Source organism: Cohnella soli (genome assembly GCF_042655525.1).
GTDB classification, from domain to species: Bacteria; Bacillota; Bacilli; order Paenibacillales; family Paenibacillaceae; genus Cohnella; species Cohnella soli.
Window position 1 is genome coordinate 147,778 of sequence record NZ_JBHSMI010000029.1, and the last position, 57,671, is coordinate 205,448.

General features: G+C 53.1%; 56 protein-coding genes, 1 pseudogene and 1 other annotated feature (1 of these 58 running past the window's edge). Of the genes and pseudogenes, 10 read left to right on the forward strand and 47 right to left on the reverse strand.

Translation table 11 applies throughout. The features are described from left to right. From ACFPOF_RS21060 to ACFPOF_RS21075, 4 genes and pseudogenes are all read left to right on the forward strand, one after another. Positions 1-560: pseudogene (locus ACFPOF_RS21060) on the forward strand (hypothetical protein); the annotation flags it as partial. 349 nt (positions 561-909) lie between these two features. Then, the gene (locus tag ACFPOF_RS21065) at positions 910-1,734 is read left to right on the forward strand and encodes an ABC transporter ATP-binding protein (protein ID WP_378136308.1); all 825 of its coding nucleotides are present in this window, start codon (positions 910-912) and stop codon (positions 1,732-1,734) included. Continuing rightward, positions 1,731-2,534: an ABC transporter permease gene (locus tag ACFPOF_RS21070; protein ID WP_378136310.1), complete on the forward strand. Its 804-nt coding sequence runs from the start codon at positions 1,731-1,733 to the stop codon at positions 2,532-2,534. The genes ACFPOF_RS21065 and ACFPOF_RS21070 overlap by 4 nt, the downstream gene beginning before the upstream one ends. Before the next feature lie 7 nt (positions 2,535-2,541). After that, a complete protein-coding gene (locus ACFPOF_RS21075; protein WP_378136312.1) occupies positions 2,542-3,324 on the forward strand; it encodes an ABC transporter permease in 783 nt (260 codons plus the stop codon). A 4-nt stretch (positions 3,325-3,328) separates the two neighbouring features. Here the strand turns inward: ACFPOF_RS21075 and ACFPOF_RS21080 are convergent, their stop codons facing one another. From ACFPOF_RS21080 to hemE, 6 genes are all read right to left on the reverse strand, one after another. Continuing rightward, a complete protein-coding gene (locus tag ACFPOF_RS21080) occupies positions 3,329-5,545 on the reverse strand; it encodes an ATP-dependent helicase (RefSeq protein WP_378136314.1) in 2,217 nt (738 codons plus the stop codon). A 27-nt stretch (positions 5,546-5,572) separates the two neighbouring features. Continuing rightward, complete coding sequence (gene mobB, locus ACFPOF_RS21085; protein ID WP_378136316.1) at positions 5,573-6,100, reverse strand: molybdopterin-guanine dinucleotide biosynthesis protein B; 528 nt, start codon at positions 6,098-6,100, stop codon at positions 5,573-5,575. A gap of 48 nt (positions 6,101-6,148) precedes the next feature. Beyond that, complete coding sequence (locus ACFPOF_RS21090; RefSeq protein ID WP_378136318.1) at positions 6,149-8,044, reverse strand: NTP transferase domain-containing protein; 1,896 nt, start codon at positions 8,042-8,044, stop codon at positions 6,149-6,151. A gap of 90 nt (positions 8,045-8,134) precedes the next feature. Beyond that, positions 8,135-9,592, reverse strand: coding sequence for a protoporphyrinogen oxidase (gene hemG / locus ACFPOF_RS21095; RefSeq protein ID WP_378136320.1), 1,458 nt, complete (start codon positions 9,590-9,592; stop codon positions 8,135-8,137). Beyond that, a complete protein-coding gene (hemH, locus tag ACFPOF_RS21100) occupies positions 9,589-10,560 on the reverse strand; it encodes a ferrochelatase (RefSeq protein WP_378136322.1) in 972 nt (323 codons plus the stop codon). The genes hemG and hemH overlap by 4 nt, the downstream gene beginning before the upstream one ends. Next, positions 10,557-11,612, reverse strand: a complete 1,056-nt coding sequence (gene hemE / locus ACFPOF_RS21105) for a uroporphyrinogen decarboxylase (RefSeq protein ID WP_378136324.1) — start codon at positions 11,610-11,612, stop codon at positions 10,557-10,559. Before hemE ends, hemH begins: the two co-directional genes overlap by 4 nt. A gap of 174 nt (positions 11,613-11,786) precedes the next feature. Between hemE and ACFPOF_RS21110 the strand changes: the two genes are divergently transcribed. Then, a complete protein-coding gene (locus tag ACFPOF_RS21110) occupies positions 11,787-13,010 on the forward strand; it encodes an MFS transporter (protein ID WP_378136326.1) in 1,224 nt (407 codons plus the stop codon). A gap of 314 nt (positions 13,011-13,324) precedes the next feature. Here the strand turns inward: ACFPOF_RS21110 and tyrS are convergent, their stop codons facing one another. Further along, positions 13,325-14,608 (reverse strand): tyrosine--tRNA ligase, encoded by a 1,284-nt coding sequence (tyrS, locus tag ACFPOF_RS21115; RefSeq protein ID WP_378136328.1) that lies wholly within the window; start codon positions 14,606-14,608, stop codon positions 13,325-13,327. A gap of 70 nt (positions 14,609-14,678) precedes the next feature. Further along, positions 14,679-14,906 (reverse strand) — a binding site (T-box leader). Positions 14,907-15,278: 372 nt separating this feature from the next. Here tyrS and serS point away from each other — a divergent pair. Next, on the forward strand, positions 15,279-16,568 hold the full coding sequence (gene serS / locus ACFPOF_RS21120; protein WP_378136330.1) for a serine--tRNA ligase: 1,290 nt from the start codon (positions 15,279-15,281) through the stop codon (positions 16,566-16,568). A gap of 77 nt (positions 16,569-16,645) precedes the next feature. On the opposite strand, the gene ACFPOF_RS21125 is transcribed toward serS, so the two are convergent. The 6 genes from ACFPOF_RS21125 to ACFPOF_RS21150 form a co-directional block, all read right to left on the reverse strand. Next, positions 16,646-17,602: an ABC transporter ATP-binding protein gene (locus ACFPOF_RS21125; protein ID WP_378136332.1), complete on the reverse strand. Its 957-nt coding sequence runs from the start codon at positions 17,600-17,602 to the stop codon at positions 16,646-16,648. Next, positions 17,595-18,626, reverse strand: coding sequence for an ABC transporter ATP-binding protein (locus ACFPOF_RS21130; protein WP_378136334.1), 1,032 nt, complete (start codon positions 18,624-18,626; stop codon positions 17,595-17,597). Before ACFPOF_RS21130 ends, ACFPOF_RS21125 begins: the two co-directional genes overlap by 8 nt. Before the next feature lie 13 nt (positions 18,627-18,639). Continuing rightward, on the reverse strand, positions 18,640-19,554 hold the full coding sequence (locus ACFPOF_RS21135) for an ABC transporter permease (RefSeq protein ID WP_378136336.1): 915 nt from the start codon (positions 19,552-19,554) through the stop codon (positions 18,640-18,642). Between the two features lie 3 nt (positions 19,555-19,557). Further along, a complete protein-coding gene (locus ACFPOF_RS21140) occupies positions 19,558-20,487 on the reverse strand; it encodes an ABC transporter permease (RefSeq protein ID WP_378136338.1) in 930 nt (309 codons plus the stop codon). A 119-nt stretch (positions 20,488-20,606) separates the two neighbouring features. Continuing rightward, a complete protein-coding gene (locus tag ACFPOF_RS21145; protein WP_378136340.1) occupies positions 20,607-22,307 on the reverse strand; it encodes a peptide ABC transporter substrate-binding protein in 1,701 nt (566 codons plus the stop codon). Positions 22,308-22,827: 520 nt separating this feature from the next. Next, positions 22,828-23,475, reverse strand: a complete 648-nt coding sequence (locus ACFPOF_RS21150; RefSeq protein WP_378136342.1) for an O-methyltransferase — start codon at positions 23,473-23,475, stop codon at positions 22,828-22,830. Between the two features lie 157 nt (positions 23,476-23,632). Between ACFPOF_RS21150 and ACFPOF_RS21155 the strand changes: the two genes are divergently transcribed. After that, complete coding sequence (locus ACFPOF_RS21155) at positions 23,633-25,621, forward strand: LTA synthase family protein (RefSeq protein WP_378136344.1); 1,989 nt, start codon at positions 23,633-23,635, stop codon at positions 25,619-25,621. Positions 25,622-25,701: 80 nt separating this feature from the next. On the opposite strand, the gene ACFPOF_RS21160 is transcribed toward ACFPOF_RS21155, so the two are convergent. From ACFPOF_RS21160 to ACFPOF_RS21210, 11 genes are all read right to left on the reverse strand, one after another. Continuing rightward, positions 25,702-25,956 carry a YuzB family protein gene (locus tag ACFPOF_RS21160; protein WP_378136346.1) on the reverse strand — a complete coding sequence of 85 codons (255 nt, stop codon included), beginning with the start codon at positions 25,954-25,956 and terminating at the stop codon, positions 25,702-25,704. Beyond that, a complete protein-coding gene (locus ACFPOF_RS21165) occupies positions 25,943-26,245 on the reverse strand; it encodes an iron-sulfur cluster assembly accessory protein (protein WP_378136348.1) in 303 nt (100 codons plus the stop codon). Before ACFPOF_RS21165 ends, ACFPOF_RS21160 begins: the two co-directional genes overlap by 14 nt. Before the next feature lie 50 nt (positions 26,246-26,295). Beyond that, positions 26,296-26,568, reverse strand: coding sequence for a hypothetical protein (locus ACFPOF_RS21170; protein ID WP_378136350.1), 273 nt, complete (start codon positions 26,566-26,568; stop codon positions 26,296-26,298). A gap of 63 nt (positions 26,569-26,631) precedes the next feature. After that, a complete protein-coding gene (locus ACFPOF_RS21175) occupies positions 26,632-27,546 on the reverse strand; it encodes a M14 family metallopeptidase (RefSeq protein WP_378136352.1) in 915 nt (304 codons plus the stop codon). A 138-nt stretch (positions 27,547-27,684) separates the two neighbouring features. Further along, on the reverse strand, positions 27,685-28,497 hold the full coding sequence (gene racE, locus ACFPOF_RS21180) for a glutamate racemase (RefSeq protein WP_378137092.1): 813 nt from the start codon (positions 28,495-28,497) through the stop codon (positions 27,685-27,687). A 489-nt stretch (positions 28,498-28,986) separates the two neighbouring features. After that, positions 28,987-29,322, reverse strand: coding sequence for a YtxH domain-containing protein (locus ACFPOF_RS21185; RefSeq protein WP_378136354.1), 336 nt, complete (start codon positions 29,320-29,322; stop codon positions 28,987-28,989). Positions 29,323-29,327: 5 nt separating this feature from the next. Then, positions 29,328-29,822 carry a hypothetical protein gene (locus tag ACFPOF_RS21190; protein WP_378136356.1) on the reverse strand — a complete coding sequence of 165 codons (495 nt, stop codon included), beginning with the start codon at positions 29,820-29,822 and terminating at the stop codon, positions 29,328-29,330. Between the two features lie 141 nt (positions 29,823-29,963). Beyond that, entirely contained in the window at positions 29,964-30,623 is a 660-nt protein-coding gene (locus tag ACFPOF_RS21195; protein ID WP_378136358.1) for a helix-turn-helix transcriptional regulator, read from the reverse strand. Between the two features lie 78 nt (positions 30,624-30,701). Further along, positions 30,702-31,124 (reverse strand): DUF86 domain-containing protein, encoded by a 423-nt coding sequence (locus ACFPOF_RS21200; protein ID WP_378136360.1) that lies wholly within the window; start codon positions 31,122-31,124, stop codon positions 30,702-30,704. A 15-nt stretch (positions 31,125-31,139) separates the two neighbouring features. Continuing rightward, entirely contained in the window at positions 31,140-31,289 is a 150-nt protein-coding gene (locus ACFPOF_RS21205; RefSeq protein WP_378136362.1) for a hypothetical protein, read from the reverse strand. 2 nt (positions 31,290-31,291) lie between these two features. Continuing rightward, a complete protein-coding gene (locus ACFPOF_RS21210) occupies positions 31,292-31,579 on the reverse strand; it encodes a Dabb family protein (RefSeq protein WP_378136364.1) in 288 nt (95 codons plus the stop codon). Between the two features lie 93 nt (positions 31,580-31,672). Between ACFPOF_RS21210 and ACFPOF_RS21215 the strand changes: the two genes are divergently transcribed. Further along, entirely contained in the window at positions 31,673-31,924 is a 252-nt protein-coding gene (locus ACFPOF_RS21215; RefSeq protein WP_378136366.1) for a hypothetical protein, read from the forward strand. Positions 31,925-32,006: 82 nt separating this feature from the next. Here ACFPOF_RS21215 and ACFPOF_RS21220 read toward each other — a convergent pair whose 3' ends face one another. The 8 genes from ACFPOF_RS21220 to ACFPOF_RS21255 all read right to left on the reverse strand — a co-directional run bounded on the left by ACFPOF_RS21220 (position 32,007) and on the right by ACFPOF_RS21255 (position 39,385). Further along, entirely contained in the window at positions 32,007-32,387 is a 381-nt protein-coding gene (locus ACFPOF_RS21220) for a cupredoxin domain-containing protein (protein WP_378136367.1), read from the reverse strand. Between the two features lie 172 nt (positions 32,388-32,559). Next, on the reverse strand, positions 32,560-33,018 hold the full coding sequence (locus tag ACFPOF_RS21225; protein ID WP_378136369.1) for a phage holin family protein: 459 nt from the start codon (positions 33,016-33,018) through the stop codon (positions 32,560-32,562). Positions 33,019-33,129: 111 nt separating this feature from the next. After that, a complete protein-coding gene (locus tag ACFPOF_RS21230) occupies positions 33,130-34,215 on the reverse strand; it encodes a GerAB/ArcD/ProY family transporter (protein ID WP_378136370.1) in 1,086 nt (361 codons plus the stop codon). Continuing rightward, positions 34,193-35,311 carry a GerAB/ArcD/ProY family transporter gene (locus ACFPOF_RS21235; protein ID WP_378136372.1) on the reverse strand — a complete coding sequence of 373 codons (1,119 nt, stop codon included), beginning with the start codon at positions 35,309-35,311 and terminating at the stop codon, positions 34,193-34,195. Before ACFPOF_RS21235 ends, ACFPOF_RS21230 begins: the two co-directional genes overlap by 23 nt. Before the next feature lie 27 nt (positions 35,312-35,338). Beyond that, the gene (locus tag ACFPOF_RS21240) at positions 35,339-35,572 is read right to left on the reverse strand and encodes a hypothetical protein (protein ID WP_378136374.1); all 234 of its coding nucleotides are present in this window, start codon (positions 35,570-35,572) and stop codon (positions 35,339-35,341) included. A 4-nt stretch (positions 35,573-35,576) separates the two neighbouring features. Beyond that, the gene (locus ACFPOF_RS21245; protein ID WP_378136376.1) at positions 35,577-36,788 is read right to left on the reverse strand and encodes a Ger(x)C family spore germination protein; all 1,212 of its coding nucleotides are present in this window, start codon (positions 36,786-36,788) and stop codon (positions 35,577-35,579) included. Continuing rightward, positions 36,785-38,260 (reverse strand): spore germination protein, encoded by a 1,476-nt coding sequence (locus ACFPOF_RS21250; RefSeq protein ID WP_378136378.1) that lies wholly within the window; start codon positions 38,258-38,260, stop codon positions 36,785-36,787. The genes ACFPOF_RS21245 and ACFPOF_RS21250 overlap by 4 nt, the downstream gene beginning before the upstream one ends. A 141-nt stretch (positions 38,261-38,401) precedes the next feature. Beyond that, complete coding sequence (locus tag ACFPOF_RS21255) at positions 38,402-39,385, reverse strand: sugar phosphate isomerase/epimerase family protein (protein WP_378136380.1); 984 nt, start codon at positions 39,383-39,385, stop codon at positions 38,402-38,404. A 174-nt stretch (positions 39,386-39,559) separates the two neighbouring features. On the opposite strand from ACFPOF_RS21255, the gene ACFPOF_RS21260 reads away from it, so the two are divergent. Continuing rightward, the gene (locus tag ACFPOF_RS21260) at positions 39,560-40,381 is read left to right on the forward strand and encodes a helix-turn-helix transcriptional regulator (protein WP_378136382.1); all 822 of its coding nucleotides are present in this window, start codon (positions 39,560-39,562) and stop codon (positions 40,379-40,381) included. Here ACFPOF_RS21260 and ACFPOF_RS21265 read toward each other — a convergent pair. The 4 genes from ACFPOF_RS21265 to ACFPOF_RS21280 are packed head-to-tail and all read right to left on the reverse strand — an operon-like array spanning position 40,373 to position 44,219. Next, on the reverse strand, positions 40,373-41,374 hold the full coding sequence (locus ACFPOF_RS21265) for an aldose 1-epimerase (RefSeq protein ID WP_378136384.1): 1,002 nt from the start codon (positions 41,372-41,374) through the stop codon (positions 40,373-40,375). The genes ACFPOF_RS21260 and ACFPOF_RS21265 overlap by 9 nt on opposite strands. Before the next feature lie 13 nt (positions 41,375-41,387). Continuing rightward, positions 41,388-42,119, reverse strand: a complete 732-nt coding sequence (locus tag ACFPOF_RS21270) for an alpha/beta hydrolase family protein (protein ID WP_378136386.1) — start codon at positions 42,117-42,119, stop codon at positions 41,388-41,390. Then, a complete protein-coding gene (locus tag ACFPOF_RS21275; RefSeq protein WP_378136387.1) occupies positions 42,085-43,359 on the reverse strand; it encodes a M48 family metallopeptidase in 1,275 nt (424 codons plus the stop codon). The genes ACFPOF_RS21270 and ACFPOF_RS21275 overlap by 35 nt, the downstream gene beginning before the upstream one ends. A 47-nt stretch (positions 43,360-43,406) precedes the next feature. Then, positions 43,407-44,219: an acyltransferase domain-containing protein gene (locus tag ACFPOF_RS21280; RefSeq protein WP_378136389.1), complete on the reverse strand. Its 813-nt coding sequence runs from the start codon at positions 44,217-44,219 to the stop codon at positions 43,407-43,409. 186 nt (positions 44,220-44,405) lie between these two features. On the opposite strand from ACFPOF_RS21280, the gene ACFPOF_RS21285 reads away from it, so the two are divergent. Next, complete coding sequence (locus ACFPOF_RS21285; RefSeq protein WP_378136391.1) at positions 44,406-44,786, forward strand: hypothetical protein; 381 nt, start codon at positions 44,406-44,408, stop codon at positions 44,784-44,786. Positions 44,787-44,813: 27 nt separating this feature from the next. On the opposite strand, the gene rarD is transcribed toward ACFPOF_RS21285, so the two are convergent. The 11 genes from rarD to ACFPOF_RS21340 all read right to left on the reverse strand — a co-directional run. Then, complete coding sequence (gene rarD, locus ACFPOF_RS21290) at positions 44,814-45,689, reverse strand: EamA family transporter RarD (RefSeq protein ID WP_378136393.1); 876 nt, start codon at positions 45,687-45,689, stop codon at positions 44,814-44,816. Between the two features lie 85 nt (positions 45,690-45,774). After that, complete coding sequence (locus ACFPOF_RS21295) at positions 45,775-47,721, reverse strand: beta-N-acetylhexosaminidase (RefSeq protein ID WP_378137094.1); 1,947 nt, start codon at positions 47,719-47,721, stop codon at positions 45,775-45,777. A gap of 4 nt (positions 47,722-47,725) precedes the next feature. Next, positions 47,726-48,553 carry a carbohydrate ABC transporter permease gene (locus tag ACFPOF_RS21300; protein WP_378136395.1) on the reverse strand — a complete coding sequence of 276 codons (828 nt, stop codon included), beginning with the start codon at positions 48,551-48,553 and terminating at the stop codon, positions 47,726-47,728. Positions 48,554-48,565: 12 nt separating this feature from the next. Beyond that, complete coding sequence (locus tag ACFPOF_RS21305; protein ID WP_378136397.1) at positions 48,566-49,441, reverse strand: carbohydrate ABC transporter permease; 876 nt, start codon at positions 49,439-49,441, stop codon at positions 48,566-48,568. Between the two features lie 101 nt (positions 49,442-49,542). Beyond that, positions 49,543-50,883, reverse strand: a complete 1,341-nt coding sequence (locus ACFPOF_RS21310; RefSeq protein WP_378136399.1) for an extracellular solute-binding protein — start codon at positions 50,881-50,883, stop codon at positions 49,543-49,545. Positions 50,884-51,025: 142 nt separating this feature from the next. Next, positions 51,026-52,582, reverse strand: coding sequence for an AraC family transcriptional regulator (locus ACFPOF_RS21315; RefSeq protein WP_378136401.1), 1,557 nt, complete (start codon positions 52,580-52,582; stop codon positions 51,026-51,028). After that, positions 52,579-54,342 carry a cache domain-containing sensor histidine kinase gene (locus tag ACFPOF_RS21320; protein ID WP_378136403.1) on the reverse strand — a complete coding sequence of 588 codons (1,764 nt, stop codon included), beginning with the start codon at positions 54,340-54,342 and terminating at the stop codon, positions 52,579-52,581. Before ACFPOF_RS21320 ends, ACFPOF_RS21315 begins: the two co-directional genes overlap by 4 nt. Before the next feature lie 247 nt (positions 54,343-54,589). Further along, positions 54,590-55,318, reverse strand: coding sequence for a GntR family transcriptional regulator (locus ACFPOF_RS21325; protein ID WP_378136405.1), 729 nt, complete (start codon positions 55,316-55,318; stop codon positions 54,590-54,592). After that, on the reverse strand, positions 55,319-56,371 hold the full coding sequence (locus ACFPOF_RS21330) for a sugar kinase (RefSeq protein WP_378136407.1): 1,053 nt from the start codon (positions 56,369-56,371) through the stop codon (positions 55,319-55,321). It lies immediately after the preceding gene. Next, complete coding sequence (gene dagF, locus ACFPOF_RS21335; protein ID WP_378136408.1) at positions 56,364-57,119, reverse strand: 2-dehydro-3-deoxy-phosphogluconate aldolase; 756 nt, start codon at positions 57,117-57,119, stop codon at positions 56,364-56,366. Before dagF ends, ACFPOF_RS21330 begins: the two co-directional genes overlap by 8 nt. 1 nt (position 57,120) lies before the next feature. Beyond that, on the reverse strand, positions 57,121-57,671 hold the final stretch of the coding sequence (locus ACFPOF_RS21340) for a DgaE family pyridoxal phosphate-dependent ammonia lyase (RefSeq protein WP_378136410.1). The gene runs 553 nt beyond the window's last position; the window shows 551 of its 1,104 coding nt (coding positions 554-1,104); the start codon falls outside the window, past its right edge; the stop codon is at positions 57,121-57,123.

Sequence of the window (57,671 nt, forward strand, 5' to 3'; positions counted from 1 at the left end):
CGGCGTCGGATGCCAAAGAGCTGCTCACTGGCAACGTGCGAATCAATTGGGGCGTGTACGGCCATCCGCATAACCCGACTGTCTTTCGCCATCCGCAAGAACAACCGCTTCTTGTGGGCGGCAGCCTTCAAGAAAATGAACAGTTCGCTCACTTAAAAATCAAGCAAGTGCCTGAGCAGCACTTGCACCATGATCGTATTGTTCCGCACGCAGGTTATTGGTTTAAGCAACGTTATGTCGCCCCCTCTGTCACCGATCTTACGATCGTCGTTCAGAAGTTCAGCATCCATCGCAACCGTACGCTGATTCGGCTCGCGAATCAAGCTGCGACTTGGATCAATCGTACCTTTAACGGCATTGGACCCAAACATTTGCAAGCATACTTGGATCAATATTGCTTTGGCTATAACTGCAAACAAGCTGGAGCTTCCGCTTTCGTGAAGCTGCTAACGACCTGCGCTATAACAAAGACGATCACTTACCCGCTGTTAACCCAGCGTGCCGATCATTCACTCAACAACAAGCTCACATATGAACGATTACTCCGGGAAGCTGGTTAATGGTTTCTTTAGTTCACTTAGTTTGGTTACCACTTTCTTTTTTGCACCCTTGAACCTTTGAGTCCTTGAGCCTCCCTCTACCACTGAGTCCCGAATCGTCCCTGAGCTAAGGGGATAATGGCCATAGTGAATCTGGAGAAGCTGTTAAACTGCCTCCACCCTGAGTGAGGGGGATAATGGCTGGAGCTGAAAAGAAACTAGGAGTTCTCAACTAAGCTCTCTAATTTTCTTCGCACAACAACACAAAATTCGCAAACGACAAAAATTCGCAAATGGCATTGACAACGCTTACGGTGAATGCTAATCTCATCTTCCTTTCGCTTTTTACTACATACAGGAGGACAAAGCATTGATTACGTTAAGCGGCATAAGCAAAAGCTTCAAAGTCGCGCAAAGAACGTCAGGAGTGAAAAGCGCATTCAGGGCACTTTTTCGGAGGGACTATACAGAGGTTGCGGCGTTAAACGAAATTTCGTTCGACATTCAGCCGGGGGAAATCGTCGGTTACATCGGGCCGAACGGAGCAGGGAAATCAACAACGATCAAAGTCATGAGCGGGATTCTCGTTCCAGATCGGGGAACTTGCTCGATAATGGGCTATACGCCATGGCTCGATCGCGTGAAGTATGTTAAAAACATCGGGGTTGTATTCGGCCAGCGATCGCAGTTATGGTGGGACGTCCCGGTCATTGATTCGTTTGACTTGCTGAGAGACATTTACGACGTACCCAATGACGAGTATAGGAACAATTTACGCCTCCTTACCGAGACACTCGATCTAGAAGGCATTATCCGAACGCCGGTCAGGCAACTGAGTCTCGGCCAGCGTATGAGATGTGAAATCGCTGCATCGCTTCTGCACAGCCCCAGCATTCTTTTCCTCGACGAGCCGACAATCGGACTCGACGCCGTCTCCAAAATCGCCGTAAGGCAATTCATCTCACGTATCAACAAGGAAAAAGGCGTAACGATCATTCTAACGACCCACGATATGCAAGATATTGAGGCGCTAGCAAGCCGAATTTTGCTGATCGGCAAAGGTACCCTCCTATACGACGGAGACATCGCGACACTAAAAGAAAAATACGCATATGACACGACTTCAGACAACGAAACGCCGCCCTCCATCGAAAAAATCATTGTCCGGATGTATAAGGAGTATGAAATCACATGAGGGCGTATTTATCGATTTTTAGACTGCGGTTTTCGATGGGAATGCAATACCGAACCGCCGCGTTAGCTGGCATCGCGACGCAATTTTTTTGGGGCTTCATTATTCTCATGGTGTTCGTCGCCTTCTATAACCAATCAAATGTCGAACTGCCGATCTCCCTTGAACAGCTTTCCGATTATGTATGGTTGCAACAAGCTTTCCTCGCGTTCCTCGTGCTCTGGTTTCGCGACAATGAGCTGTTCCAACTCATCACGGGAGGCAATATCGCCTACGAGCTTTGTCGTCCAAGCGGACTGTACGGCTTCTGGTACGCCAAACTGCTTGCTCAGCGGTTGTCCGGGGGTCTTCTCCGTTTCTTCCCCATTCTGTTCGTCGCCGCGTTATTGCCTGAGCCCTACGCGCTTCACTTGCCGGCAACGCCGATCGCCGCATTCCTGTTTCTGCTCGCGCTTGCGATGGGGCTGCTCATTCTTATCTCGATCTCTATGCTCATCTACATTTCCACTTTCGTGACGATGTCCCCTGCGGGGTCGTTGCTGCTGTTCGCGGTACTGGGCGAGTTTTTTGCCGGAATGGTCGTCCCGATTCCGCTTATGCCCGATTGGATGAGAACAGTTGTATATAGCCTTCCTTTCCGCTTCGTGTCCGACTTCCCGCTACGAGTCTACTCGGGACACATTCCAGTCACAGATGCACTTCGGCTTGTCCCTGTGCAGTTCATATGGCTGGTCGGACTCGTAGTGATCGGCAAATATACGATGGCTAAGGCGCTGCGCAAAGTCGTCGTACAAGGAGGTTAATGACGCAATGAGATTGTTCAGTAAATACTTGCTAATCTTGTTCAAAGCTCAGATGCAATATCGCGCTTCTTTCTGGCTGCTTAGCTTCGGTCAATTTTTCATCCCATTCTCGGTATTCGCCGGCTTGTATTTTATGTTTCAAAGATTCGGGCAAATTGAAGGCTGGCAATTCCACGAAGTGGCGCTTTGTTTCGGGGTCATTCATATGGCGTTCTCGATCAGCGAATGTTTCGGACGGGGATTCGACATGTTCTCTTCCCTCGTCGCAAGCGGAGACTTCGACCGGCTGCTCGTCCGGCCTCGAAGTACGGCTCTGCAAGTGCTCGGATCCAAGTTCGAGTTTACGCGCGTCGGGCGGCTGCTGCAAAGCCTGATCGTTCTGGGCTGGGCGATCTCAGGCCTCGATGTTACGTGGACATTGCCGAAGATCATTACATTAATTCTCATGATCGTAAGCGGCGTGTTTATTTTTACGGGCATTTTTATCCTCGTCGCTACCATGTGCTTCTGGACGATTCAGGGCTTAGAGATCGCCAATATCTTCACCGATGGCGGAAGGGAAATGGCGCAATACCCGTTAAACATTTATCAGAAATGGGTTGTACGTTTCTTTACTTACGTGATTCCGTTCGGCTGCGCCAACTATTTGCCACTGCTTTATGTGCTCGGCAAGACAGACGGAAACCCCGTTCCTTATATACTTTCGCCGCTGGTAGGGTTAGCTTTCATCGTGCCTTGCCTTCTCGTATGGCGAGTTGGCGTGCGGCACTATCGCTCGACAGGGTCTTAATCACCTATTCGAGCAGTCCTTTCTCCACACAAATGTTCGCGGAGAGCCTCTTAACCCTCTCGCCGAATTTGATCTCAACACTGTCACCGTCCAGGCGGACGATTGTCCCTGTTCCGAACACGCGATGACTGACTTCGCGCCCTTCCGTTAACCCGGACAGTTCACGGATCGCCTTCGGATTTGTCGGCACAGAGGCTTCCACTCCCTTCGAGTTTCTCGCTGACTGCAGCGCAGCATCTCTCGCCGTGACCTCTGTGGGAGGATGCTGAATACGGTGGACATCGCTAACAAACGGCGATGGTGATACAGCATCCCCATCTTTCTTTCGGTAATAAAGCAGTTCCAGTCGACGCTTCGCCCGGGTTATGCCAACATAGAACAGTCTGGCCGCTTCTTCCATCTCGTCCGGCCGTCCCTGCTTCTCTTTCATACGGTCATCCGCAGAAGGAATAATGCCGTCGATTAGATCGATCATATATACGTGTTCGAACTCAAGCCCTTTGGCGCTATGAAAAGTAGACAGCGTAATGGCGTTACCCGCCTTATTGTACTTTGACTGCTTCATGCCCTGCTCCAGTTCTTTCAACCGGGCCGCAAAAGCTTCCATCGTATGATGAGGCTCCGCAATCTCTTCCAATGTGCTCAGAATACCGGATAGATATTCTTTGCGGAATCCCATTCGTTCACACATTTTGTCCAGGGTCTTATCATAACCAAGCTTGTCGCGAATTGTTCGAATCGCGTTCAGCGGCGACGCCCCTCTCATTCCGGCAAACGTCGCAGCAGCCGCCTCTAGTTGCTTGATTTGATAATCTTGCAACGTTACTCCGCGGATCATCGCCTCGAATACGGTTTCGTCTCCATCCATGCCAAGCGCTAGCAATTCCGCCATCTGCTTCTTTGTAATATAGCAATTCAACTTCATATGGATACGCTCGAGAAGGTCGGGTCTTTTGTCGTTAAACGTCATTCGCATGAAGTTCAATACGTCCTCAACAATCCAATGCGAGAAAAAACGATTATCTCCGTCTTTCATGTAGTAAGGAATGTCCGCAAGTTCTAGCGCATTCATGAGCATAATGGACGACACATTATTCCGGTAAAGCACAGCGACATCGCCCCATTGAGATGGATCGATGTCCGCAATTTTCTCAACCACGTACTTCGCCTGTACCCGATAATCCGGCAACTCGGTAATCAAGATCGGTTCGTCAGCAGCATTAACCGTAAACATATTTTTCTCATATCTGGTTTTGTTGCGCTTGATGAATCGGTTCGCCGCATCGACGATATTAGGCGTCGAACGATAATTTTGTTCCATTTTGAGCACGGACGCGTTCGGGTACTTCGTCTGAAACTCCAGCAAATACCGCGGTTCCGCTGCGCGCCAGCCATAAATACTCTGATCGTCGTCTGCTACGACGACCAGATTGCCGTGGGACGCAACTAGCTTCGTCACGATCTCGTGTTGCACAAATGACGTATCCTGGCTTTCGTCCGTCATGACGTAGTCGTAGCGATTCTGATACCTTGTAAGTAACTCAACATCTGTCGCCAACGCCTCGTTCGCGATCGTCAACATATCGTCGTAGTCGACAAGCAGTTCCGACGAACCGTTTCTCTTGAAGCTCTCGTACTCTTTGAAAATTATCTCCGCCTTCGGAACATCACATTTCGCTTCCGATAGACGGCTATCCGAAAGCAGCTTGTTTTTAATCAAACTAATATAGCGCATTAATTCTTCCATCTGATCGTCAGTCGGATATTCGCGATTCACTTCGCGGAAAATATCGCGCAATATGGCCGACTTGCCGGGCTTATCCGCACTTTGTTCGCTTGGGCTATCAATCATCCGATAACGCGTCCCGTGTCTATGCAGATGTTCTCTAAGCACTTCAAACGCAAAGCTATGGATCGTTGAGAAATCGGGAGAGCGACCTGCAAGTTCGGGAAAAAACCGCGCGTACCTTTCCTTCATGTCTTGTGCGGAAGCACGGCTGAAGGTAATGGCCTTGATGCGAGACGGCTGCACCCCTTTCTCTTCGATCAAGTAGCCGATGCGCATGATTAGCGTCGTCGTTTTACCTGAACCCGGGGAAGCGAGTAGCAGCAACGGACCTTTGTCATGCATAGCCGCTTGCTGCTGCACTTCGTTCAAGCCGACGCCCGTAAACTGCCTCTTATATTCGAAATATGGCGTCATGTGCTGGTGATTGGACATTGCGTATTAATTCCTCTTTCAGCAGGCCTATTTGGCCTTGCGATTAGACCTCACTCTGTCAAGCCAGAAAGCCGTGATCGGACCGAATGACGCCGTGTCCGGCACATGGAACCGGGCGATGCCTCGACTTTCGGCGGCCGCATCGATTGATGAAATCGGAGTACGCGTCGCGACAGTGATTGTATTGGGCAAGTCGATTAATGCGGTGTCTGTCTCGCTGCGGATGAGCGCGATTTTCGGATACGGGGCGTTTTTGAATCCTTCGACGATCAGTATGTCCACCCCGCGTCTTGCCATTGTCTCGACAATTTCTTCCGTTGTTACCTTTCGCTCCTCTACCCACGCCGCTCGGTTCGGTGTAACAAAAGCTGTTATCGCCGCTCCAGCTTCACGATGTAGTCTGGTATCCGTTCCTTCAGGCTCAGGATCGTGATCGTGAGGGCTGTTTTTTAGCGTACCAATGTTGTAGCCCGCTTGAGTAAATGCATTCACGAGTTCGCGGACAAGCGTCGTTTTGCCCGAATCTTTATATCCTACGACTTGAATGATTTCCACGAGGAAACCTCCTCCCGTTCATACGACTGCGGAAAATTTGCCGCCGAGCTACAGCTTCAACGCGGTGACAAGATGCCCTTTCGCCAAGCCTTCTTTTAACGGCGGAATTTCGATCAGACAGTCGGCGCCTACAATCGTCGTCATCAGGCTCGATTTGTCATCGCCCGTCGGGGTTACCCATATCGTACCATCCTTAAATTCCGTCGATGCGCGAATGTAACGCCGATAGGCGTTAACCTTTGGAAAATCCGCTCCAAGATACGCCTGGAATTTCTCCCCGTAGACGTCGGATGACTGACCAAGCATCACCCGCAACACCGGTGCAGCAAACAAATGAAAACCGACGAAACAAGCTCCTGGATTGCCTGAAAGCGCGATAAGCGGCTTCCCGGACACGATAGCCGCTGTCGTCGGGCTGCCGGGGCGCATGGCGACTTTGTTGAACAACAGCTCTATGTCCGGCGTTGCTAGCACATCCACAATGACGTCGTAATCACCAACCGATACGCCTCCCGATGTCAACAGCAAATCGCATTCATGCAGACCTTTGTCGATCAAGGCGCGCGCGGCCACCGCTTCATCCGGCACTTGCCCGAGCATGATCGGCTCTGCACCCGACTCGCGGACCAACACGGCCAACATTGGCGCGTTGCTGTTGCGAATTTTGGCTGGTGCCAGCGGATCGGATACGTCGAGAAGCTCGCTCCCGGTCGACAATATGCCAACCTTTGGTCGACGTCTTACGTAAACTTCGGCGCACCCGAACGAGGCGAGAAGAGCGGACTCTCCCGCGCCAATCATCCGACCGGCTTGTAACACTTCAGCTCCTTGCACAATTTCGCTGCCTATTTCAGCGACGTTCGTGCCTTTCGCGACGCTTCTGCCGATCGTGACGACAGGGAGATCGTTTGTTTCGGACACCTCTGTCATTTCCAGCATCACGACGGTATTCGCCCCATCGGGGATCATCCCCCCGGTCATGACTCTGGAGGCTTGACCGGTTCCGATGTTTTGCGTAGGCGCTGTCCCCCCGGGAAGCGATTCTACGACCTCCAGACCAACACGCTTTTCTGGCGTCGCGTGAATCAAATCTTCGGCTCTGACCGCATAGCCGTCCATTGCAGATCGACGAAACGGAGGAAACGGATGCGGCGCGATCAAACTTTGTGCGAGCGTTCTCCCCCAAGCCTCGGTTAATGAAACCTTTTCTTCAGGGAGCGTCGATGCGCACGCAATAAGGCGTCGCTGCGCCTCATCCGGCTGCAGTGCGCTCCTTCGGAATCGTTCAGGCGAGTGAGGCGTAAAGGATGACGTCAACCGCTGCTCCTCCTTCGGCGTTGTTTGACGCAAAAATGCCGCCGCTCGCTCATATTGCTCCGGTGTATCGATATCTGACGTGAAACCGACCGGGATGCCACTGTTAGCAAAGCGCTCTTCCGCCACTTGCACCCAGGTAATGTCGGATAATAAATCGTTTAAGCGACGAACGCCGCTCGCAAGCAAATCCCCGGTTCGAACAGCGACTTCTTGCCGATACACCGCATGAAGAGGCTGATCTCTGCCGTCAATAACCGACAGTGCCGCCTCCACCCCTTCCGATAACAAACATCGAAGCAACAGTTCCGCCGCCTCGGCGCTCGGATAAGGCTGATCGCAAGCAAACACCCAGACGTATCGACGCGTCGTCGCCGATAAACCCGCATGAAGGCCCGCCAACGGTCCTTCACCCCGGTAGACGTCGGGAACGACTCGGACACCAAGCTCTTGGAGCAGCGGAAAAGGATCATTCGTAACCACAATGACTTCGTCCGACCATTTAGCCGCTTCACGCACTTGCCGTTCCAGCAACCTCTCGCCGCCAAGCCGAAGCAATGCTTTGTTGACACCGCCCATGCGCCTGCCCTGTCCGCCGGCCAAAATAACGGCCGATCTATCGCTTCTCAATCTCGCCGCCTCCTTGTCTGTCGCGATTTCAAACAAAATACCCGCGAACCGCTGTTGTCAAACATACGATTGGCGGGTATTGATTCTATTCTACTGTTCTAGCAATGCCTCAGCTGCTTGCTTGCCTTGCGCGACGCAATCGGGCAATCCAACGCCGTTAAATGCGGCGCCGGTCGCCAGAATGCCGGGCAGCCGTTCGGCCAAGCCGGCGCGGAAGGCGGCAAGCGCCTCGCCATGGCCGACAGGGTACTGCGGCATCGATTGTCTAAGCCGCGTAATCTCAACGAATGCGGGTTCGGCTGTCAAACCCATAAGCTCGCGCAAATCATTTTGGACAGCTGCAGCGATCGCCTCATCGTTCAGTTCCACACCCGCTTCGTCGCCCGATCGTCCGACGTAGCAGCGAACGAGCCGCTTGCCGTCTGGCGCCGTGTGCAGCCATTTCGATGATGTCCACGTGCTGGCCGTAATCGTCCTGCCTTCTTGCCGAGGCACGAGAAATCCGGAGCCATTCAAATCGTGGTCGAAACGATCAGCATCGTATGCCATGACCACGTTCGCGACGGATACATAGCGAATGTTGCGCAAAGCCGCCACGTCGGCATGCGGAGAGAGCAAGTCTGCCGTCGCGGAAGCCGGAAGCGTCATAATCGCGTCGTCGACGTCTACCGCCGTCCCATCCGCCAATCTGAGCCGATAACGGCCAGCGCCGTCGCTCGAGCTCAGTTCCAGCGCTTCGACTTGCGCGCCAAGCCGGATGACGACGCCGGCTTGGCGCAACGCTGCCTCCAACGCTTCGATCACGCTCGATAAACCGTTCCGGAACGTCATAAACACCGAAGCAGGCAACCGGTCGTCCTTCATTTCCGCCGCTTTGGCTTTCGCAGACTCCGTCGCAACGCGCTGCGCTTCTCTCGTGCCCGCGATCAAGCTGCCATGTTCTTTCACCATGCTGCGGAATTGCGGAAATGTCGCCCGAAGCCCAAGACTGTACAAGTCGCCGGCATGAATGCCGGCAAGGAGAGGTTCGAATATCCGCTCGACCATCTCCCGGCCCATGCGACGTTCTAAAAATTCGCCGACGGGCTCGTCTTCCGGCAAATCGCCCTCTGGCAATTCCGCTTCCGCAAACGCGCGAAGTTTGCCTGCCTCGCTCACAAGCTCAGTGCGCATAAACTTCTCGCGGTCGGTCGGTACGCCTAAAGTCATCCCTTCCGGCATCGGCAGAAGTTGTCCGTCCAGAGTAATATACGTGTTCTTTGCAGCAGGGTTCGTGCCGACGAGCTCGCCTTCGAGTCCGAGCTCGAACGCCAGATCGATCATCGGCTGCTTGCGGGCCAGAAACGAATCCGGTCCCCGCTCGATGACGAAGCCATCCTTACGCAGCGTGTTCACTAGCCCTCCGAGCCGATCCGAACCTTCCAGCACCGTAACTTCGAGCTTCTCTCCGCTTGCCGCCGCCAGCTTCGTCAAATAATAAGCGGCGCTAAGGCCGGTTATACCCCCGCCCAGCACCGCTACCCGGCGAACTGACCCGAGCGCCGTCATACGTCTGCTCCCTCGTTCGCCACCGCTTTGACGACCGTATCCGCCATCGCCAGCATATATTGCGCATCATCGTTCAGCATACGGATACGCTCCAGACGGATGCCTCTCTCTTCCGCGAACTTGCGCGCTTCGATATCGATGTCGTACAACACTTCGAGATGGTCGGACACAAACCCGACCGGCGTAACAAGCACGCGCTTCACGCCTTCGGAAGCGAGCTTCTCCAACGTCTCGAGAATATCCGGTCCAAGCCACGGCTGGCCGGTCTGTCCCGCGCTCTGCCACGTGAATTGCCAATTTTGCACGCCTGCGGCAGCAGCAACCGCAGCCGAAGTCGCAAGCAATTGGTCCTGATACGGATCTTTCATTTCCAGCACCTTGGCCGGCAGGCTGTGCGCGCTGAACAAAACAAGCATATTCGCGCCTGCCCCGTCCTCGAACCGGGACAATCCTTCCTGTACGCGCTTGCTCAAAGCGTCAATCAACTCGGGGTGCAAATGATACTCTTTAACCGCGACGAATGAGATGCCCCGCTTGTCCGCTTCCTCTTGCGCGCGTTTCATATATCCGCCGACGCTCATGGCGGAATATTGCGGCGTAAGCACTATGCCGACCACTTCTTTAATGCCGTCCGCAGCCATCGCCGCCACGCCATCCTCGATATAAGGAGCGGCATGTTTCAAGCCTTGGTAACACACATATTTGCCTTCGCCCGCGATGCTGTCCAGCGTAAGTTGCAAGGCCTCGACTTGCCGATTCGTATTTTCGCGCAGCGGGAATACGCCGCCAACGATCGTCTTGTAACGATCCGTCAAGTCTTCAAGTTGCTCCGCTGTCGGTGGATTCCCCCTACGAATGTGCGTATAGTAAGCTTCCACGCCTTCGAGACTTTCCGGCGTTCCGTACGACATCACTAACACGCCTGTCGGCTTTTGTGCGCCCGTCGGTTTTTGCGTTGTTCCGCTCATCCCTGCACCCCCGTAGCCATACGATCTGCACTATACTCATGAACATAGTCGGTCAATACTTTTAATTTTTCCAGCGATGCCTCCGGGTACAAACCGTGTCCCAAGTTAAAAATAAATCCAGGTTGCTGCATTCCTTCGTCGAGAATACGACGCGCGTGCTCGTGAATGACCTCTTGCGGAGCGGTCAGCACGTAGGGGTCAAGATTGCCTTGCACCGCAAATTTGCCGCCCGTTCTTCTTCTGCCTTCGGACGGAGAGACACGCCAGTCGAGACCGACGACATTCGCTTGCAATTCAGTCAAATGCGGAAGCAACTCTCCGGAGCTTACGCCAGGGAAATAAATTTTCGGCGCATCAAGATCGCTCAGCTTCGCAAAAATACTCTCGACGTGCGGAAGCACGAACGTTCTGAAATCGTGCGGAGCAAGCGCACCGACCCAACTGTCGAAGAGCTGCACCGCTTTCGCTCCCGCTGCGATATGTGCGCGCAAATAAGAGGCAGCCATATCAGCGAGCTTGCCCATGAGACTATGCCAGATGGCCGGTTCGCTGTACATAAGCGTTTTCGTCCGGATGTATGACTTGGAAGGCCTTCCTTCAATAATATAACTCGCCAGCGTAAACGGCGCTCCGGCGAAAGTGATGAGCGGCACTTTTAGCTCCCTGTCAAGATGACGGATTGTCTCGATGACATGCGACAAATCGCGTTCGACTTCGATCGGAGTCAGCCGCTCGACGTCTTGAGCGCTGCGAACCGGGTTATGAATGACCGGTCCGATGTCTTTCACAATGTCGAAATCGATTCCGATTGACGCGACCGGATTCATAATGTCCGAATACAATATCGCAGCATCCACGCCGAGCTTATGCACCGGCATCATCGTCACTTCAGCGGCGAGCTCGGGCTGTTTGCATATTTCAAGCAAAGAATATTTTTCTTTGATTTTACGGTAATCCGGATCGTACCGACCCGCTTGGCGCATATACCAGACTGGAACACGCTCTGTCGCTTCCCCTCGGCACGCTCGCAGGAACAAATCGTTTTCTATCATTTTTCGCAGCCTCATTTATGTAACGGATTGGCTTTCATTGCTTTCATTATGCCCCTTTTGCGCCGCTCGAACAACCTCGGGAGGCCCTTCTAGTATGACAATAGTTTGACAATACGCTTGGCGGGTATAACATAAAAGGACAACGTCGTATCGCGGGAGGAGCAACGATCAAATATGGAACGTCAACGCTGGAAAACAAACCTTACCATTCTAATGGGCGGCAACTTCCTCGTCATGGCGGGTATGACGATGATCGTGCCTTTCCTCTCTCTCTACTTGAAACAAGACTTCGACTTGACGGACGAGCATGAAGTCGGCGTGTGGGCCGGGTTGATTTTCGCCGCGAATTTCGTGACTTCATTTCTTTTTCAACCGTTGTGGGGCAAACTTTCGGATAAATACGGCCGTAAAATGATGCTGCTACGCTCCGGCTTCGGCATGGCGATCATTACGACGCTAATGGGCTTCGCGACAGAGCCGTGGCACCTGCTCGCGCTCCGGATGCTGAATGGCGTTGTCGCCGGATTCACGCCCGCCGCCGTATCGCTCGTATCGGCGACAACTCCGAAGCAACGGATCGGCTTTGCGATGGGCACGCTGCAGTCGGGCGGCACAGCTGGTGCGATACTCGGACCGTTCTTCGGCGGACTGCTAGCCGATTCGGTCGGGTTTCGTCCGATTTTCTACATCACCGGCGCGTTGTTGTTCCTTGCGTCAGCCATCTCGTGGCTGCTTGTCCGCGAGAATTTCGATCGCTCCGCCGCAGCTTTGAAAAAGCAAGCGGGCCTTATTAAAGGGTTGCGCGATCTGCTCGTCATTCGCCAGCTTCCCGCGCTTCTCTCAGTCACTTTCCTGATCCAGTTCGCGATGCTTAGTCCGATGCCGCTTATGCCACTGTACGTCGAGAAACTGCATGGCACGACGGCCAATTTGGCATTCTACGCCGGCTTCGTCGGCTCGGTCACCGGTTTATCCAACATGGTGTGCGCGCCTCTGCTCGGCAAGTTAAGCGACAAAATCGGCTCATCGCGCATCTTGCTGGTCTCGCTCGCCGGTGCGGGGGTTATGCTGATCCCGCAAGCATTCGTCGGATCGGTCGCCCAGCTGCTCACCTTTCGCTTCCTGCTCGGCTGCTTCATGGGCGGGCTGATCCCGACCGTCAACTCCCTCATTCGCAAACATACGCCAGACGATATGGTCGGTCGATCGTTCGGCTTCAACAGCAGTGCGCTCGCCCTCGGCAACATGCTCGGTCCTGTCGTCGGCGGCGCCTTGTCGGGTTCGATCGGCATCGAAGGACTGTTCATATATTCAGGTATTCTCTTGTTCGCCACATGCGCTTGGGCGACTTGGGCATTGCGGGTGGGACGGTCGTCGGCTGCGGGTTCGAAAACGTAGCTGCTTGGGCACGCGTGATAAACGTTTCTCGCCCTTCTCGCCAATATCCCCGTCGCTCAGGTAACGTCACAGGAATCGAGAGCGAAAGTGTCAGCCTCCCTAGCGCTACCGTTGCATTTTGCAACTCCAGATAGAAGCGGATAGGCCTCGTTGAATCATGATTTTCATCAGCCATCTCCCCTCACATTCCTGAGTGAAAGGGATATTGGCCATAGCGAAAATATGTGCGCTCACATAAAAGAAGCAGGGAGCGTGTTCAAGCGACGCCATAGCGCACCTGAATCCGTTCCCTGCTTTTTGTCTCGCAATAGCGTCTACTCGAACTTCACGAGGAAGTAATTTTTCTTCCCTCTACGCAGCACGACGTATTTGCCATGCAGCCGGTGTTCCGGCGTCAGCACGAGGTCAACCGCCGTCTGGCGCTCGCCGTTCACGTACACGGCGCCGCTTTCGATGTCCTGACGCCCTTGACGTCTGGACGGTGCAGCTTGCGCCGTAATGAGCAAATCGAGCAGCGGCGTCTCCGATTCGCCCGTAACAACCGTCGTCGGCATGTCGCGAAGCGCTTCAACGAGCTCGTCTTCGCTCAGTTGCGTCACATCGCCGGAGAACAGCGCCTGCGTGATTTTCTCGGCGCTGACGAGCGCCTCTTCGCCGTGAACGAGTCGCGTCACGTCTCGGGCGAGCTCGCGCTGCGCTTCTCTTTTCTCCGGACGTTCGGCCAATGCTTGTTCCAGCTCTGCGATGTGCTCGCGACTCAGGAAAGTGAAGTATTTCAGGAACTTGATGACGTCGTTGTCGTCCGTGTTGATCCAGAACTGGTAGAACGCGTACACCGACGTTTTGCTCCGATCTAGCCATACGGCGCCGGACTCGGACTTGCCGAACTTCTTGCCATCGCTCTTCGTCACGAGCGGAACGGTCAAGCCGAACGCTTCTCCTCCGCCCATTTTGCCGATCAGGTCAAGCCCTGCCGTAATGTTGCCCCACTGGTCGCTGCCGCCGATCTGCAAGGAACAGCCGTGATCCGTGTGCAGCTTGTAGAAATCGTAGGACTGCAAAATCATGTAGCTAAACTCCGTGAACGAGATGCCGTTCGCAAGGCGCGAGTCGACGGAGTCTTTGGCCAGCATGTAGTTAACTGTAAAGTTTTTGCCGATGTCGCGCAGGAACGTAATAATATCCATCGGTCCGAGCCACTCGTAGTTGCTGACGAGCTTCGCGCCGCTCTCCTCGCTGAACTCGAGGAAACGCGACAGTTGCCCTTTCAGCGCGTTCGTCCATGCCGCGACAGTGTCGTCGGAGTTGAGCGAGCGTTCCGTTGTCCGACCGCTCGGATCGCCGATTAGCCCCGTGCCGCCGCCGACAAGCGCAATCGGGCGATGGCCCGCACGTTGGAAATGGCGCAAAATCAAAATCGGCAGCAAATGCCCAATATGCAAGCTGTCAGCCGTCGGATCGAAGCCGCAGTACAACTTGACCGCTTCGCTGTCGAGCTTTTTCTGCAACTCTTCGCGATGCGTAACTTGCTGGATCAGACCTCTGTATTCCAATTCTTCTAATACATCTACGTTAATCTTGCCGTTCCCCGTTGTCATAGCAATCGCTCCTTATCGTTAATCCGTATATGACTTCCGCCAGACGCAAAAAAGACCCGATCTGTCCGAAGACAGGGACGAGTCATCGCGGTACCACCCTGGTTGAGCATGCCGTTCGCAAGCTCCACTCTCGCCGGATAACGGTCGGCTTCCGTTTTCCCCTTCCGCGGCGCCGCGGTTTCGGCAGAAAAATGCTCCGGGACGTATTTCGTCCTTCGCGCGCGTACCGGCTTGCATCGACCGCCGGCTTTCTGGAACGCTGACCGCGAAAACTACTGTTTCCCATCATCGCTAACGTATACAGTATCGTTTGAATCACTTTAGCTTATACCCGCCCCTCTTGTCAATCGCCATCTGCATGCGCTATACTACAACAAATCGAATGATCGACAATATGCCTATGAAGAGCATCCAACTCGGAGGCGTTCTCGTCAAGCCGGATCGCGACAACCGCCGCGCCGCCTAAGTTAACCGTCGTCCGCACGTTACAGCGGAGCGAAAGAGGATCGGACGCACGCAAAGCTTCTCCTACGTCAGAATACGTCGGGGATCGAGTTTGCTTCGTTCGGTCAATTTGGGTGGCACCGCGAGTATGAAACGCTCCTCGTCCCATGAAGACGAGGGCGTTTTTTGCGTTTTTATCCGGTTATGCAAAAAGGAGAGCGGCAGCATGTTGGACATCAGATGGATTAGAGAAAACGCCGAGCGCGTGCGCGAAGTGGCAAAATGGAAAAAAATCGAGCTATCCGTGGACGAACTGCTTGATTGCGATGTGACGAAACGCAAAATATCGACCGAAGTTGATCAGCTACGGGCTTCGCGCAACCAGTTGTCGCAGCAGATCGGTCGAAATGTGAGCCGCGGGCAGTTCATGCGCGTCTCAGAGATGAAAGAAGAAGTCGCGGGCATCAATGCGCAGCTTGTCGTGCTGGAGCAGGATCTGGCCGAAGCGGATCGCCGCTACGCCGCGCTAATGAGGCTCGTGCCGAACGACGTCTCGCCGGATACGCCGATCGGACAATCGGACGACGACAATGTTGAAATGAAGCGTGTCGGCGAGCCGCAGCAAGCCGAGTTTCCGCTGCGTGATCACGTCGAACTTGGCCGCCTACATCGCCTGTTCGATATCGCCAGAGGCGTCAAAACGGCCGGAACGCGTAATTACTATTTAACAGGAGACGGCGCGCTGCTTCACCGGGCTGTACAGCAACTCGCGCTCGACCGCCTCGTCGAAGCCGGGTTCGAGCCGCTGGACGTGCCGCTTATGGTCCGGCCGGAAACGCTGGAGCATACCGGCTTCTTCCCGCTCGGAGAAGACCAGGTGTACCGGATCGAGAGCGAGAACAAAGCGCTCATTGGTACGTCGGAAGTTCCGCTCGTGTCATTTTACGCCAACGAAACGATCGACGTCTCTCAGCCGATCAAACTCGCCGCCGCCTCGACCTGTTTCCGTAGCGAAGTCGGTTCGACCGGCCGGGATGTGCAGGGCTTATACCGTGTCCATCAGTTCGCCAAAGTCGAGCAAGTCGTCTTATGCGAAGCGGATGCCGAGCTATCCGACCAGCTGCTTCACGAAATAACCGGTCACGCGGAGGCGCTGCTGCAACTGCTTGAGTTGCCTTACCGCGTCATGGCCGTCTGTACGGGAGACATGTCGCAGAAGACGTATAAGCAATACGACATCGAGACGTGGATGCCGAGCCGCGGCGCCTACGGAGAAACCCATTCGTCGTCGAACTTGCACGACTTTCAGGCAAGGCGTTCGAACATCCGTTACAGGGACGCCGAAGGCCATATGCGGTTCTGCCATACGTTGAATAACACGGCCGTCGCCAGTCCCCGCATCCTCATTCCGCTGCTGGAGAACCATCAAGCCGAGGACGGCAGCATCTACATTCCCGTAGCGCTCCGGCCGTACATGGGCGGCCGCGAGCGGCTGTATCCGAAGACGACGACTTAACCTGCCTTTTGCCGACAATTTAAACAGCCTTCCCGCGATCGCAATCGATCAAGGGAAGGCTGTTTTATTCGCATAAATTAGAGCAAGTGACAAGCCGCGAAGTGGCCCGGCTCGACTTCCTTAAACGGAGGCATCGTCTCCGCGCACTGCGGCATGGCGTGCGGGCAGCGCGTACGGAACGGGCAGCCGCTTGGCGGATTCAGCGGGCTCGGAATTTCGCCTTGCAGAATGATCCGTTGACGCTGCTTCTGTACTTCCGGGTCAGGCACCGGAATCGCAGACAACAACGATTGCGTATACGGATGCAACGGTTTGGCGTTCAACTTGTCGGATGTCGCCACCTCGACGAGCTTGCCCAAGTACATAACGCCGATCCGGTCGGAAATGTGTTTGACCATTGCAAGGTCATGGGCGATGAACAAGTACGTCAAACCGCGATCTTTTTGCAGCTTCTTGAACAGGTTGACAACCTGTGCCTGTACGGATACGTCAAGCGCCGAGATCGGTTCGTCCGCGATAATGAACTGCGGCTCGATCGCGAGCGCGCGAGCGATGCCGATCCGCTGGCGTTGACCGCCCGAGAACTCATGCGGGAAACGTTCCGCGTGCTCTTCCCGCAAGCCGACGTCTCTAAGCAGTTGGTTGACCCGTTCCTTTTTCTCCTTGCCGCTGTACAAACCGTGAATCTCGATGCCTTCGGCAATAATTTTGCCGACGGTCATCCGCGGGTTAAGCGAAGCGTATGGGTCTTGGAACACCATCTGCATGTCGCGGTTGAACTTCATCCGCTTATCGCCCTTCATCTTCTGCACGTCTTCGCCGTTAAACAAAACTTGTCCGCCGGTCGCTTCGTACAATCGGATAATCGTTCTGCCCGTGGTCGACTTGCCGCAACCGGATTCGCCGACCAGACCGAACGTTTCACCGCGCTTGATTGAGAAGTTCAAACCGTCAACGGCTTTCAACACGCGGCCGCCGCTCAGATTAAAATGCTTCTGCAAATTTTTAACTTCGAGAATGTGATTCTCAGCCATGCGCTCCCCTCCCAATGCCGACCGGCAGTTCCACCTGCGGAGCGTCTTTGTGGTTCAACCAGCAAGCCGCAGTATGTCCTTCGCCGACGTCGAAGTGCTCGGGATCGATCTCCTGGCAGACTTTCATCGCATAAGGGCAGCGTGCCGCGAAGGCGCAGCCGACCGGAGGCGCATACAAGTCCGGCGGCGATCCCGGAATGGATACGAGTTCGTTTTCTTTATTGCTATCGAGACGGGGGACAGAACGAAGCAGCCCCCACGTGTACGGATGTTTCGGATCGTAGAAAATATCTTGCAGCGTGCCTCTTTCGACGACTTTGCCAGCGTACATTACGATAACTTTATGCGCCATCTCGGCAACAACTCCGAGATCGTGCGTAATCAGAATAATCGACGTGTCCGTCTTTTTCTGAATGTCGCGCATCAAATCGATAATCTGCGCTTGAATCGTGACATCGAGAGCCGTCGTTGGCTCATCCGCGATAAGCAATTTCGGGTTGCAGGCAAGCGACAGCGCGATCATGACGCGTTGGCGCATACCCCCGGACAGCTCGTGCGGGTATTGGAGCAGACGTTCCTGCGCATTCGACATGCCGACAAGCGTGAGCAGTTCGGCAGCGCGCTGCATCGCTTCCGCTTTCGTTGCTTTCGTATGCTTCAGAATGCCTTCCGTAATTTGCGAACCGATTGTCATCGTCGGATTGAGCGATGTCATTGGATCTTGGAAAATCATTCCGATGTCGTTGCCGCGTACGTTTTCCATTTGCGATTCCGTCAATTTGACGATCTCGGTCTGGCCATCGAACAATATCGATGAGCCTTTCTTGATCACGCTGGGCGGGGACGGAATCAGCCTCATGATCGACTGGGCCGTAACCGACTTGCCGCAGCCGGACTCGCCGACGATCGCGAGCACTTCCCCTTTATTTACCGTAAAGGAGACGCCGCGGACCGCTTGCACTTCGCCGGCAAACATCTTGAACGATACGCGCAAATTGTTCACTTCGAGTATCGGTTTTCCCATTCGGCTCTCCTCCTTATTTTCTCATTTTCGGATCAAGCGCATCGCGCAATCCGTCGCCGACGACGTTAAAGCTGAGAAGAATCAAACTGAAAACGATCGTCGGATAAATCAGCATAAACGAGTAGTTCCGCATCGCTTTCGCGCCGTCGTTAATCAGGCTGCCGAGCGAGGCCATTGGCGGACGGATGCCGACGCCGATAAAGCTGAGGAACGATTCGAAGAAAATCGCTGTCGGGACGATAAACGTGATCTGCACGATGACGAGGCCGATAACGTTCGGAATCAAGTGCTGCATAATAATTCTCCACGGCTTGGCGCCGAGCGTACGAGCCGCAAGCACGAATTCCTGCTCCTTAACGAGCAGCAATTGTCCCCGCACGAGACGCGCCATCCCGACCCAACCGGTCAACGCGTAAGCGATAATAATCGACTTGATGCCAGGCCCCATAAATACGATCAGAATAATCGCCAGGAGGAGCAGCGGAACCGAATAAATAATTTCGATAATCCGTTGCATCACCGTATCGACTTTGCCTCCGAAGTAAGCGGATATGCCGCCGTACAACACGCCGATCACAAGATCAAGCGTAGCCGCGACGAGACCGATAAACAATGAAATTCGCGTACCGAGCCATACGCGCGTCCATTGGTCGCGTCCGAAGTCGTCCGTACCGAACAGATGCGCCCAGGACGGTTTCTTGTTTACGGCTTCCAAATTAATTTCATAAATGGTGTGTTTGCTAATCATCGGCGCAATGATCGCAAGCAACGCGATCACGATAAGGACGAACAAACCGCCCATTGCCATTTTATTAGTTCTCAAACGCCGCCAAGCGTCCTGCCAATACGTAAGGGAAGGACGAACGATGGCGTCCGCGTTTGTCGTTTTCTGAGCCGGTTGAAACATGTCTTTCGAAATCGATTCCATCGTTTACCTCCTCCCCGACATGCGAATTCGTGGATCGATGATGCCGTAAGCAATATCGGTTAGGAACATGACGACAATGAGGATTGCCGCATAGAAGATCGTTAAACCCGTAATCATCGTGTAATCGAGCGTCGTAATCGAACTCACGAACTGATAGCCGAGCCCCGGAATAACGAATACGCTCTCGACGATCAGCGTACCGGTAATGACGTTAACCGCGATCGGTCCGAGAATCGTTACAACAGGTAATATCGCATTACGGAGCATGTGTCCGATAACGATTTTGCTTGTTGGTAAACCTTTGGATTTCGCCGTTTTAATATAGTCGAGGCTGGACACTTCCAGCATAGAAGCGCGCATCATCCTCGCCAAAATTGCAATCGTGCCGAAAGCAAGAGCGATCGCCGGCAAAATGCGGTTTTCGGGTCCTTCCCACAAACCTGGAGGAAGAATCCCCCATCTATTCCCTACGTACAAAGACAAAAGCGGCGCAACAACGAAAGAAGGTACGGATATGCCTATCAAAGCGATGAACATGGCGGAATAATCCTGCCATTTGTTATGTCTCAGCGCAGCAATGATACCAAGCGTAATTCCGAAAATAACAGCGATAATTAACGACTCGATACCGAGCTCAAGGGAGGCCGGGAACGATTGTTTAATTACGCTGACGACAGTCCGCGTAGGGAATTGGTACGATACGCCAAGATCTCCTACTGCGACATTGCCTAAATATTTCAAATATTGTTGCCATTCCGGCTTATCTAACCCATACTGCGCCTTCAAGATCGCCAGATTCTCGGGGGGCATTTTCGCGGCCGCCTCGCCAAAAGGATTTCCGGGCAGCAATTTCATGAGAAAGAACGTAGCCGTGATAATGACCCAAAGCGTAATGATCATGTAGATAAAACGGCGCAGCACGTACTTCAGCACGGAGGATCCTCCTTTCAAATGAATGAATAATTTTCCTGAGGCTCGCGTTCAAACATGAAAGAAGCCGTTCAGCAACGGCCTCTTTCATGTTTGTGTTGCGTGCCGAATGGCCGGATCGATTACTTAATCGACGTCCATTTCAGTTCAAAGTCAGGACCGTATGGAGGCAAAATCAAGCCATCCACTTTGTCGTTGATCAGGAACGGCGAAGAGCGGAAGTACATTGGAAATACCGCTGCTTCGTCCATGAGGATCTTCTCCGCTTGTTTCAGTTGGTCAGCGCGTTTCGCGTTGTCCAATTCTTTTTGCGCGGATTTGACGAGTTGGTCGTATTGATCGTTTTTCCAGTCTTGCGTGTTGAATGGCGTACCGGAAATATACATATCGAGCCAAGTCATCGGGTCATTGTAGTCTGCGCCCCAAAGCGTATTCACGATTTGGTAGTTCTTCTTCAGTTCTCTGTCCAAACGAGCTGCGTGCGGCAATGGAGCTGCGACAACGTCGATGCCCAAGTTTGCTTTCCATTGGATAACGAGGTTTTCGAGCGTTTGTTTGCCTTTAGCCGTGTCGTCGCCGATAATTTCGAGCTTCGGCATCGATTTCATGCCCAGTTCAGCCAAACCTTCGGCGAGCAATTGCTTCGCTTTCTCTTTGTCGTACGCCACTTCCGTGTCGCCGGCAACTTTACGGAACTCTTGGCCGTTGCCGTCGCTGTTGCCGTTAGGCACGTAGCCGGTCGCAGGCACGGAACCGTTTTTCAGAACGAGTTGCGGAATGAGCGCGCGATCGATCGCCATGCTCATCGCTTGGCGGATCTTTTTGTTCGCGAACGCCGGAACTTTCGTTTGCTGGAAGTTCAGGTAACCCGTAACGAGCTCGCTCTTGCGGTGCAAGATCGATTTGCCTTCGTATTTGGCCATGTCGTCGCCGCTGATGTCGGCATAATCCGTTTTGCCGGATTCGAACAAGTTCAATCCGGTTCCTTGGTCTTTCACGATGTTCAATGTTACTTTATCAAGCTTCACGTTCGCCGCATCCCAGTATTTCGGGTTTTTCTCGAGTACGAGCTGTTGCTCGTGGTCCCATTTCGTCAAGATGAACGGACCTGCGCCGAGTACTTTGTCTGCGTCCGCGCCGGACTTGTCGGCTTGCGCAGAAACGAACTTCTCGTTTTGCGGGTAGTAGTTCAGGAACGCGAGCTGTGCCGTGAAGTATGCACGCGGCTGATCGAGCGTAATTTCGAGCGTCGTGTCGTCGATCGCTTTAACGCCGAGCGCATCTTGCGCTTTTTTCAAGTCATCCGGGTTTTTCGCGTCTTGAACCGCTTGACCGCCTTTAACCCAAGTCAGGATGAATGCATAAGAAGCTTTCGTTGCTGGGTCGAGCGTTCTTTTGTACGAGTAAACGAAGTCTTTGGCGGTCAATGGCTCGCCGTTCGCCCATACGAGACCTGGACGCAATTTGATCGTATAAGTTAATCCGTCTGCCGAGATTTGCGGCAATTCAGCTGCAAGTGCCGGTTGCGGGTTCATGTCTTTGTCCAAACGGTACAAACCTTCGCTGATCGCGCCAAGGATGGTGAACGATGCAGCGCTTTCCGCGATCGATACGTCCAATGCCGGCGGATCCGCACGGTAGTTCATGACCAATTCTTGCTTGCTGCCCGTACCTGCGCTTGGCGATGCCGTTGCAGACGCGGACGGAGACGCTGAGCCGGATGGTTCTGCGCCCTTGTTGTTGTTCTTGTCGCCACAAGCCGCTAACATCGAGCCTGCGATCGTGACTGCCATGGCAGTCGTAAACACTTTCTTGAATTTCATTTTGTTGCCTCCCCGTTTTTTACTGACTAGCATTTCTGCGGTGCTTGTTTCCTATGCATTCGCATGATGCCCGAAGCAGCCGAATGGTCGACGGCTTCCATGCCCCGATTCGACAATTTCCCCCTTTCAAGCGCTTTCTCGCTTACACGGAGTTAATCATGAACTGGAACATAAGAAATACTACTATATATTGTTCGGATTCTGCAATGAGAGTTTATGCCAATGTCACGTTATATAACATCAATAGTTACCTATTGTAACCATACAATGACGGAAAACGCTTACTTAAATGTTTAAAAATCAATTAAAGCGTATAAACATTCGGGATTATTGATTCGAATTTCAAAATGAAAATGGCGTTTTGAAATTTCGTTCATCATTTTTACATCATAAGGAATTATTGGCGTCTTGTTGGACTGAAGTTTAGTACAATCCTAACTAAATTGAAGAAAATTCTCCCACCTTCGTTATGCATAAGCAAAAACAGAAACGTGCGTTCCTGTTTTTGCCAACTGTTCGATTATTTCGAACGAATCCTCGCTATGGCTAAACCGTCATAGGCAGGCAGATGGACGCCTTGCAACCGTTCGTCTTTAGCAATCATTTCATTAAAATGTCGAATCGCGATGACCGACGGCCCCTGCTTCGCCTCGTCGAGAGTTCTCCCCCTGAGCAACGTGTTGTCCGCCGCTACGATCGCTCCTTCATTCGCCAATGCGATACACGCTTCCAAATAACGAGGATAATTTTCCTTGTCCGCATCAATAAAGAAAAAGTCGAATTTCTCCCCATCATTCTGGAGTTTGAGCAGGCTGTCAGAAGCATCTCCTACTATATAATGCGTCATTTGACCGTACCCGGCATGAGCCATATTATTTGAAGCCAGATCAGCGTAAGCTTGCTTCAGTTCAAGCGAAACCAGTTTGCCGTCCGTTGGCAGACCTCTCGCCAAGCAGATCCCGCTGTAGCCGCCGAGCGCGCCGATCTCAAGCACCGATTTGGCGCCCGTCGCGGTAACAAGAAGCGTCAAAAGGCGGCCGTAACCCGGCGCCACCGAAATTTCCGGCATGCCTGCTTCTCGAATGCTCTTCTCCACTCGCGCGAGATTCTCATCTTGATTGTATAACGCCTCGAAATAACGTTCCGCGTCGTTCGTATCGTTCGCCATGCAGGCACTCCCTTCCGTTTCATCGTGTTTTCATTTTAACATAATCATTTGTAACTGTTTCGGAATCGAGCTATACTAATTTTTGTTTACATTCCCATCATCTTCGGCCCGATCGGCGTTGACGCTTCATATGCCGGTCAGAAAGGAAGTTCCGACCATGTACGCGCAACTAGGCGAAGGCGCTCGCAAAGTCTTCTCATGGAGTGTATGGGCATTGCGATCGTTGCCTATATGGGGTATCGCATTGCTTGTCGTATCAGTCGCCTACAAACTTGAACATCTTGACCATCAATTTAATGTCGGCGGCATGAATCAATGGAAATGGTACGTCAATTACGGAGCGGCTATGCTCGCATCCTTCTGGACGATCTTTCTCGGCGTTCGAGCCCGTGCGCTCTCTTTGGCGATCTTGGATCTTGCACTGTCGTTCCTCATGTTCTCCGATCTGATTTATTTCCGCTATTTCAAGGATTTCATTTCCGTCCCGGTTCTGCTGCAAGCCGGGCAAGTGGGCGAGCTGCAAGCGAGCATCTGGAGTTTGACGGAACGTGGAGACTGGTTCCTGTTCGCAGACATTCCCGTTGCGGCTGCACTTGTCGTCTGGGTATTCTGGAGGCATTCGTCTGCGAAAAAGAATGGCTCAAGAATCGCCCGCATTCAAGTTCGCGGCCCCAAGACTTGGTGGCGCAAGTTCGTTCCGGCCACACTCGTATTCGTCGTCGGCTGGGCGCTGATCTACTACCCTGTCGAAGAGCAGAAGAACGGCTGGGCGCGCGGACTATTCGTCGGCAACTGGTGGAACGTCCCGATCTATAACGTAACTGGGCTGCTCGGTTTCCACGGGTACGACGCATTCCGTTATGCCAAAGAACATTGGTTCGGCGACAGTTTGCCGCAAGAACAAATCGATGAAGCGAGAAGCTGGTTCGATGCGCGCAAGAAATTGCAGAAGCAGATGGAAAGCGAGCCGCTGTTCGGCGAATATAAAGGTAAGAACGTGTTGGTTGTACAAGCGGAAGCTTTCCAGCAATTCGTCATCGGCCAATCGATCGGCGGCGAGGAAATTACGCCTAATCTGAACAAGCTCATCGGGGAAAGCATTTACTTCCCGAACTTCTATCATCAGACGGCGCAAGGCCGAACGTCCGATGCGGACTTCGGAACGAGCTGTTCGATGCATCCGATGCCGACAGGTTCGGTGTTTATCCGATTTGCAGGCAACGAATTCGATTGCGCACCCGCGATCTTGAAAGATCAAGGTTACGACGCGACCGTGCATCACGCTTACGACGGCAGTTTCTGGAACCGCAACAATATGTACCACAACATGGATTACGACCAATTTTACACGGTCAAAGATTATGATATCGACGAACCCGTAGGCTGGTCGTTAGGGGACCGCTCCTTCTTCCGCCAGACAGTCGAGCAATTAAAGGAACGGAGCAACAACCCTTTCTACGCAATGACGATCTCACTGTCCAGTCACCATCCGTTCAAACTTCCATACTCGGATCAAGAACTGAAGGTTGGCGACCTGCAAGGTAAAATTCTCGGCGATTACGTGCAAGCGGCCCACTACGTCGATTCGGCCGTTGGCGAGCTTATCGCCAACTTGAAAGAAGCAAACCTATGGGAGAATACGATACTACTTATCTACGGGGATCACGATAATTCCGTATACGATTGGGAGCAGTACGAGACGCTTCTAGGCCATCCGATATCGGATATCGACAAAGATCGAATCATAAGGAAAGTGCCATTCCTTATTCACCTTCCCGGAGATGAGCACGCAAGCGTCATCGACAAAGCGGTCGGACAGATGGATACGACACCGACGATTATGCACTTGCTTGGCATTTCGACCGATCCTTACCGGTTAATGGGTGTAAGCATGCTTTCCCAGGCGAACAAATCGGTCGTCTTCCGCAACGGGGGCTTCACCGACGGCAGCGTCTATTATGTGCCAAGCAGCGACGGAATCATCGAGAACGGTACATGCTACGCTCTTGCCGAAGACGGCAGCGGAGAAAAAACGGTTTCCTCCGCTTGTGTGACGGGAGCGGAGTCCGCGAAGATGGACTTAAGCGTATCGGACCGCGTCATTGAGCACGATCTGATCCCTGTGTTGCGGAAGGAAGAACAATAGACCTATCGAACTAAGCAAAAACAGCCCCTCCGAAAGTTTCGGATGGGCTGTTTTCTAATTGCACCGCGTGTATCAAATGTTCATTTAACGAACTTGCTCGCTTTCGCGATCGCTTCGTCTTCCGTCGGCGCCGTTACGTACCTGCCATTGATAAAAATGAACGCATACTTCGCGCATGGACCGCAGTAAGATTTACATGCGACTTTGACATCCGCTTCCGGCGCGATTTTACGTAACTTCGGCAGCATCGATTTCATCCGCACGTGCCTGCACTTATCGCACACCCGAATGTCGTTCAGCGGCATCTGTAGCTCGATCTCTTCAGTGGTCTCCATGATTGCCTTTGCTCGGATTCGTAATGACGAATCCTTCCTTCGGTAAATACAAGTAATCAATTTTAACGCCGTCGAGCAAAGGCTCGTCTTTAGCTAAAATGACGTCGATGTCTTTGTCTGTCGACACGACTTCGTCTTTGTCGGTAGGCTTGGCCAAATCCATGCCATAGTGAGCATGATCACCGTGACTGTGCGTAATAAACACTTTTAACTTCAGATCGGCGTTCTCCGGTTTGTCCAATTCAAGACGCAGCACTTTGGCCGCGTTGCGCGTAATTTTGCATTGCATGCGACGTTCACTCCCGTTAAAGTTCTTTATTCATTGTAATGAAACGTCCTCTATCGCGCAACACCGCTTTTGCCACGCTTGTCGTCCGGATCGCTCAAATCGTGCTTGCGTTCCATCGCTCTGACGAACCAACTCGCTGCAATAGCCGTAAAGAGCGCGTCGTCAATCGGCATAAACGGCATCAGATCGGGAAAAATCCAATATAAGCTAACCGGTACGATAAACAAAAGCTTGTCCCTCAAAGGGACGCGGTCCGACTTCAATATTCGCCAGACTCGTCCCGGTATTCGTTTCCAAAACGTGATCAAAGATACGCGTCCCATTCGTTCGTCCCCCCGCAGCGCGACGTCGTCATGACATTAGCGTACCCTTTTTCGCATCGGCAATCAACGTCGCGCGGGAGAAGTCGGCGAACAGTCCAGCGCTTCCGCCAGCAGTCTGGCGATGTCGTCGTACATTTCCTCGAAAGCGTTCGTTGGCAGCGGATTGTGCCCCCACCCCGCCTCCACCGTAAACCCCGGCCGTCCGAAGCGATGAATGAACCAATCTTTGTACCCCGCATCGCTTCCTTCCAAATAAACAGCGCGATAACCAGCCGCCTGAGCCATCCGCTCCGCCCATATTTTCGATTCAGGGGGCTCTTCTCCCCGGTAATTCCAATAAATTTCTTCGCCTTGCGTATGGAGAGCGATGACCGCATGAAAGTCGTTGCGCTCGGTGAAAGCGGCCAGCGCAGCTGCTTCAGGCTCCGACAGCGGCCCAAGCCCTCCATAATCCCTAGCGCACGGGGCCGTAACCCCTCGCCGCGCCACCTCATCCTCCCAATACGCCGGAAACTGATCGTTCAGATCAACGCCGCGAGCGTTCGCCTTCCAGCGATGGAACCGATTCGAGCCTCTATTCCACTGCAGCAGCTTTTCCGCGAAAGGTTGGTCGGGCGACAATCCGTGCCGTGCGAGTTCGACGCCGTCAGGATTCAGCATCGGTACGACGTACAAGCTATTTCTGGCGAATAAATCTTCGGACGATTTGCCCCAGAACGGCCGGTTGTCCGCGATCGCTTCGGCGTATTCCGCAACGAATCTCGTCAGCAAAGGTGTCGTAATCCACTCGTTGCCGTGACATGCGCCATTGAAATGCCATCGAAACGGTCCGGCGCCGATTCTAGCAAAAGGTATCGGTTTGCCAGTGGCACTATGGCCGATCGTTCCAGTCGTTACGAAAGCATAACAACGCTCAAGCCGCTTCAATTCCGCCTCGAAGTTGTCGGTAGCGATTTCTACGTCATTACGTTTGCTCATTCCTCTCGCTCTCCTTCCAACCCGTTGTCGGGCTATATTGCTATATGACCGTTACGCGACACGTAGAACGGAGATCAAGTCGACAGCTCGACCCTCCTCACGCGAAAAAGACCCTTCGCCTGATGGCGAGGGCCCAACTCAAACGCCGATGCGGGGAACTTGCCAGACTACCGGAGACAATCGGATCTGATCGCCCAACCATTCGTTCGCGATTTCTTTGAACTTCAATGGATCACCGCTGCACAGAAACTGATGAACAGGAAGATCATCGCTGCAGGCAAGATTGTTGCGCTGTTGCAGCACTTCTCTGATCTCCCGCGCCGTCTCTTCGGCGGAATTAATTAAGGTTACGTCTTTCCCAATCGCTTCCGAGATGGCCTCGGAAAGAAATGGATAATGCGTGCAACCGAGAATGAGGCAATCGAGCGGGAATCCGCGAAGCGAATGAAGCGCTTCGTTGACGATGTGTTTCGTCTCGGAAGAATGGAAATTACCGTCCTCCACAAGAGGAACGAAAGTCGGACAAGCTTTGCTGACGATTTCCACTCGGGAGGACAGTTTCTTGAGCGCTGCTTCGTAAGCGCCGCTTTTGATCGTCCCTTCCGTGCCGATGACACCGATCACGCCGGTCCTCGTCTTGCCTATCGCGGCTCGAGCTCCAGGGCTAATTACGCCGACAACCGGCATGCCCGCTCGGTTCCGCATATCTTCGAGCGCGACGGCAGTCGCCGTATTACAGGCAATCACAATCATTTTCGGTTGAAACTGAATGAGGTAATCGACGATTTCGCGGGTAAATGCGGTGACTTCCTCCGAGGATCTGGAGCCGTAGGGCGCGCGCGCGGTGTCGCCGAAATACAAGATTTTCTCATGGGGCAACTGGCGCATCACTTCCTTCACGACAGTCAGCCCCCCCACTCCGGAGTCCAGGACTGCGATCGCTTGTTGCAACGGGAACACCGCTTTCCTCATAGTTGTGAAGTCTTTAACAACATAACTTATGAGCGCCCGAAGCAAAAGGTACCATCCCACGGTAAACAACGCGGTCCGTTGCGCTTCGTTTCCAATACTCTTCATCCATTTTTAACAATTATACCCATATACAATTAGGAAAACATACGCTATTTTCCCTTTCGCCAATATCCCCTTCACTCAGGAATGCAACCCGGTTAAACGAGATGTCTCGTACCCCCTCCTATTTCCTGAGCGAGCGGGATATTGGCCATAGGAGATTTTAACTCCACTACAACTGCAAGGTTTCCTGAGTGAAGGGGATTTTGGGCATAGGGGATTGATCAACGTCGGATTGATCAACGACTATCGCTTGCGCAACAACTTTTGCAAAAGAACCTCAGCCTCCGCATTACAGCGGAAATTGAGGTTCTTCGGTATCAAGCGAGTATTTCCGGGAGACAACTCAGCTCTTATGCCGCCTGCATTTTAGCGGTCGACGATTTCCTCTTCCAACGCTGCGTCTGTCGTCACTTCGTCAGTCAGCTCCTCAGACGCTGCTGCAACTTCCACAGCAGCGGAAGAGTCAGATGCTTGCCCGCGCGAGCGCAGGTCTCGTACGAAACCCGATGTACGCTGCGCCAGAGATTGCACAGCAGAGCCCGCTTGGCGGCCAATGTCTGCCGTCTTTTCCCCTACCTTATGAGCTGTATCAGCAATGTCCCCTCGCAGTTCTCTGCCGGACTTCGGAGCGAACAGCAGCGCAGCAACCGCCCCTGTGATGGCTCCCGTCAACGTACCTAACAAAAACGCTTTTTTGGACATGATTGTCACTCTCCCTCTGATCTTTCCGCACTCGTTCCCGAATTCGACTTGCTTCCTGACGTCTCTCCGCCGTCCGTTCGACGGCGCCACAACGTCCATAGCTTGTGGCCCAGTTCCTTCAACTCCGAAACCGGACCTTCATCGGCTTCAAGGGATGGCGACGCGGCTTGGAAAGGCGAAACTAGGCAATCCCGGTACAGCTCTACGACTTCCGTCGCGGAACGCGCTGCCGTCTTCGCTGCTTCGCCAATCGCCCGCGCCCCCTCCGCGAACGTCGCGAAGCTTTGCACCCCTCGTCTCGATTCACGCAAGACATCCTCGGCTTCTTCAGCCAATTGTCTGCATTGCCGAAGCGACGATTCCGCCTCTTGGCTTACGCGAACCAGACAAGCGTCCAATCTCGAAAGCGACCGAACTGCCTTCGCGATGACAAGCGCGATCGCAATTGCGATCGTCGTCATAGCAACGGCGATAGCATACCCTGCAAGCTCCCATGCCATTCGCGATCCCTCCTGCCGATAGTCGAACCGGGCGAATGCCCATGCGGCCTACGACAGTATAAGAAGTTTGGGCTCGTCTTGACACAGTGGACAACGCAAATAAATAAAAAAACGGTCAGCCGCAAATGCGGCCAAACCGTTCTAAGATGTCGTTATGGCGTCCGTTCTCGGGCGAATAGCGTAGGAACAGCGATACTCTCCATCCGCCAAACATTCCGTCCGTTCAACGTCCGCGTCAAGCAGTCGTTCGAACAATTGTTGCTCGCACCGGCAAGCTTCCCGGTACTTGCCCGCCACTTTGGCGATCGGGCAATTATATTCGCGCAGCACGAACGATCCTTCTTCGGACAGCGTTTCCCACTCCGTCATATACCCTCCGCCGTTCTGAATCGCGCTCAGTTCGGCTACCCGTTCCGCAAGCGGCAATTCCGCCATCCGGTCCCGGTAACGTGATTCTAACTTGTCTCTTCTGCCCTGAAACAGCCGTTCGATCATCGCTTCGCCGTCATCCTGCTCCTCAATCTCTTCAAGCAAGTCCAGCGTCAATTGAGGATAGTTTTTCGGAAACAACTCATCGGCTTCCTTCGTCAGCGAATAACGGTACATCGGACGCCCCATCGCCTGGCGAACAAGCTCGGAGCGAATAAGCCGGTCTTTCTCAAGTGATTGAACGTGCCTTCTGACAGCCATCTCGGTGATGCCTAGCGCTTTGGACAAATCTCCGATACAGCTGCTGTTTCCTTGCGTCTTAAGCAATTGAAGCAACTGGTGCCTCGTCGACCGCTCTTCCCTCGGCTGCATGGCATCCCCTCCTCTTGCAATCATTGTAGCCGAATCTGCCCTCTTCGTAAATCGGAGGATCGTGGCAGAATCACGCCGTTAAATCAACTCTCGTCGCAAATAATCATCGACTTGATCGGAGAAACCCATCAGCGCGCGCGGGAGTTCCGCCGTTAGCGGGTGCAATTCGGCTCGCGGCCACGTATCGTACTCTTGCACGAGTTTCTTGCGAAGCAGAACGACGCTTCTGAGCGATGCCGCCACTTCGTCAGACACGACACCTTCTTCAGCAATAATATCGATAATATCTTCGTAGCTGCTCGCGTCCCTCATAATAAACCCGTCGATCAACGCGTGCCCGACATCTGTTGCGACTTCCGCCGCCAAATGAAGCGCCCTCTCCTGTGCCAAACCTTCGATCAATCCGCCGCTCCACGCGACCGTCGCCGCAGAGAGCGCTTGGGCGATCTCCGGCAAACAGGCCAATCTGGAGCGAATGAACGCTACGTTCACGTCGTACATTCGCGCCGGTCCCCTTTACCGATTTTTTTTGCGCCTTCCTCTGCGCTTTAACCATACAATCATAACAACGCAACTAATCAGAATGAGCACGACGTACGTCATCATTTGATAGACGTCGCCCATGTTCATCGGATCTTTCTCGACGAGCGGCAATAACGATTTCATGATCAGCTCTCGTAATCCGCGCTAACCGAAGATTCGCGATGTTCGTTCATGTGCGCGATCACTTTTTGGTGCTCAGGATGCACTTGATACGTTTGCAAGTCTTCCATCGAGTCGAATTTCGTATACAACGCGATGTCGTAAGAACGTTCGGTGTGGAGAACGTCGACGCCGACTTCCAGATGGCGCAGCACGTCGATCTTGCCCTCCATGTTGCGAAGCACTTGCGCGGTTCTTTCCACGCTTTCCGGGCTCCTGTCTTTTAACTTGAAAAGGACGATATGAGTAATCATGTTTCCCATTCCTTTCTTCTTATGAGGGTGTGCGCAAGGGCGCATACTACGGAGGACAGCAAGCTCATCGCGAAGGGAGACCTCCAGGCGACCATGCGGTATACGATGACCTGGGCCTGCGCCGCTATCGGCCTAGCCTTATGTTTGTTTAACGCGAGCGGGTATGATCCGCACAACCTGTTTCTGATGATGTTCAGCGTGCCGATGTGGCTCGTCGAATTGTTTACCGATATGCACAACGTTAGCGTCTGGCTTATGTACGCACTGACCGTGCTCAGTTGGCTGCTTATCGGTTACTTAGGCGACCAAGCCATTTATCGAACGCGTGCGAGGCGGAGAACGTAACGTCGTACTATGTTTTAAACTTCCGCATTTGGAAAAAAGGAGCCCTCGCGGCTCCTTTTTCCGTTCGTTGCTCGTAACTGTTTTACTCGACGATGATCTTCGACTTCATCGTTCCGTGACCCGATCCGCACATGATCGAACAGTGCAGTTCATAAGTGCCCGGCTTGTCGAACGTGAATTCCAGTTCAGGAGCGTCTTTGCTCATCTCAATGCCCAGACCGACGACTTCAACGCCGTGGTTGCCAAGCGTGTTGGAGAACTTGATTTTGTAGTTCGTTCCCGCTTTCACGTGATATTCTTTCTCGTCGAATTCATAGTTTGTCGCTTTGATTCTCAGCAACTCTTGTCCTTCTTTAAGGTCGGACGCTTCGTCTTTCGGTTTCGCCGGCAGGCCGGTAGCAAGAAGGTATACACCCATTGCGCACGCGATCGTAACCAAAGCGGACATCAGCCATTTATGCATCGTTTGCTCCCCTGCTTCCTCCAAATTGTCTAACACTTATTGTACCTAATACAGGCGCTTTAACTCAAGCACTTGTCGACATAGAATGTTCCACTTTTTATACTTTTGACAATTTGATGAACAACGTGCGCTAATTATTATTGTCGGCTTCGAACGTCCAATGAATACGTCGTCATTTCCCCCCAGGTTGTTCCGGCTTATCGTCCGGTTGTTGATCGTTAGGCTTTGGCTCCTCCGCGTTCTCGCCTGCACGCGCTCTTAGAACGGCAACGATTTGTTTGAGCCTATCGGGAAGCGGCAACCCTATGCGGCCGTAATTTTCGATAATCGACAACAACTCGTTGGCGATGTAGAAAAAGACGGCGCTGCCCATCACCGCGTCTATGCCGAGAAGCAAGTCCAGCCGGTGGGCAATGAGCATGACGAGCATAATCATCGCTTTTTTCAACAATCCCCAAAATCCGAAGTTGCTGTTTAATCCTGTCCCTTCCTTGATTGCGGCCGAAACACCCGTAAAATAGTCGATGGCCATCAATACGAGCAGAAAAGTTAACGACTCCGTCCACGTTCCGAACGAAAAAGAGATCGCCGCGCCGAACAGCGCGCAAACTATGCCGACTTGCGTTTGCATCTACCGTCCCTCCCCATTGCCAGTCTTTTTTAATAGTTTATTCGACTGGGACAAGATGGGAACGATCATAACCTAGCAATTTGAGTTATAGTGGTGTGTCGATAAGAGGATTCATTTTGCTTTCTTTCGCATAAAGTCGACCGCAAGCAGTATCAACGGCACTACGAGCAGAAAAGTTAATGCGTAACCCGGCCAAATGTTCTGAATCAAATCTGCCTCCTTGACGCTGTTGTCGTATACAACCATGGCGAGGATGACGGAGATCACGCCTAACGGAAGAGCAAACGGTTTGTACTCCCGCAAGCCGATCGTTTTCGATAAACCTGTAACGGCCGCATAGAAACATATGACGACCTTAAAGAAAATCGTCATAAACCAAATTATCGCCAGAATCGCTTCTACCCGCTGCAAGAATTTGCCGATACTAATCATTTGAGCCAGCCGATAACTCGGATAGATGTTTCGCGCAGTCATGTCCGCTCCAAGGACGAGCAACACCATCAGCGTCGTTAATATCAATACGACGCCCCCAGCCAACACGCCCATGATCATCGCATTACGCGACTTGCCGACTTGATTCACGCGTGGATACAACGCCAGCAAAATAACTGTTTCCTGCAAACTGAAAAAATTGATTGAAGCTAGAAACATCGGTTTTATTCCGCTTTCCAACACCGGTTGAAGGCTGCTCAGGTCCGCTTTCGGAATCGAGAACACCACCAGCACGACAAATAAAGCACAGATGTAGGGAAAGAACACTTCAGCTGCTCGGGCGAATACCTCCAATCCTAGGTGTACCGCAACGACGACAGTGACCATGAATAACACCAGCACCGCGAAGATCGGTGTTTCGGGCATCACCTGCACCGCCATGAAATCCCCGAAAAACCGAACGATATACCCCACCGTAAGGATGCAAAATAGGACGTACAGCAGCGCTATCGCTTTTCCCGTCCATTTGCCTAAAATGATCTCGATGTACTCGACGATTGAATGGTCGGGGTAACGGTCGCCGAGCGCCGCGTACAGGAGAACGGACAGAAGCTGCAGGCAGATCGCGCAGATCGTAGCGATCCATCCGTCCTGTCTCACGATGGAAGCCATCAACGCTGGGGCTACGAGAATCGTAGGACCGACCGTCATCATAAAAGTCAAAATCGCAAGCTGCCTTGGGCTAATGATTTCTTTGTCCGGCATGGCCGATTTTCCTCCATCCAATCACGAGCAGGAACAACGGAAGCGCAATGCCCATCGTCATCGCGTAATATGGCCATGCGAGTGTATTAAACGCTAGTAACGCAGTCGTATTTGGAATAAGCAGTATGGACAAAGCGAATACAATGAGACCGATCGGCATCGCCAGAAATCGATGCTCGTCGAATTTCAGCATTTGGGAAAAACCTTTCGTAATGGCGTAAAAAAGAATGGTCAGCCGATAATAGATCGTAATAAACCAGATTATCGCCATTATGATTTCAATTCGCTCCAGAAAGCTGCCAATGCTAATCGTTTGTGCAAGAAAATAGCTCGAAAACTGCAAAGTCGCCGTCTTATCGGCTCCCAACGTCAATATAGCCGCCAGCGTCATAATGAAGAGGCATCCACCGCCGAACATGATACCCGCGACTAAGGCTTTGCCCGCTCGCTCTCCCCGATTCACGGAAGGGAATAGCATGAGCAGCACGAACGGTTCAGCCAGCGGGAATCCAAGGAAGGGGATAGCCGCCCGAACGATCGGAGCAAAGCCGTCGCCGAGCACCGGACGCAGGTTGTCCATATGGAAGGTCGGGCTGAGCAGCGCCAACATAATGACAAATAACGCCACGATCCAAGGGAAGAACACTTCCGCGGATCTCGCGATCGTCTCCACCCCCGCATAGACGCCCATAATGACGATTGTCAGAAACAAGAAGTGAATGGCTTCCATAGGTGTCTCGTCCAACACTTGAGTCGCAAGGAAGTCGCCGATATTCCGCAATGTCAGGGAAGCGATCATTAGAGGGAACCCGATGAACAGCATGGATACGATCAAACCCAGCCATCTGCCGAGCAAGTTTTCGATGATGCCGATCACCGTCAAGTGCGGAAACGCGGTACCCAGTTTGACGTAACAAGGCAGCCATAACAATGTGCAACCGATCCCGAGCAGCGCGGCGATCCAGGCATCCTGCTTTGCACCAGACGCAAGAATAGACGGCATCATAAGTATCGCGCTTCCAACCATATATATCGAGACGAGGCAGGTGAACTGGCTTGTGCTGATTTTGCCGTCTGAGCTGAACGATTGCTTCATATCCGACGTCACCTCTCTTTCCGTTCCTTACTTGAGCCAACGATTCATCGCTTCCCCGAATGGGCGGTATACGAAACTGATCCAATCGGTCGGAGTCGGCAATTTGACGTGAAAGCTCCAAGCCAGACACAATCCGAAGCCAACACCCAACATTATGCTGAATGCCCACAGCTCCTTGATCCGCTTCCTCCTCAGAAGACCCGGTACTTCCGCCCATGCGATGGCGGTCGTTGCCACGACGATGCCAAGCATCCCCCACATCCGCTTACTCCTCCTTGCCGATCTGTTCGATAAACGATTGACTTTCCGTACCGATATGCCTGATCTTGACATCGACGGTTACGTTCACCTGCAGTTCGCGGAAAATATGTTCCCAATCTTTGCTCGCCTTCTTCCAATAACGAGGATGCGAGCGGTGCATCACTTCGCCGAAACCGAATATATCGGCCCCATACTTCTCTTGAACTTTCCGCACGGTCTCCTCCGCGAACTTTCGCACCTTGTCTCCGCCAATCTTTTCCACTTCGGTAATTGTGTCCGGCTTCGTTAAATCAATTGCGCAGCCGACTTCTCCGATGTTGGCCTCAAGTCGCATGGCGATGTTAACATACGGCTTGCCATTACGGAGATGCCCTGTTACTTTTGTCTTTGAGTTCATCAATTCCAGTGACAGATCCCCGTCACCTCGCGGGCATTCTATGACGCCAACCGTGCTTTTCACGTAGTTTTGAATGAAATTGTACGCTTTGCTCTCCGTTTCATTCAGCCAGCCGACTAGCCGATCTTCGCTAAACACCCCGAGACCCGAATATTTCAATTGGACGGGGGGCGAAATTTCTTCCGCGTTTTTTTTGTTTTCACCAGCCTTCTGCTCCCCGATGATTTCCAATCCCGTAATAACCGGCTGCTGACCTTCCCTAACGATATCGTCAATCAATTTGCCCAACGTAACACCTACCGTCGGCGCCCATACTTTGTGCGAAGTCTTTAATGACGAGAACATCAGATTCGCCGGAATCGATTCTAGATGGGTCGTTATTTTCAGAACATTCTCTGCCCTTTCCCCCTTGGCAACAACGACGAAAAAATCCGAGCGCAGTTCATGGTTTCTGGACAAAAAGTCAAGCACTTTGCGTATGCCTTCCCTGGCCAATTGTTCTTGAATGACAAGGATGCGCAAATGAGAGGTGTAAATTTTCCTTGGAGCCCCAGTCGTCATTTTGCGCAGCGCTTCGAATATTGTTCTTCCCGTCGTTTGGTATAGAACGACCGGCGTGCGGGTGCCCCCTCCCCGCTTCGCCGCAACTTCGCTCGGATCGACAACTTGGGCAGATACGAGAAATCGGCCATTATCCGCTTTATCGATACCGAATGCGACTGCGATGGCCAGTTCGTCCAACTCTCGCCGGTTCCAGCAACCCGTCATCGTCGAGAGCGCAATGAAGCTCGCCAACAAAACAATCAGCTTTCGCCTCATATTTTCCCCCTTATCCGTCGGCGAACGTTGTTTTTCTGGCTGATCAAGCGGGGCCTCGTGGTCATCGCCCATTGGGGAAGGCGGATGAGCGCGTCTTTCTGATCTTTCAGATTGAAAGGGCCGAACGGACTCATGTAAGGTACGCCGAAACTTCTTAAGCTGCACAGATGCAGCACGAGCACGATGACGCCGACAATAATGCCGAACAAACCGAAAGTGGCCGCAAGAACCATGAGCGGAAAGCGAAGCATCCTTATGGAGATGGACATATTCGTCGCGGGCACGACGAAGCTAGAGATCGCCGTGATCGCTACGACAATGACCATCGCTGCTGACACGATGCCCGCTTCGACGGCCGCTTGCCCAATGACAAGCGTACCGACGATAGACACCGCTTGTCCGATCGGACGGGGCATCCGGATGCCGGCTTCACGCAAAATTTCGAAAGTCACTTCCATAATCAACGCCTCAACGAATGCGGGAAATGGCGTCCCTTCCCGCTGCGACGCCAGACTGATCAGCAATTGCGTCGGAATCATCTCTTGATGAAACGTCGTAATCGCAATATACATCGATGGCCCGAGCAGTCCAATCAGAATGCCGACAAACCTGAGACTGCGGACGAGACTGCTAATATCCCAGCGTTGATAATAATCTTCCGGGGAGTTGAGAAAGGAAATAAACAAAGCCGGAACGACCAGCACATGCGGCGTGCCATCCACGAGAATCGCGACTTTGCCTTCCATCAGTTCCGCCGCGATGACGTCTGGCCGCTCCGAATTGTACATCGTCGGAAACGGACTGAAGCTGGCGTCCTGGATCATTTCTTCGATATAACCGCTTTCCAGAATACCGTCGATATCGATCCGATCGAGCCGGGTTCTTACTTCTTCGACGACCTTATCGTTAACGATGCCGTTGATAAACATAATAGAGACGTCCGTTTTCGACACTTTGCCGATTTGCCTCGTTTCCAGCCAAAGGTTCGGATCTTTGATTTTACGCCGGATTAAAGCGGTGTTCGTCCGAATAGACTCGGAAAACGATTCTTTCGGTCCGCGAATAACCGTCTCCGACGTCGCTTCGGTAACGCCACGATCTTTGAAACCGCGCGTATCGAATATACAAGCTTCCGCTAAGCCGTCCAGCAGGAAAATCGTATCCCCGCCCATTAAGTTCGAGTACAGCGAGTCCCAATCTTTCACTTTCTTCATTTCGCTTGCGCCGAGTTTGTTGAACAATTCGTCTTTGGTCGGATTGATTCGCTGCAGATCGGCGATCATTTTTCCGAGGACGAATTCCTGAACGGTTTTGATGTCGACGAGTCCGTCCGTATAGACGATAAGAGCGTCCTTCTTGAACATGCCCTCTCCTACGGCAAATTCCCTGAACACTATGTCGTTGCTGTTCCCGACCGCAGCTTTCATCGATCGGATGTTCTCTTTCAACCGGGTGCCCAAAGTATCCTGCATGTCGGCCCTCATCTCTCATTGGCGAAATGGTTGGATTTGGATAGTATGAGCTTCGAGAGGGCAAACCATTCGGACATGGAAAAACCGACCTTCATAAGAAGATCGGTCCGTTCGCATGCATTCTAATATTGAAACAGAAACTCACTTAAAACTCAGCAACAGTTTGCGCAAATAGGCCGTGGACTCGGTAGCGTCGCCCCGCTGAAGCAAACCTTCCAGTTCGCCTGCGGGAATTCGGTCGATCAAACTTGTAAAAGCTTCCATCGCATTTACGCCTTCGCGGACCGCTTCCAGACTGTCCTCCCTGTAAGGGTATTGGTCAATGGAGAGCCAGCCGCGGTAGTCCGTTCTTTTTAACCAGTAGAAAAACTCCAGCGTCTCGATCGTATGGATGCTGCCCACGATCATGTCATCGTCCCAATGACGATAATTATCGTTCATATGCACATGGAACAGTTTGTTGCCATATTTGCGAAGCAGAGCGACAGATTCGGCCGGCGTCTCATACGCGTTCAGCGAATGACCGAAATCGATCGTCACGCCTACGTTGTCGGTCCCTACTTCCTGCGCGATCAGGAGCGAAGTCGCAACACTGCTCAAGTAACTGTGCGTGCGCGGCTCTTTGATTTTGTATTCCAGACTGACCTGGAAATCCGGTCGATAGGCGCACACTTCTTTTACGCCTTCGGCGAACCAGTCGCGCTCTTGCATATAGTCCGCCTGGAACAAGTAATCGTATCCGTCCTGACCTGGCCACAGGCTAATCAAATTGCCGCCGAGCTCGACTGCGGCATCGATCATTGCTTTGGCATGCGCGACCGCATCCCTACGGATCGCCGGGTCTTTGGCGGCGAAGCTCCCCGTCTTCCACTTGATCTGTCCGAAATGATCGGGAATGATCGATACGAGCTGCAGTTCATGTTCCTCAAGCTGCTGCTTGATTTCAGATACGTTGCGCTCCGTGATGTGCCAGGAGCCGACCAGTTCAACGCCGGTCACTTGCGGGATCGCCTTGACCCGAGCGAACAGTTCAGGAATCGTAAAAGGTGCGCTATAACCCGTAGTCAGAAAACGATCGGCAGACGAACCTACATTGGATAAAATGACGGAATACCTGTGGCTCATTTTATGCCTCCTTCAATTGATTGTTCGGTTGCTTCGATTATATAATCAAGCTGAGAAATAGAATTTAGAATTGATCTACTTAAGTTTGTTCCCGCAGAAAAATTCCTTACCGATACAACGCATAGTCGTAAATTTCATTTATAATTTATCTACTTCGTATATGGGGGCGTATTCATGAGGATCCGCAAAACCGGCTACTACCCGTCCGATGACCATAAGCCGCCGGAAGACGGAGGCATTCACGGCTTTTATGAGATCCTTTCCATTCATCAAGGCCGCGCGAAGCTGCAATGGCTGGGTCAAGCCTATGTCGTAGAAGGCCCTGCCGTGTTTTTGCTGTCCCCTGATACCCCTCACAAACTGACTTATCTCGAACCAACCGTACGTTATCATTACGTCGAATTCGAACTGGCGGACAGCAACCTTTTCCCGACCTTCCCCCAACTGTTTCAATGGAATGGCATGCAGAACAGCCTCGAGTCGTTTAAGCCTGATTCGGATTTGATCGGCATCACGCTCGAGTCTCTGGAGCGACTGAGCAAAATGTACACACAGCAAAAAACGCCTCATGTGGAAGAGGCGCTTGCATGTGAATTACGTAAGCTGATCGCGCTTGTTCGTCATCTCCTGGAACGGAGCGACCGACTGGAAGGACGCACGGAATCGCTGAAGGCAACCCAACTGCGCTTGGTCGAAGTCATTATGCGATATATGGAGACCAATTATCAAATGAAAATCGAATTGCACACGTTGTCCCGGCTCGTCCATCTCAACGGCTCTTATTTGATCCGGTTGTTCAAGAGCTATCAGGGAAAGACGCCTTTCGAATATTTAAGGGAGCTCAGAATGAACGCCGCCGTCAGTTACTTGAAGAACAGCGCCATGTCCGTTCAGGAAATATCCGAATGTTCCGGGTTCGCCAACATTCATTACTTCAGCACATCGTTCAAAAAAGAATTCGGCGTAAGCCCCAGCGAATGGCGTTTGTTACAATGAACGATCATACATCCGGCACGTCGCCGTCCACTTCGCGCCCGGCTCCAATCGGATTAATCCGGTGACATCGTCCGGCAACCCGACATTCGGCGCGTTCACCATCCCCGTCTGCGGCTCTGGACAGAAGAAGCTGCCATTCGCCTCCGCGTTGTACACCATCCAATGCTTGAACGCATCGCCCGTTTCGTACACGAAACGGACTCCCGCATTCGCGTCTTCCACCGTTACCGCGTTCCGGCCGCCGTCAACGCCGGCTGCGGCGTAATGGTCGTCCAGCCCCGCGAAGAACGGATCGCCTTGCCCCGCAGCAAGCGCTTGTTCCCCGTCGCGAAGCGGCAACCTTTTTCCCGTCGGCAATTGGCGTGCGTTCAGTTCCCAGCGATCTCCGATCGGTAGACCGCACCGAATGTCGCGGACGTCGCTTCCCTGTGCGAATGGAACGTTTAATGTCGTATGGAAGCCAAGCATGAACGGGAGTGCCTGCCCGCTTTCGTTAACCGCTTCGAATCGCTGCTCAAGTCCATCTGAAGACAACACGAACGTCTGGCGAAGAACGACGCGGTGCGGGAACGAACCATAATCAGGATGCTGCTCGTCAAAGACGAACGAAACAGTTGCACGACTCTCGTTCTCGTCTTCCGCCAGCTCTTCGAGCGTCCATTCGGCATCATATACGAATCCGTGTATGTGATTGTTCGTCCGCTCTTCGTTGACTGGAAGGTGATAGACGCGTCCGTCGAAGGTGAAAGTGCCTCCGTCGTAGCGGTTCGGCGGGAACAGAACCGGGATGCCGTGAAGCAGCGGCTTAGCGACGAAGCTTGCCCATTCTGCTCCTTCCGGCTCGCGGAGATAACGATTCCCCTTCTCGTCGTTCCGGAATGAAATCAGGTTTCCGCCGATCGTCGGAAGCAGAATCGCGGAATATTTTCCGTATTTCAAGTAGACGGCGGGAACGTTCTCGTACTCGTCTTGTTTCGCATATCGTTCAGTCATCGTCATCCTTACCTCAATTCATCGTTTGTTCGTTGCCGCCAGGCACACGGCTTAACCAATCCAATATCGTATTTAACGTCCGGTCGAGATTCGACATCCCTTCGCCATCTATGTATGGAGAGGTTTCGCGAAAATAATCCGCGTGCCCGCCGATGATCCGTACTTCCGTGCGGGAACCCGGCGCATGTTGGCCGCGCCAGCCGTGCGTGCCAAGCCGCGGGACGAAGTCGGGGCGGCGTCTGCCTAGCCTAGCGGCATCGATCGACAACACGTGATGCCGCAATCCCGTTGGAATGCGGCATCTCGGCGAACCGATCATGACCGCGAAGCAGCTCGAACGTTCGCGCCGATCGAGCAGCAAGTGCGCCGCATGTACGGCTGCGATGCCGCCTCCGCTATGGCCGAGCAGCAGCGTCGTCGTTTTCTCCAGTTCGTCTGCTGATCTGAAGCTTCGAACTGCGTCTGCCGCCGATCTCCCTCCGATCGACCGTCCCAACCGTTCTGAAGTTGCGGCAAGCCGCATATCGGCGAAGATTTCCCGAAGCTGAGACAGCTTGCTTCTACTCCAGTCCCCGTATGGAAACAGCGCTTCGGTCCGCACAACTGTAGCGCCGCTCTGTACAAGTCGTTCCGCAAGCGCGATGCCCAATCTTTCCATGAAGCGAGGCGCTGTCGCGAAGCCGGCCAGCATATATATTTCGTAAGTTCGCTTATCGACCGTGTTCCCGTTCGAACCGTTCGGCATCTCGTATCCTCTCCAAATCGGAAGGATGATCGTCCCTGAACCATTTGACAAGCAGCGGAGGATTGACGTCCCCGAGCACGGTGACGGACATTTTCTGATTCATCGTCGTCGAGCCTTCCGCGCTTCCGATCAATTGCATCGCATAATGGTCCGCAGCCGCTTCCGCGTGTCTGGATACGGCATTCGAGACCGGAAGCGATGCGAACGACAATATAGACAACAAAAGCATCGCAAGCGGCAACGCCGCCATGTCGGAAGGAGAACGAATGCCCCAGCGCTCGCCCCTCTTGCGAATCACAAGTAAGAATAATCGACCGCCGATTAATAACAGCACCAGCGACGAACCGACCGCACCGACTGCGCTCCATTCCAGATGATGTTTGACGTAATGCCCCATTTCGTGCGCCATTACGAGCAAAATCTCTTGCTCCGTCAACTTCTTTAACGTCGTATCCCATAACACGATCCGCAGCGAGGAGCCGATGCCGTTCACATAGGCGTTCATCGCGTTCGTCTTCTCCGACATGTCAACCTCATACACCCGATGCGCGGGAATGTCCGCTTTGGCGGCCAGTTCCAATATGCGCGCCTCCAGCTTCGGATCGGACAGCCTCTTGAAATCGTTATACAGCGGATCGATGACGACCGGCTGCACGTACATCATGAACACTGTAAAAGGTATCGATAGCAGCCATAACTTCAGCCACCACCGTCCTCCCTTTGCAATGATCCAGAAGGCGACGCCGGACACCGCCAGCAATGTAACATAGCCGATGCCGAAAGCGACAAGCTTGTCTCTGAGCCAGCCGAGAGCGGGTTGTGTCGATATGCCATAAGCACGAGAAAGCTTGTAGCCGGCGATCCGCAGCGGCAAATAGAGGACGAACGCTGTCCCATCAATGAGCAGTGCGTATACCGGAAAACGAATCCACACAGGAAGACCTGTCCGCTCGAGCCGATCTCGCCAGCTTCGCGCCATCCCGCCAGCCAGCAGGATGAAATAGATGAGCCACTCCCAAGGTCCGCTCATGAAAAACAGCCAGTTGCGAACCGCGTTAATGTTCGCGCTGTCCCGTAGCTGCTCCGGAGAGAAGAAGGTGGACGGATCGGCGGCAGTTCCCGCGAATGCAGCAGGCACTTTATTCGGTGACGTGTACCAGACGTATGCCGCCATGACGACGGCGTATACGGCGAGCAGCACTGCGTATTTTCCGATTCCCGCTCGCTGGCTTTTTAGCATGAACGCGAACACAACCTCTCTCTGCACCGACAGATTAACCTAATGAGTTAGCCGAGCGTAACACCGAACCCAAATCCGAGTTTGTCGCCAGTCAGTAAATAAGCTTTCGCTTTACGCTGCAAAGACGTTTGTTCCGCATATTCCGAGACGTCGGATTTGATAACATGAAAGATGAATCGCTCGGCATCTCTGGAGTCCGGATCAACTTTATCGATATGGAATAACTTCTGGAATCGCAAAATGTTGGATTCCGGAGGCAACACCTCGCTTAAACGCGGTGACAACATCCAGGAATTACACATAAATACCGGTGTAATCCCCCGGAAAAACGCGCGAGCGCGGGCGAATGCGTCCTCGATGCTCGGAAGCGTCAATGGTTCTCCTGCCGGAATATGTACGTTTAACACGAGTTGATTCTGATGAATTTTCATCCCGTCCAGCTCGACTTCTCGATCGATCGCACAGGGCTGAAACTGCAGCCTTCCCAATGCGAACAACCGCAATTGGACATGCTCCTGCAACCACATATATTCCTCTAGGCCATATTCCCCGTAATCCCGTTTGCAGTTCATACACCAAATCTGGATGTCGTAAAAAGTGTCAAAGTAAACGCGATCGTCTATTCCTTTCAGACGATACTGTTCATAGGCATCGACGGCGAACCTCACAAATAAATACAAGAACAATTGCCTGTAAGCCTCGTTCTGTTTCACCCGTTCGAAAAAAGCGTGTCTGTCATTATTGAAATGCTGCTTATAATTCGCGTACAGTGCGTCGTCCATTCGGTATTCGTCGACAATTTGCCTTGCATGCGAATCCAGCCGGATGCCTTCGCAAAGCCGTTGAATCGTCATTGACATGATATGTTCACGCTCTCCTCTCAATCACACTGTCTTTCATTATATACTTCCAAGCTACAAATTCCATATTCCCAGTACGAATCCGATGATGGATTACCGCTAACAAGAGTCAATCCGTATATTCCGGTTCGGTTATGCCGAGAGTGGTAATATCGTGAACCGAACGAGAGGCAGGTAGACATCAACGTGACACACAAACGCATGACCTGGTCACTGGCCGCGATACTCGCGGTTATCGCGCTCACTTTCGTCTTGTACCAATATTACTATTTGCACGGAGGACCATCGTCTTTCGGCGACAAGTTCGCTCTCATTCGCGAATACGCGAAGCTGAGCGACTGGAGTAGTTCGCAGAAAGTCGGAGATTCCGTCAAACGCATATGGAAAAAGGGTCACGCGTTGGCGGCAATCACCCACACGGACCCTCAATATTCCGTACTGAACATCTCTTTGACCGAGCTTCAGCGTGCAGTAGAAACGTGCAACTTGCCCAAAGTCGGCAAGTTAACGAGCTACAACGTGCTCCTGTTCGATCAATTGATATCGACGGCTTCGCCAAACAAATAAAACAGCTTGCAAGCCTCCCGCACGAAGCTACGTGCTAACGGTACGAGCGGCGCGAACCGATGATACGGCGTAAACGACGATCGCCGCCCAGATGATCGTGAATCCGACGGCAAGCGCCGGCGTTATCGGTTCTTTAAACACAAATGCGCTTAGCCCGAGCTGTATCGTCGGTCCGATATATTGAACGAATCCGAGCGTCGATAGGGACAGCTTACCGGCCGCTTTCGCGAAGAAAAGCAGCGGCAACGCGGTCGCTGCTCCCGCTGCGAGCAGCCCAATGACTGTGCCCATAGGCTGCGTCCATGCTACGGCTGTCCCTTTCGCACCGAGGATCGCCCAATAAAGCAATGCAAGCGGAACGACGATCGCCGTCTCCGTGAACAGGCTGATCGAAGCGTCCTGCTTGATCTTTTTCTTCGCCAACCCATACAAGCCGAACGACCCGGCGAGCGATAGCGAAACCCAAGGGAAACTGCCGTAATCCGCGGCAATGAGCAATACTGCCGCCCCCGCCATCGCGACGGCGAGCCATTGTCCTCGGTTCGGTTTCTCTCGCAGAAACAGGACGGCAAGCAGAACGTTCAGCAGCGGCGTAATGTAATAGCCCAGGCTTGTCTCCACCACGTGCCCGTTATTGACGGCCCAGATGAAGATGAGCCAATTCGCAGTGATCAGCAAGCTGCTGGCGACAAGAGGCAGCAACGCCGACCGATTGCGGAACACGGCAACGATATCTCCCCACCGGCGTTGCAGCGCGATAAGCACGATCATGAAGACGAACGACCATACGATCCGATGGGACAAAATTTCTCCGGCAGGCACAGCTTCGAACCATTTCCAATAGAGCGGCAGCAATCCCCACATGACATAAGCCGCGACGGCATTTCCCATTCCATTTCTCATGATGCAATCTCCCCGTTCCGATCCAACAATATGAACGGAATTATACGCCTGGTCAAGCGGGAACGCAAAGGATAATTTAAACGGATCAGAACGGATTCATTACGTGGAAAAAGACGTTAGGGCTTGCCATTCGGTAATAATGGCTGCTCCAGCCGACACCCCGGCCGTTGAACCGATTGACCGTGCTGAACGGAAGCCGCGCCTGCTCCAATTCTTCGATCCTTGCCACCTCGCCGTTCGCGTACGCAAGTAGACGGACAGCCGCGGTGTCGAGCCTGTTAATGACACCGCCGTAGCGAATATCGATCACTTCCCAGCCGAACGGCTTAAATACCTTCAGCCATTGCGAGAGGTGAGCAAGCCGCAGTTGCCGAACCGACTCCGAAATAGCGGGGATATCTTCGACTGCTACTCTGCGCAAAGTCGATTTATCCCCTTCGTCGTATGCCCGCTTTAGCAGCAATCCAAGCTCGCTTTTCCTCTTCAGCACGGCGCTCAGCTTCTGCGGCACTTCGAATATCCAGTCCAGCGCGGCATCCCCGTTCCTTGCGGCCGCCAATTTCCTCTCAAGCTCCGCGTAGTGCGCATTAAGCGGCAATCCGTCGATCTGATTGTCGAACAAACCGAGAAGCGCATCCTGGTATAGCAAAAACTTCGAAGGATTGCTTTGCTTCCGGTTGTTCGGTTCTGAGCCCGGCACTTCGTCCAAATCCTTGAGCAGCAGGAACGCATCCGCGTCGATGCCGGTGCAGAACTTCGCCCGTTCGGCGACGACATTCCAGTCTGGACGGCCTTCCGTATAGGCATGCTCGGCGTACAATTGCAACCCGAGCAACGCTGCGAACGGATTGCCTTCATTGCCGTCATCGCCCCACATCGTCGCATACGCTTCGCGAATGCCTTCGCGTTTGCACACCTGCAAAGCGACGTCGGATGCGTTCAGCGACATGCCGTAATTGACGCCGAACGTGTTGAAGATCCACACCGCGCCTGCAAATACGAGATTACAGCCAAGCGGGCGATGATTGGCGATAACGCTTGCGTAATGCTCCGGCTCCATATGGACGTAATCCCAATAGACCATATCCACATCTTTCGGAATGCGGCTCGCGATCCGCTCGGGAATTTTCGTCTCCGTATTGTAATAATCGCTTTCCGTGCCCGCATTGCCGACAGCAAGCTTTAAGAACATGTCGCTCCACATCATCGCGTTCAGTCCAAGTCGGCGCGTGATGGCAAGCACTTTATCCAGATGTCCGGCCATAATGTCGAACCGGTCGACGTAACCGTTCCGATCCAAATATTTGCCCCGGCCAAGCTCCTCGGCTTCGTCCATCCCGATATGAATTTTACGGCTGCGGAACGGCGCCGATACCGTTCGGATCATGCGCTCGACAAGCTCGTCCACCCGATCGTCGCCGACGAGCAGCGCGCCCTTCGTATCTTTGTACGCTTTAACCGGCTCCCATTTGAGGAATTCCTCGAGATGGGCAAGCGTCTGAATGCTAGGGAACGCTTCGATGCCGAATTGGTCGGCGTAATCGTCGATCTCCTTCAGCTCTTCGGCCGAATAACGCCCGCGCATATAACCGAAATAAGGCTCCTCCTCAATCGCGTAAGTATCTTCCATATAGAGCATTACCGTATTTAATCCCATGAGCGCCATCCGGTTCAGCATCGACTTGAATGCGCCCAAGGTCAGCACCGCATTACGGGACAGATCGAACATCGGCCCGACCTTATCGATATGCTGTTTCTCCGAACGCTGCAAGGGCTCGCCTTGGCGCGCATGCTGCACGACCAAGCCGAGTCCGCGATAAAATTGGTGTTTGCGCTCATAACGAATGTGACCTTTGCCGGTAACCGGATCGTATCCGACTTCCAATCCGTCCGTCGCGGCGTCGACGACTACGGTCAAGCCTTCGACTTGCGCCATTTCGCGATCCTGTTCAAGCTCAATGCCGAGCTCGGACACCAATGCTGCAATACCCGGAATCAAATTTCCAATTTCGCCTTCGATATGCAATTTCATCATGTTAACCTTTAACCGCGCCGGCGACCATGCCCTGCATAATCGAGCGTTGGAAGATCAAATACAGCACGATCGTTGGAATGACGGCCATAGCGAGCGCCGCCATCGTCAGCTCGTAGTCGGTCATGTAGCCGGTAGCGAACTGGGACAGGCTGAGTGGCAACGTCTTAAGCGCCGGTTTGCTAATAAACACGAGAGCGAACGAAAAGTCGTTCCAGAACCGCAGGACGGCGAGAATGCCAACGGTCGACAGCGCCGGAGCGGACAACGGAAGCATCATTTTCAGGAAAATGCCCCAATATCCCATGCCGTCGAGATGAGCCGCTTCTTCGATCTCTTTCGGGAACGTGTTCATGTACGCCTGAATAATGAATATGGCGATCGGAAGCTCAAACGCTGCGTACGGAAAAATAAGCGCGCCGTAAGTGTTGAGCAAGTTGATTTTGTTCATCATGATAAACAGCGGCACGAGCGTGCTATGAATCGGGATGAGCATGCCGAGCAGAAAAAGGCCCATAACAGCTACTTTTAACTTGAACTGGAATCGCGACAGAACGTAAGCGGCCAATGCGCCTACCGCCAGCGTAACGACAAGCGATATCGCCGTGACGATGACCGAGTTAAACATGCTTGTTCCCATGTCCGATACTTTCCAGGCGCGAGAGAAGCTGTCGAAATTCCAGCTTGTCGGCAAACGGAACGGATGTGCGTAAAATTCTTCGTTCGACTTAAACGCGCTAATAAACAGCCAGAACAACGGATAGAGCGTGACAAGCGCGTAAAGGGTCATCAGACCGTTCGCGATTCCGCTTTTCCAACGGCGAAGCAACATGCGAGGTCCCCCTTAGCTCTTTTTCGTTTTCATGAGATATTGGCTGCCGGCGATCAGAACAAGGCTGATAATAATGATAGCGGTCGATACCGCGCTGCCGTATCCGAAACGATAAATCGCGAATGTATTATTGTACATATAGGATGCGAGCACTTCGGTCGAGTGGGCCGGTCCGCCCCCGGTCATAATATAGATCAAGTCGAACGACTTAAGACTACCGGAGATACATAGAACGACTGCGACTTTGATCGTGTCCCATATTAATGGCAAGGTTATGGAAAACAATTTGCGAGCTCCGCTTGCTCCGTCGATCTGGGCTGCATCGTCCATCTCTCCCGGAATGTTGTGCAAAGCGGCGATAAACATAATCAGATAAGGCCCGATATAGTTCCAGATGATCGGAACCATAAGAGAATACATGGAAATTTTCATATCGCTGAGCCATTGGTGCTTCCACGAACCCAGTCCAAGACTGTCCAGCAAGAAGTTCAAAATACCGATTTCCGGATGATAAATGTAACCCCAAATGATGCCGACGACGACCGAAGACAATACCATCGGCATGAAAACCGCCGTCCGGACGAACTTGTGAATCCACCTGTTTTTAAGCAGCAATAACGCCAGTACAAGCGCAATCGGCACTTGGCCGAACACCGATGCGGCGACGACGAGCATGTTGTTTTTCAAGGAACGCCAGAACACTTCGTCGTTAATGATTTCCGAATAGTTATCCAAACCGATAAATTTCGCCGCGCCGATGCCCTTCCAATCGAAGAAGCCATAGTAAGCGGACCAAATAATCGGGACGATAACGAAGAACGAGAACAACAGCAGCGCAGGGAGAAGACCGATCACGATAAATCTTCTGGCGCGTCCGGCAGACGTCATAACGCCCCCTCCATTTCAATGCGAGTAGAACGGGTAACCGTCCTCCCGCTTGCTTCATACGCGAGGGAGAACGGAACCCGAATGTGAATGTGTCGGAGCGATTACTTCGCGGATCTTTCTTGCGCCGCTTGAACTTTCTTCGCGATCGCTTCCGGCTTGCCGCCCATGAGCAGCTCTTGCAGGCCGTTATTCAGTTCGTCGGCAACCGCAGAAGACAAGACGCCGTCGTATACCGGAGTGCGAGTTACGCTGTTAACGAGTTCGTACACTTGCGCGAAAATCGGAGTCACTTTCGACTTGTCGAGATCGACTTTGTAACTGACGAGCTGGTTGCTCTCCAGCACGCGCTTCTGAGCATCTGGACCTGCCAGCGTGTACATCAGATCCAACGCCGCTTCTTTCTTCGCGCCTGTAACTTTTGCGCTCATGCCGATGCCTGTGCCGACTACGCCGGACAACGTGTTCGGATCGCCCTTGCCGTCCGGCATCGAAGGCAATACCGTCGCGCCCATTTGCTCAAGCGCTTCCTTGGAAGCAGAAGCCGCGAGGTTCGTCAGCGCCCATCCGCCGTCGATCATCATAGCCGACTTGCCTTGCGCGAAATATTGTTCCATTTGCGTGTTGTCGATCGAGTTGAAGCCTTCTTGGAAAGCGCCTGCTTTGCCGAGGTCTTGCAAGTATTGAAGCGCCTTGATGAACTCAGGGTCCGTAAACTTCGCGCCTTTGTTGGACGCTGCGTTCAAGAACCATTCCGTGCCCGTTACGCGGTCGGCCAAGGAGCTGAAAATACTCGATTGCGCAAGCCATGCCGCTTTGTTGCCGAGCGCGATTGGCGTAATCTTTTTCGCTTTCAGCACGTCGACCGCTTTCAGCAGGTCGTCCCACGTTTTAGGCGGCTGCAAGCCATTGGCATCGAGAATCGATTTGTTGTAGTACAGAATCGAAGTCGGGGACAATGCGATCGGCGCGCTGTAAATGTCGCTTCCGATCGTAAAGCCGTCGAAGGAGCCCGGCAGGAATCCGTTCTTCCAGTCCGGCTGCTTGTCCAACAACTCGTTGATCGGTTGCAACAAGTTGCCTGCTTGGAATTCCTTCGTCATAACGCCCGGCCACATGACGAACAGGTCCGGCATTTCGTTCGCCGCGGCGACCGTTTTCAGACGCGTACGGTATCCGTCCGGCGGAATCGCTTGAACGTCCAGTTCTACATTGGGATGACTTTTCTTATATTCATCGAGAATGGCGCGCATCGTAGTGGCCCGTTGATCGTCGCCCGTATAGTTATGCCAGATCGAGAGCGTGACTTTTTCTTTGTTACCGTTATCGGACGAACCGCTAGGAGCGTTGCTTGCATTGCCTCCGTCGTTTTTGCTGCCGCAAGCGGCAAGGACGAGCGAAGCAGTGACGAGTGTAGTCGCCAAGACGGTAAGTTTCTTTTTCATCCATAAACCCCTCCTGATTTCTGTTGTCGTTCATCTGTGTGATTGATGCGGTGGAATAACCTCAGTATAGAGGGGACAAGCATCAAACGGCAGGGGACACGCTTCAGGTTCATGGGGGACATCGATCAGGTTCTAAATCTTTCTACCTCTTATCCCGATACTCGGATGGCGTTCGCCCGGTCGTTTTCTTGAACAGCTGGCCGAAATACTTCACATCTTCGTATCCGACGCGTCCGGCGATTTCCGCGACTTTCATCGGCGTACTATCAAGCAGCTCCATCGCACGGGCAATGCGTTCCTTGGTCACGAATTCAATGTAAGTCAGTCCCGTCTCCCGCTTAAACACTTCGCTGAAATGGTTTGGATTCAGATGCACGTGCTTGGCTACTTGCTGCAGCGTCAAATTCCGGTCCAGGTGATCTTTAATGTACGCGATCGCTCTTTTGATATAAGATACCCGCTCGCCGGACATCGTTTCCCTATATACGTCCATGATGGTTTTGAGCGGGGCGAATAACGTCTCGTAGGGGTTAAGGTTATCCGCTCGTTCGTGTACATCTTGACGCTGCAGTTCGGCCAGCGACGACGGCTCTCCGACCGTCGAAACGACCCGCTCCAGCCAGCGTCTGCCGAATAATATAATCGATTGCAAATAAGCGCGAAGCGAGTCGGGCGTCACTTCCGGATCGGACAGTTGGCCGGACACTGTCTCGTCTACCCATTGCCGGAGCTCAATGACGCTGCCCGACTTGGCGATGGAGACAAGTTTGGTTTCCTCTTCCTCTGAGCAGACCTTTCTGCCGCCTTGCCTGCCTTTGACGCTTTCGAACGGAATGAACGTATCTTCCTTGGCAATCCACCGATAAGCGAAGGCGTATTCTGCTTCCTCGCAAGATCGCTTCAATTTCTCGATCGAATCGACTGTCGAGCCTGCGGCAACGAACAGCTTACACTTCAGCTTCCGGCTTATTCGCCCGAACTCCGTCTCGAGGCTCGAAGTCGTCCCTTCGGCTTCGGCTGCTTGATTTAGCACAACGAGAATTTTGTCTTTATGAAGCAACGTCTCGCATGGCAATATTTCCTGCACAATGTTGGCGACGGCGAAGCGAGCGAGAGCCAGATCTTCGAGCCGGTCCCCCCATCCTCCTGCCGTCAGCAGCAGCACCTGCAGAGACAGTCGATTTTCAGTCAAGCGAAGTCGCGGCAGCAACTCATCGGCCGATTCCTCGGATTGGCCGCTTAAAGTCCCTTCCGCGGCTAGCCGCTCCAACAGTCGGTCGCGGAACGCCGAACGTCCCCGGCTCATTTCCTCGTTCGACTCCCATCGCTCCTGCAGCCGCTGCTTCGCTTTCATCGCCGCCATAATGATTTCTTCCGGTCGGCTCGATTTCAACAAATAATCGCTCACGCCTTCACGGATCGCCTGCTGCGCGAATGTAAACGTATCGAAACCGGTCAGGATAATAATCTCCGTATCAGGCGACTGTCTCTTCATCTCGGAAGCCATCGCGATGCCGTCCATGCCCGCCATCTTAATATCGGAAAGCACAATGTTCGGTTGCTCGTCACGGAATCTGAACAACGCCTCCTCGGCGGAAGCGGCGGGAGGCAGCAGCGTAAAGCCGAGCTCCTCCCAATTAATGACGGTACTTAGACCGTTACGGATGATGACCTCGTCGTCCACGATCATAATTTTCATCCTATCGCATCCTCCGTTACCGGCAGCGTAAACGATATTCTCGTCCCGACGCCCGCCGTGCTCTCGATATGCAGAACCGCCTCTGCACCATAGTGCAGCAGCAGTCTACTGTTCACATTGCGCAGCCCGTAATGGTCTTTCGCTTCGCCGTTCACATCTTCCGGTTCGTTAATTCGGGCGATAATGAATGCCAGCTTGTCCGGTTCGATGCCAGCTCCCGAATCTTCGACGGTGAACGTCATTGAATCAGTCTGCATGCTTGCATGCACGCTGATTGCCCCTTTGCCCGGCTTCTTCTGCAGTCCGTGAACAAGCGCGTTCTCGATGAGCGGCTGAAGCAGCAGCTTCAAAATCCGCTTATCATACAGCCGCTGCTCAACTGCGAACACGATGTCGAACTGATCCGGGTAACGCATCGCTTGAATGTTGGCGTAATGGCGCACATGGGCGATCTCCTGCTCGACTGTTGTGAACTGCGCTCCCTTGTTCAAGCTGAAGCGAAGAAAATCGCTCAAATTACCGACCATATCGGCCGTTTGCCGATCTTCGTTCATGAGCGCCATCCAGTGAATGGATGAAAGCGTGTTGTATAGGAAATGCGGGTTGATCTGCGCTTGAAGCGCCTGCATATCCGCTTCCGTCTTCGTCGCCTCGGTCTTTTTGACCTGGTCTGTCAATGCCTCTATTCGTTCGCTCAACTTATTGTAACTGCGCACGAGCTGCCCGACTTCATCCATCGATTCGACCGGATACGTCCGCATGGGCTCTTCGGGATCGGTGTCTTTCAAAAAGCTCGTCAGCATGCGAAGCGGCCGGGTCAGCCGCTGGATGAAAAAAACGACAAGCACAACGATCGCAAGCAGCGCAACGCCGACCGCCGCCGCGGTCAGCGCGAGAACGTAACGATTCTGGGACTTGTATTCCGCAAAAGGAATCGCACCGATCAGCGTCCAGTCCGACTCAGGCAGCTTGCGGTACAATACCGTCATTTTGCCCGCCCCCGTTCCATAGTTAAGGGAACCGGACATGCCGGGCATCGCGGGTAACTCCGGGAAAATGGCGCGGATCTTCCGTGGCGGAGACGTCATCGAGCTTGACAATACGTTACCGCCTCCGTCCGCGAGCAGCATGAAGCCGTTATCGCCAATGCCCGATTTCCGCAGCGTCTTCGCCACGAAGCTCTCGTCCAGGCTAATGACGATTTTGCCCAAATCCTTAAAGGTAAATAAATTGCGGACCGGGCGGACGAGCGAGATGACGTTTTTCTTTCCCGCGGCCGTATGTATCGGATACAACGGTGTCCACCAATACGGATGATCGACGTAATAGTCCGGCTCGCTAGTCGTGATATCCGGTACTTCCACTTGAAAAATGGTCGTATTCGACACGGGTAACGCCTCGCTGGCAGGGTAGACCGTAATGTCGGATACGTAAGATTTCGAATACATCAAGTTCGAAAGAAATTCCGTCATCCGGTTTTCCCGCAAATTCGCCTCTTCCTTCGAAGCGTTCAAATACTGTTGAACGTCTTTGTTGCCGATGAGAAAAATCGAGCTGTTCTCGATGTCGCGCATAAAAAACTCGAGGTTCGAGCCCATCTGCTCCATGATGCTTATTCCCGATTGCTTCGCTTTCTCTTCCGTCAGATCGGAAGCAATGTAATAAGAGAATAGCCCCAACGATAATAACGGCACCAAAATCGCAACAAGAAGCAGGAACGTAATTTTGCGTTTCAACGATCTTCTGAACCAGCCGGTCATGCCCGTCGATCCCCTTCCGTCCTCGCTAATCCGAGCAGATCATGCAACGGCAAACTCCCTCTTGCCTGGGGCGTGTATTCAAACTCCGAGGGCAGCAAATTTTGCCGAATTTTCGTTCCATGCAAGGAACTTTTGCGAAGGCGTACCGGGGGTACGTCGAGCAAAAGTGACGAAGCAGGGGGCGAAAAGGCGGTGAAAGGTGTCCCTGAGTGAGTTTGAATACACGCCCTAAGAGGGAGCTTGCCATTTAAACGTCGTAATTGACGACGTAATGATGCTTGTCCGTATCGTAATAACCTTCGCTGAATTCGGCCGGTTCACCGTTCCCATCGAAAGAATAGCGAACCCGCTTGAGCAGCGGCTTGCCCGGTCCGTCTCCAAGCCCGAGCGCTTCTTTCGTCCGCTGCGACGCTTCCGCGATAACGGAAAATTCGTCCCGGTACTTGTCCAGGAATACCTGACGATCTTCCAGCAAGCCGTATAGCGATTGCTCGTCCAAATCCGACGGTTCGATGCCGGCGACTTTTGCTGTCAAATAATGCGCGAAATAAATGTAAGGCTCGCCGTTCAGCCGGTAAATGCGTTCAATCTTCAGGCATGTCTTCCCGAACAATTGCCGCGGAATGGAGTCGATCTCCGTCGTGACCATTTCCGCTGCCAGCAGTTCCTTGCGTATGCGGTGGCCTTCTTCGACGAGCACTTCCGTGAACCGCTTCAGCTTGGACAGCTTCGAGGTCGATGTGTTGCGGATCACTTTCGTGCCTTTGCCGCTGCCTTTCTCTACGTAGCCGTCTTGAGCAAGCTCCTTGATGGCGGCACGCACCGTAATTTTGCTGACGTTAAATTCCTCTTCCAGCTGAGGCTCGGAAGGAATAAGCGTGCCGACCGGATAGACTCCGTGCAGAATGCGGTCCTTCAACACGTTCATCACTTGCACGTAAAGCGGCTTGCCGCGGGAACGTTGCACAGGCGTCATCTACCTTTCCACATCGCCGACGGTTGCCGTCATGGCGCGTTCGATGTCTTTCTCGCCGGACATCGGCGTGTCTCCTGTTATCGTGTGGGCGAGCACTGCGGCCGCAACCGCGAAACGAACCGTCCGATCCGGCTCGAACCCGCTCAGTTCTCCGTGGATGATACCGCTTGCGAACGCATCGCCGGCCCCGATCCGATCATGGACGGCGAAGGTAACCGGGTCGGAGAAGACGAAACGCCCGTCTTTATACAAATAGCCTTGCAGCGTTTGCGTGTTGTCCGCATTAATCGTGCGATGGGTGCCCGCAATTGAGGAAATGCCGTAGCGATCCGCCACCTGAGGGATAAGATCGATCAATTGTTCGTGCCTTTCCGTGCGATCCGTCGGCATGCCTAGAATCAGCATCGCGTCTTTCTCGTTCATCATCGTTGTATCTGCCAAAGCAAGCATCTCTTCGTAAAAAGGCTTCGCTTTCGCGTATCCGTCTTCGCCCCAGTGCGCCGGCCGATAGTTGCAATCGAATACGACGCGGCCGCCGCTTGTTTTGACGGCTCGAGCCAACTCGAGCAGATGGCGGCGAACGCCGTCATTCATGGCAAGCGTGATGCCGCAGAAGTGCGCAACGTCCACACTGGATGCAATTGCTTCGTAATCGTAAGTGTCTGCCGGCGCCGTATTAAAGCTGCTTTCCTGCCGGTTAGAATAAGTGACCCTGCCGGGACGAGCGCCAAAACCGCTCTCCAGGAAATACATGCCGACGTATTTCCCCGAACGGGCGATGAAGTCCGTCGACAAGCCAAGCTTACGAGCGAACGCTTCCGCCGCGTCGCCGAGCGGGTTGTCCGGCAACACCGTGACGAGTTCCGCACGGTGCCCGAATCGGGCGAGCGCGGAGCCGACGTTAACGCCCGTGCCGGAGAAGGAGTAGCTAAGATTGCTCGCTTGGGTCAGAAGTTCGTAACCCGGCGTCTGCAGCCGCATCATGACTTCGCCGAACACGGCCACGCGCGACCGGCTGTTGCGATAATGTTCAGTGCGATTGCGGTCAGCCATGGGCCTCGACCAGCCTCTTCATCGTTGCGAGCAAAGCTTGCACATCGGCTACGTTCGTCTTGCCTGTCGCTTTGTCGATGATCGAAGAATACACGTGCGGAATGACTTGCGGTACACCTGCTTCAAGCGCAATGCGCAGGATCGGCTCGAAGTTGTCCATATCGATGCCGCCCGTCGGCTCGAGCGCGAATCCTTCTTCCGCGCACGCTTGCGCGACAGCGCGTAATTCGTCTTCCCGGCTTAATCCGTTCATCGGGAAATATTTGAGCGCATCGCCGCCCATATCCCGCACAAGCGCAATCGCGGTTTTCACCGGCACGATCGCGGGTTCCCGCTGAGCGGCGCTGATCGGGCCGGTCGAAATGTTGACGTAGCCGACTTGACCTGTTGGCGAGACGAGGCTGTTAATCCAACTATCCCGTCCGTTCAGGTTGGCGCGGGTCGCTCCTACCGCCGGGAACACCTGATTAATATGAGTGCCCGGATAATATTTGGCGATTTCCGCGACGACTGCCGCTTGCCGATTGTCGCCCGCCCCGAGTCCGATGGACACCGCTTCATCGATCGCTTCACCGTAACGTTTCATCGCTTCGACCGCCGCCTCGACGGTCGGGTAATCTTTCGATAGCACGCCTACGAGCACATGTCCTTCGGCAGCGTCGAATACTTCTTTCGCATTGTCTACGCTGTTCGCCAGCACGTTCAGCGCCGCGCGGCTTTTGTATAATCGTTTGTTCATGTTGGACATGTTAGTTGCCTCCCGTTAACTTGCGAATAGTTGCCGCGATTACGTCGATGTCGTCACCGAGCAGCGGACGCGGATCGATATCGAAATATCCTTGCTTGACGCCGTAGTCGCGCGTATAGATGGCGATATCGCCATTTTGCAATCCGTGAACGACTTCTTTGGCCGTCGTACCGGACTCGGCCGGATCGATCTGGATTCTCGCACGGAAGATCGCTCGTCCCGCTTCGTCCTGTACGATCGTGACTTTAACGCCAGGCGATTCGTTCAGAGGCATAAGCGTCTGTAGCGACGCTTTCTCCCGTTCGCTGTTGTCTGGCTTGTCCAAATATTCGTCCAGCGCTTGCAGCAAGCCGAACGTCGTCTCCTTGCCGACTTTCATACTCCGGCCGATGCCGTGGAGTTGGACTTTCACCATCTCTACGAATTGGCGCTTGCCGCCGACGATGCCGGACGTCGGCCCTTCGATCGCTTTGGACCCGCTGTAGATCGCAAGATCGGAGAACTTGACGTACTTGCGAATATCTTCTTCTGCCGCCGCGTCGACGATGAGAG

Bases quoted from the DNA above. Each gene is read 5' to 3' on its own strand.
- ACFPOF_RS21070 (WP_378136310.1), top strand. From the start codon at position 1,731: ATGAGGGCGTATTTATCGATTTTTAGACTGCGGTTTTCGATGGGAATG.
- ACFPOF_RS21075 (WP_378136312.1), top strand. From the start codon at position 2,542: ATGAGATTGTTCAGTAAATACTTGCTAATCTTGTTCAAAGCTCAGATG.
- ACFPOF_RS21240 (WP_378136374.1), bottom strand. From the start codon at position 35,572: ATGTGGGGGATGCTTGGCATCGTCGTGGCAACGACCGCCATCGCATGG.
- ACFPOF_RS21175 (WP_378136352.1), bottom strand. From the start codon at position 27,546: ATGAGCAAACGTAATGACGTAGAAATCGCTACCGACAACTTCGAGGCG.
- ACFPOF_RS21200 (WP_378136360.1), bottom strand. From the start codon at position 31,124: ATGTACGACGTGAACGTAGCGTTCATTCGCTCCAGATTGGCCTGTTTG.
- ACFPOF_RS21300 (WP_378136395.1), bottom strand. From the start codon at position 48,553: ATGTTGCTTCGCCGTTGGAAAAGCGGAATCGCGAACGGTCTGATGACC.
- ACFPOF_RS21265 (WP_378136384.1), bottom strand. From the start codon at position 41,374: ATGACTGAACGATATGCGAAACAAGACGAGTACGAGAACGTTCCCGCC.
- ACFPOF_RS21135 (WP_378136336.1), bottom strand. From the start codon at position 19,554: ATGGAATCGATTTCGAAAGACATGTTTCAACCGGCTCAGAAAACGACA.
- ACFPOF_RS21220 (WP_378136367.1), bottom strand. From the start codon at position 32,387: ATGCATAAATGGCTGATGTCCGCTTTGGTTACGATCGCGTGCGCAATG.
- ACFPOF_RS21310 (WP_378136399.1), bottom strand. From the start codon at position 50,883: ATGAAAAAGAAACTTACCGTCTTGGCGACTACACTCGTCACTGCTTCG.
- ACFPOF_RS21170 (WP_378136350.1), bottom strand. From the start codon at position 26,568: ATGGGACGCGTATCTTTGATCACGTTTTGGAAACGAATACCGGGACGA.
- ACFPOF_RS21110 (WP_378136326.1), top strand. From the start codon at position 11,787: ATGGAACGTCAACGCTGGAAAACAAACCTTACCATTCTAATGGGCGGC.
- hemG (WP_378136320.1), bottom strand. From the start codon at position 9,592: ATGACGGCGCTCGGGTCAGTTCGCCGGGTAGCGGTGCTGGGCGGGGGT.
- ACFPOF_RS21250 (WP_378136378.1), bottom strand. From the start codon at position 38,260: ATGCAGGATACTTTGGGCACCCGGTTGAAAGAGAACATCCGATCGATG.
- ACFPOF_RS21125 (WP_378136332.1), bottom strand. From the start codon at position 17,602: ATGGCTGAGAATCACATTCTCGAAGTTAAAAATTTGCAGAAGCATTTT.
- ACFPOF_RS21210 (WP_378136364.1), bottom strand. From the start codon at position 31,579: ATGATTACTCATATCGTCCTTTTCAAGTTAAAAGACAGGAGCCCGGAA.
- ACFPOF_RS21190 (WP_378136356.1), bottom strand. From the start codon at position 29,822: ATGGCATGGGAGCTTGCAGGGTATGCTATCGCCGTTGCTATGACGACG.
- ACFPOF_RS21280 (WP_378136389.1), bottom strand. From the start codon at position 44,219: ATGTCAATGACGATTCAACGGCTTTGCGAAGGCATCCGGCTGGATTCG.
- tyrS (WP_378136328.1), bottom strand. From the start codon at position 14,608: ATGACAACGGGGAACGGCAAGATTAACGTAGATGTATTAGAAGAATTG.
- ACFPOF_RS21315 (WP_378136401.1), bottom strand. From the start codon at position 52,582: ATGAAAATTATGATCGTGGACGACGAGGTCATCATCCGTAACGGTCTA.
- ACFPOF_RS21150 (WP_378136342.1), bottom strand. From the start codon at position 23,475: ATGGCGAACGATACGAACGACGCGGAACGTTATTTCGAGGCGTTATAC.
- ACFPOF_RS21320 (WP_378136403.1), bottom strand. From the start codon at position 54,342: ATGACCGGCTGGTTCAGAAGATCGTTGAAACGCAAAATTACGTTCCTG.
- ACFPOF_RS21270 (WP_378136386.1), bottom strand. From the start codon at position 42,119: ATGCCGAACGGTTCGAACGGGAACACGGTCGATAAGCGAACTTACGAA.
- ACFPOF_RS21205 (WP_378136362.1), bottom strand. From the start codon at position 31,289: ATGAAATCGTTATTGCCGCTCGTCGAGAAAGATCCGATGAACATGGGC.
- dagF (WP_378136408.1), bottom strand. From the start codon at position 57,119: ATGTCCAACATGAACAAACGATTATACAAAAGCCGCGCGGCGCTGAAC.
- ACFPOF_RS21080 (WP_378136314.1), bottom strand. From the start codon at position 5,545: ATGTCCAATCACCAGCACATGACGCCATATTTCGAATATAAGAGGCAG.
- hemH (WP_378136322.1), bottom strand. From the start codon at position 10,560: ATGAGCGGAACAACGCAAAAACCGACGGGCGCACAAAAGCCGACAGGC.
- ACFPOF_RS21225 (WP_378136369.1), bottom strand. From the start codon at position 33,018: ATGCAAACGCAAGTCGGCATAGTTTGCGCGCTGTTCGGCGCGGCGATC.
- hemE (WP_378136324.1), bottom strand. From the start codon at position 11,612: ATGATAGAAAACGATTTGTTCCTGCGAGCGTGCCGAGGGGAAGCGACA.
- ACFPOF_RS21275 (WP_378136387.1), bottom strand. From the start codon at position 43,359: ATGCTAAAAAGCCAGCGAGCGGGAATCGGAAAATACGCAGTGCTGCTC.
- ACFPOF_RS21245 (WP_378136376.1), bottom strand. From the start codon at position 36,788: ATGAGGCGAAAGCTGATTGTTTTGTTGGCGAGCTTCATTGCGCTCTCG.
- ACFPOF_RS21330 (WP_378136407.1), bottom strand. From the start codon at position 56,371: ATGGCTGACCGCAATCGCACTGAACATTATCGCAACAGCCGGTCGCGC.
- ACFPOF_RS21155 (WP_378136344.1), top strand. From the start codon at position 23,633: ATGTACGCGCAACTAGGCGAAGGCGCTCGCAAAGTCTTCTCATGGAGT.
- ACFPOF_RS21145 (WP_378136340.1), bottom strand. From the start codon at position 22,307: ATGAAATTCAAGAAAGTGTTTACGACTGCCATGGCAGTCACGATCGCA.
- ACFPOF_RS21130 (WP_378136334.1), bottom strand. From the start codon at position 18,626: ATGGGAAAACCGATACTCGAAGTGAACAATTTGCGCGTATCGTTCAAG.
- ACFPOF_RS21255 (WP_378136380.1), bottom strand. From the start codon at position 39,385: ATGAGCCACAGGTATTCCGTCATTTTATCCAATGTAGGTTCGTCTGCC.
- ACFPOF_RS21235 (WP_378136372.1), bottom strand. From the start codon at position 35,311: ATGAAGCAATCGTTCAGCTCAGACGGCAAAATCAGCACAAGCCAGTTC.
- ACFPOF_RS21260 (WP_378136382.1), top strand. From the start codon at position 39,560: ATGAGGATCCGCAAAACCGGCTACTACCCGTCCGATGACCATAAGCCG.
- serS (WP_378136330.1), top strand. From the start codon at position 15,279: ATGTTGGACATCAGATGGATTAGAGAAAACGCCGAGCGCGTGCGCGAA.
- ACFPOF_RS21230 (WP_378136370.1), bottom strand. From the start codon at position 34,215: ATGCCGGACAAAGAAATCATTAGCCCAAGGCAGCTTGCGATTTTGACT.
- rarD (WP_378136393.1), bottom strand. From the start codon at position 45,689: ATGAGAAATGGAATGGGAAATGCCGTCGCGGCTTATGTCATGTGGGGA.
- ACFPOF_RS21195 (WP_378136358.1), bottom strand. From the start codon at position 30,623: ATGCAGCCGAGGGAAGAGCGGTCGACGAGGCACCAGTTGCTTCAATTG.
- ACFPOF_RS21295 (WP_378137094.1), bottom strand. From the start codon at position 47,721: ATGAAATTGCATATCGAAGGCGAAATTGGAAATTTGATTCCGGGTATT.
- ACFPOF_RS21160 (WP_378136346.1), bottom strand. From the start codon at position 25,956: ATGGAGACCACTGAAGAGATCGAGCTACAGATGCCGCTGAACGACATT.
- ACFPOF_RS21215 (WP_378136366.1), top strand. From the start codon at position 31,673: ATGCGGTATACGATGACCTGGGCCTGCGCCGCTATCGGCCTAGCCTTA.
- ACFPOF_RS21325 (WP_378136405.1), bottom strand. From the start codon at position 55,318: ATGACGCCTGTGCAACGTTCCCGCGGCAAGCCGCTTTACGTGCAAGTG.
- ACFPOF_RS21185 (WP_378136354.1), bottom strand. From the start codon at position 29,322: ATGTCCAAAAAAGCGTTTTTGTTAGGTACGTTGACGGGAGCCATCACA.
- ACFPOF_RS21165 (WP_378136348.1), bottom strand. From the start codon at position 26,245: ATGCAATGCAAAATTACGCGCAACGCGGCCAAAGTGCTGCGTCTTGAA.
- ACFPOF_RS21305 (WP_378136397.1), bottom strand. From the start codon at position 49,441: ATGACGTCTGCCGGACGCGCCAGAAGATTTATCGTGATCGGTCTTCTC.